This window comes from Flavobacterium koreense, from assembly GCF_054776075.1.
In genome coordinates this window covers 1-57,671 of sequence record NZ_BAAHCF010000034.1, presented here as the reverse complement: position 1 = coordinate 57,671, position 57,671 = coordinate 1, and the positions used below count along the sequence as shown (strand labels likewise).

Genomic DNA, 57,671 nt, shown 5'->3' with positions numbered 1-57,671 from the left:
GGTTACAATGAAATTGCATTTAAAGTAGTTGAGAATTCTTCAAAAATTCAAATAGATTTATTTGAAAACATGCAAATCGACAGTATCATTCACAACAATAAAAAATTAGAATACAAACGTGAATTTGATGCCGTTTTTATTAATTTCCCAAGTGGTTTAACTGCAAATTCTTCTGAAAAAATTCGTTTTTATTATTCAGGTAAACCTAAAGTTGCTAAAAATGCTCCTTGGGACGGCGGATTTGTTTTCAAAAAAGACAAACAAGGAAAGCATTGGGTTGGTGTGGCTGTTCAAGGCACTGGAGCAAGTTTATGGTATCCTGTAAAAGATTCGCAAACGGATGAACCTGATTTGGGTTCGACCATAAAAGTAGCTGTTCCAAATGGCTTGATGAATGTTTCTAATGGAAGATTTATTGGAAGTGAAGATTTAAAAAATGGCTATACACGATGGGATTGGGAAGTTAAAAGTCCGATAAACAATTATGATATTACTGTAAATATTGCCGATTATGCTCACATTCACGACAATCACAATGGTTTAGATTTAGATTATTATGTATTGAAAGATAATGAAGAACGCGCCAAAAAGCACTTTGAAGAAGTAAAACCAATGATGGATTGTTTTCAATTGCGATTTGGAACATATCCATTTGCTGAAGATGGTTATAAATTGGTTGAAACTCCTTATTTAGGTATGGAACATCAAAGTGCTGTAGCTTATGGAAATAAGTATTTAAAAGGTTATATGGGTTCTGATTTGTCGATGACAGGAATTGGGCTTTTGTTTGACTACATTACTATCCACGAAAGTGGTCACGAATGGTTTGGAAACAGCATTACTTCAAAAGATATTTCAGATATGTGGATACACGAAGGTTTTACACAATATACCGAAATTGTTTTTATAGAATGTCAATTTGGCTATGAAAAAGCTATGAAGTACGCCAAAGGTTTACAACGTAATGTTAGAAATGATAGACCAATCATTGGAACCTGTTGTGTTAACAATGAAGGTTCAGGCGATATGTATCCAAAAGGTGCCTTGCTTTTAAACACCTTACGTCATGTTATAAATAATGATGAATTGTGGTGGAAAATTATTCTGAAATACTCTGAAACCTATCGTCATAAAATTATTGATACTCCAACGGTTATTGCATTTTTCAATAAAGAAAGTAGCATGAATCTTACTCCTATCTTCAATCAATATTTGAGTTACAAAAAGATTCCTGCATTAGAATTGAAATTAAACAAAAAGAAATTAGAATTTCAATGGAAAACTGATGTAACTGATTTCAATATGCCAATTGACATCAAAGTAAACGGTAAAGAAATTAGAATCGAACCAACAAACAAATGGAAAAAATCTAAATTCAAAATCAAATCTTTAGATGAAGTTGAAGTTTTGAATAATGAGTTTTTTGTCTATGTTTTCAAATAAAATAAAAAAAACGTAAATCTTTAAATTTGATTTACGTTTTTTTTTTACTTAAAACTCTCTTTTCTCAAAATCTTACCATTTTCTGTTTCTTTGAATTTAGAAACAAAAACAATTTCTTTTGGACGTTCGTATTTGTCTAAACCTTCAAAAATAGCTTTGTCAATATCAAACGATTCACCTTCAACAACGAGAACTACTTTTTCACCAAGTTCAGCATCATCTTTTGAAGCTATAAAAAATCTTCTGTCAATTTTTCCGTCAAGTTTTTTCTCTACTTGTTCAGGCATAATTTTTACGCCACCACTATTGATAATATTGTCAATCCTACCTAAAAACAAAAACTGATTTTCGTTTACTAATTCTACCAAATCATTAGTAACAACAGTTTCTTCTGCAATAATGTGTGGTGCGTGAATAACCAAACAATTTCTATCATCATAAGTAATTGTAACATGTGGTAAAACTGTAAACTCTTTCTCACCAACTTTTTTAGCCGCAATATGCGTGATGGTTTCAGTCATTCCATAAGTTTCATAAACCTCCGTTGGTAGTTTTATTAAATCTTTTTCTAACTTTTTGCTAATTCTGGCACCACCAACAATAAGTTTTTTAACATTTTTAAGTTCTTTCAACGAATTTTGTGCTTGCATTGGAACCATTGCTACAAAATCATAATGAGTATCATCCAAATTTTCCATTGGATGAGAAGTTGGAGCAACATAATCTAAATCTAATCCAAGAATTATCGAACGAATCAACATCATTTTTCCGGCAACATATTTCACTGGAAGGCATTGCAAAGCTCTATTTCCTGAATGCAAACCAAAGAAATCTCCTGTAGCTAAAGCAGAATTTACCATGGCTTGTTTATCAACACGAATGGTTTTTGGCGTTCCTGTTGAACCCGATGTTTTCATTTCGATATAGGTTTTTCCATCAAACCAATCTAAAAGAAAATCTCCTACAGGTTTTTCCCAATCGTCACCTTCTTTAATAAAACTATAAGCCACACGACACAAATCTTCTTTGTTAAGATGGAAACCATTTAATTTAAAATGATTATGAACGTTATCGTAAGTTGGATTAATCATTATTTAATTCGTTAATTGTTGTTTTATATTTTATATCTCCAGTCAATTTTTCTTTCCAATCGGACCATTTGTATTTTTTACTAAACAAAAGCAATAGTAAAGGAAAAATCACAAAAACCGGAATAATAATTTCAAGTCCAGCCGAAGGATCAGAAACATCTTTAAATATGGAATTCGTTTGTAAAGCCGACCAATCTGAAGTAACCAATAATGCAGTCACTAAGTTATTCGCAGCATGAAATCCTAAAGCCAATTCCATTCCTTCATCCATTAGTGTTATTATTCCCAAAAACAAACCAGTTCCGATGTAATAAACCAAAACAATATTTCCCATTTTATCAATCTCTGGATTGAAAATATGCATGGTTCCAAAAATTACAGAAGTCATTAGCAATGGAAACCATTTGTTTTTAGAAAGATTAGCAAATCCTTGCATCAAATAACCTCTAAACACATATTCTTCAGTACTTGTTTGAATTGGTATCAAAATGACTCCGATAAGTACTAGAATTGCAAATGGAATAGGTTTGAAATTCCAAATCATTTCTTCAGGACTTAAATAATAAGTCAACAAAACACTCGATATTGTGAAAATAGTCCACAATCCAAAAGAGAAAAACACTCTACCCCAATCTATTTTACTTCTTGATGTAGTTACTTCTAAAATGGTTTGCTTATGAAAATATTTGATTACGATAAAAACGCCTAATAATGCAAAAACAAACGAAAGCATCATCAAAAATAAAGACAAATTAGATTCCAAAACACGTAACATTCCAGCACTATCGGTTGGCATTGTTCCAGATTTCATGGTTTTCATTAAAACGGCTACACCAAAAGGTATTTGACCAATAGTTGAAGCTATAATGATTAAAATAGATCCTACAATATATTTCCAAAAAGGATTTTCTTTCTTTACGCCTTGTTCTATAAACATAATTCTGTTAAATTTATTTTTTACTAAAATACTATATTTATTGCAATATTCATTTAATTTACAGAAAAAAATATGATAACAATTTACCATAATCCACGTTGTGGAAAATCGAGAGAATGTTTAGCATTTATAGAAAATTCAAAGCAAGAATTTGAAATCATAAAATATCTTGAAAATCCATTAACTTTCAAAGAATTAGAAGTTATAATTAAAAAACTAAACATCAAACCAATAGAATTAATTAGAACCAAAGAATCTATTTGGATTGAAAATTTTAAAGGAAAGACTTTATCAGATAAAGAAATCATTCAATCTATGGTTGATTTTCCAATTTTAATGGAACGACCTATAGCTGTAAATGGAAACAAAGCTGTTATTGCCAGACCATTTGAAAAAGTTAAAGAAATAATTTAGATTAATTCAATTTTACTTTTAACAAACCTTTGTGATTTGATGGTTAAACGAAAGTTTATTTTTGCAGTCAAATGAGAACTGTGAAATATAAACATCAAATCATGAAAAAAATTAAATTCTTTTTAACATTAGCTTTGTTATTAAGTACTCTATTAAATTATTCGCAACAAAAACCTGAAGGTAAAAAAGTAAGAGTAACCGGAAAGGTTGTTGATAAAATAAGTAGTCAACCTTTAGAGTATTCTACAATATCGTTAGTAAATACTACAACAAACAAGATTACTGCTGGTGGAATTACCGATGCAAAAGGCGATTTTAGCTTTGATGCTTCTCCAGGAACTTACAATGTAAAAGTAGAGTTCATCTCATTTAAACCTATTGAAATAAAAGGAAAAGTAATTAAAGAAAACACCAATTTAGGAACTATTTCCCTTGAAGATGAAGCTACAAAACTAGATGAAGTTGTAATTCGTTCTGAAAAAACTACAGTCGAAATCAAACTTGACAAAAAAGTTTATAACGTTGGTAACGATTTAATGGTAAAAGGAGGAACTGTAAGTGATGTCTTAGATAATATTCCTTCGGTTGCTGTTAGTGTTGAAGGTAATGTGAGTTTAAGAGGAAACGAAAATGTTAGAATTTTAATCGACGGAAAACCTTCTAATGCAATCAATATCAATGATGCTTTACGTATGATTCCAGCTGATGCTATTGATAAAGTTGAAGTTATTACTAATCCATCAGCAAGATATGACGCTGAAGGTGGTGGTGGATTATTAAACATCATCCTGAAAAAAGGTAAAACTAATGGACTAAATGGTGTAATAATCGCAACCACTGGTTATCCAGATAATCATGGATTAAGTGGAAATTTGAATTATAAAACAAATGAATTTAATTTGTTTACTACACAAGGTTACAACTACAGAAACAATCCAGGTAACTCTTTAGTGGAAACCAATTACTTGAATGTTGGAGCATCTTCTCCTAATTTTATCAATGAAACTAGAGACAATGATAGAATAAATAAAGGTTACAACGGAAACTTTGGCGCTGAATGGTTTTTAGATAAAAATACAACTTGGACTAACACTGTAAACTATCGTAAAACATCTGGCGATAATCAAGACAATGTTTTCTTTGATAGACAATATACAAATTCGAGTTTGAATAACCTTCAAACACGTATTAACTATGAAGATGGTAAAAGTGAGAACATTGATTTTTCATCTAATTTATTGAAAAAATTCAAAAAAGATGGTCATAAATTGACTATTGACACTCAGTTTTCTAAAAACAATGATGACAATATTGCAACCATAATAGATAGTCAAGATGGTACTGATGCAACAGTTAATATTCAAAAACAGAGTCGTAATTTAATTCAAGCAGATTATGTTTTGCCATTAGGTAAATCAATGCAACTTGAAGCTGGATATCGTGGCGATTTTTCTGAACAAGATACTGATGTAACTGTTTTTAATGAAGGTGTTGTAAATACTCTTTTCACAAACAATTTAGTTTACAAAGAAAAAGTAAATGCTCTTTATTCACAATACGGATTTAAAGTAAAAAAATTGTCTGTTTTATTAGGCATGCGTTGGGAAGATTCTAAAATTGATATCAACCAAATTACAACAAGTGATTTCAATACAAAAAAATACGATAATTTCTTTCCAAGTGCTTTCTTTACTTATGAAATATCAGATAAAACAAATGCTTCTATAAGCTATAGTAGAAGAATTCAAAGACCTAGAGGTAGACAAATCAATCCTTTTAGTAACTACTCAAGTAATATTAATATATTTCAAGGAAATCCTGATTTAGATCCAGCAATGACTGATGCTATTGATTTAGGATTCTTAAAAAGTTGGGATAAATTCACATTAAATACTTCATTGTATGTAAATAAAACAACTGATGCATTTCAATTTGCTAGAAGAGAATCTGGAGCTTTTGTAATAGGTGTTAATGACGGTGCGGACGTTATTGTTAATGGAGTTATAATAACACAAAATGGTGCTGCTGATTCGGTTATACCTGTTGTTTTAAGTTCTCCAATCAACCTTGCTACAGAATATAGAGCAGGTTTTGAATTTACTTTAAATTATACTCCTTACAAATGGTGGAAATTGAATAGTAACTTTAATCTATATAGAGTAGAAACACAAGGTAATTATACTTACACTAATTTCTTAAACAATGAAGTAACACAAAATTTTGATAACGTTGCAACCTCTTGGACTGCAAGACTAACATCTAAAGTAACGTTACCTAAAAAGATTGATTGGCAAACTAATGCAACTTATAATGCTCCACAAAATAATGCACAAGGAAAAAGCTTAGGTGTTTTCGCAATGAACTTAGCTTTCAGTAAAGATGTACTTAAAGACAAAGGAACACTTTCATTAAATGTAAGTGACGTTTTTAATTCAAGAAAAAGAATTATGGAAACTAATATTCCTAATTTAATCAATTCTTATGCTGAAATGCAATGGAGAGAAAGACAAATTACTCTTTCATTTACTTACCGTTTCAACAAATCTAAAAACGAAAAAGAGAGACAACCAAAGAGAAATCAAGACGAAGGTGGTGGAGATTTTCCAGGATAATAATAACAAACTGCATAAAAAAAGTCCCAATTACTTGGGACTTTTTTATTTAAAACAAACTAATTAAGCTTGCTCTAATTCTCTTTTAGCTTTTCTTTCTTTCAACAATTCTCTTGTTGCACCAAATATCCAATAGAATACGAAGTGAATTAAGAAAATCATTAACCAAAAACCAATAGTTAAAATGGTTAAGAAAAGTAAAAAACCTAAATACTGTTGTAAAGTAAACATATTTATTCCGGAATTTGTGTATATACTCGTCAAAGGTAATTCATAATTTTAAATTGACCAATAAATCAATATAAATTATTAACACCTTTTTTAACAATCAATACCATTTCTTCTTTTTGAAATAATAAATCATTCCCAAAAGCAATAACAACATGAATCCAAGAATGATAAAATAACCATATTCCCAATGCAATTCAGGCATGTTGTCAAAGTTCATTCCATAAACTCCAACTATAAAAGTTAGAGGCATAAAAAACACCGAAACCACAGTTAACGTTTTCATTACTTCATTCAACTTATGATTTTGAGTTGAAAAATAAAAGTTAGAAGCACTATCTAATGAAGCTGAATCATATTCAATTTGTTCTAAAAGCTCTAAACACTTTTGATGCAAACGATCAAAGAAACTATAATTTTCTAATTCTATACTATTAAAAACATTGTCGTCTTTCATACTTTTTATAGAATACAAAGAATCCCTTAAAGGAATAATTGAACGTTTTAGAAAATTAAAGTTGTCTCTATGCTTTTCAATTTGAATTAAAATTTCTGGGCTTGTACTTGTTTTAGAAACATTAATCAGTTCTTCTACTCTGTCTTCTTCATTTTCTATTGTAATGTAGAAATTTTCCATCACAGCATCTAATAATAAATAAAGTAAATAGTCTGCTTTTTTCTCACGTACAATTCCAGAATGCGTTCGAATACGTTCGCGAATATGAGTAAAAAAATCACTACGTTTCTCTTGAAAAGAAACTAAAATACCATTTTTTAAAAGAAAACTAATTTGCTCCACATTAATATTATCAGAGTTTTCAACTGGCAACAACGATTTAATATTAAAAAACAACACATCGTGATATTCGTCCAATTTGGTTCGTTTTGTAGTGTTTAAAATATCACCAAGCATAAAATTGTCTACTTTCAAATAGTCTCCAACTGATTTTATAACTTCAATATTATTTAACCCATGAACATTAAGCCAATTTACTTTATTCAAATCTACATTTGAGCCTATTTCATGAACGTTCAATTCTTCACATTCAGTAAGATCATGCGTATCATAAACAAACAATTGCAATTCTGTTTTTATTTGCTTGTGAACTCCAGTATAGTCAAAAAAACTAGGTTGTACTTTTCTTCCTTTTTTGTATTTAATTTTTCTCACGAATTCAAATTTTGTCTAAATTTAGAAATTATTATTATTTAAAAAGTAATTTTACGGAAATTTAGTTTCATGACAACACTAATCACCAACATTCAAGAGTTACTTCAAATTAGAGACGCATCTATTAGAAAAGTTTCTGGCAACGAAATGGCTATTCTACCTTCTATAAAAAACGCTTATTTATTAATAGAAAACGACCTAATTGCCGACTTTGGTTTAATGGAAAATTGCCCAAAGATTAATGCTGATGAAACTATTGACGCTACCGGAAAAGTAGTGCTTCCGGCTTGGTGTGACAGTCATACACATATTGTTTATGCTGGCAATCGTATTCAAGAATTTGTAGATAGAATCAACGGATTGAGTTATGAGGAAATAGCCAATCGTGGTGGTGGCATCTTAAACTCAGCCAAAAAACTAAACGAAACTTCAGAAGAAGAACTTTACAACCAATCGAAAGCTCGTCTTGAAGAAGTCATGAAACAAGGAACTGGAGCAGTCGAAATCAAATCGGGTTACGGTTTGACTGTTGATGGCGAAATCAAAATGCTTCGTGTGATTAAGAAACTTGCTCAAAATTATCCTATTGCCATAAAAGCTTCTTTTCTTGGCGCACATGCGTTTCCTGTTGAATACAAAGAAAACCATTCTGGCTATATCGATTTGATTGTTAACGAAATGCTTCCAAAAATCGCACAAGAAAATCTAGCCGATTATATCGATGCTTTCTGCGAAACTGGGTATTTCTCTGTAGAAGAAACCGAAAGAATCATGGAAGCTGGAAAAAAATACGAATTGCGTTCCAAAATACACGTCAACCAATTCAACGCTATTAACGGAATTGCAGCTTGCGTAAAACACAACGCACTTTCGGTAGATCATCTTGAAGTAGTTACCGACGAAGATATTGAAGTTCTAAAAAATACCGAAACCATGCCAGTAGCTTTGCCTTCTTGCTCCTATTTTATTAGCATTCCTTACACACCAGCACGCCAAATGTTGAACGCAGGTTTGCCTTTAGCTTTAGCCACCGATTTCAATCCTGGAACTACACCATCAGGTAATATGAATTTTGTAGTTGCTACAGCTTGCATCAAAATGAAAATGACACCAGAAGAAGCCATAAATGCAGCCACAATAAACGGCGCTTATGCCATGGGATTAGAAAAAACTCACGGAAGTATCACTTTAGGTAAAAAAGCCAACATCATTATAAGTAAAGAAGTTACCTCATTCTACCAACTACCCTATTGCTTCGGAACCGATTTAATTGATAGCGTGATTATTGAAGGTAAAAAGATGGTGTAGCTTTTTGATGTATTTACGAATGCTTGCTGACGATTATAATCAATTTTATGTATTTACATTATAAACATACTTCTATATATAAGTTAACAAACATTTATTGAGCAATAATTTTAAATATGAAATACTCACTATATTCAATAGTATCAGTTTTATTTTTGTTTTCAAGTTGTAAAAAAACAGAGATAGAGCAACCACAAAAAGATGAAAGTCTTAAGTTTGTAAAAACATGGTTTGATACTGTGAGAATGATACCAATGTCTGAAAGATTAGAAATAAAGCAAAATAAAACTTTTAAATATGTTCTTGGTGCTTGTACTTCTGGATCCTGGAGTGAAGGAAATTGGAATCTAAAGAATGATACAATTATTTTAAATAGTTTTAAACCAAAAGAGTGTATTTATCTAAGTGATTATGGAGCTTTATGCAGTACTATTGAAGAAATGCGAAAGTATCCTCCAGAATCGTCAATTAAAAATTGTAAACCAAATTCTGAAGACAGTTATGAAATGTTTGTAAATGAAAAGTTTTATATAAAAAATGATACTCTTGTACATGTCAAACAAAATAAAAAATGCGAAGGTTTTGACTTTGCCTACTCTTCAAGAGAAAAAGTTCGATAATTAAAAAACATCTACAAACAGCCGTTTCAAGAAATGGCGAGGCTCGGGATTTATCAGAAATGGAAAGGTTTTTAATTTAAAGTTTTGTTATATTTGTGATAGCTTGGTATTGATTCAATGCCAATGAGATCAAGCCGCAGAACATTATACATCAACTTTCGACGAGTCGGAATTATTAGAACAAAAATTATAATAAGTGTGAATAAATTTTCAATAGAAATTACAGAAATTCATTGGCTTTTTAAAGAAGACATTCAAGCAGATTTATGTGCACACGGAAAAGTAAAAGTTGAAATTGGCGATGAATTAATTGCTGGAATCAAAGATGACGAAGATTGGACAATTAGCGCAACTGCCCTATTCTTACTGAGAACTTTAGATAGAAATCACACGAAGGAAAACCAAGTTGGTGAACATTTAATTCCTTGTTGCGGACATTTTTTTGTCTTTAATAACGAAATGGAAGAAGTTTATGTCGGTGGTTGCTCGAAAGGAATAGATTGGGAAGTTATTCACGAAAATGGAAATGTAAAATTCAAAACAGAAACTGGAAAAGAAACTCTAGTTGAATTTGATTTTTATAAAACACAAGTAATAAAATTTGTAGATAAAGTTGAACAATTTTATGTTGAAAGTGGCGAGAAGAAAATTCCTGAAGATGAATTTGACAGAAATGCATATTTAGAGTTTTGGAATGAATGGAAAACTAGGAGAAACAAATGGAATTAAAAAACAAGCTCCTCAAATTGCTCCAATAAAAACCAACGCAAATGTCTCCTGACTTTGCGTTTTTTTATTTCCAAAAACCCACAAATAAATTTCCATTCCAAGCAATGCCAATTCTACAAAAATCACTATTTTAGCGCCTCAAACTACAAACTAAAATAGGTAATGAAAAATACAGCTTTAACGCACATTCACGAAGGATTAGGAGCAAAAATGGTTCCGTTTGCAGGTTACAATATGCCTGTTTCATACGAAGGAGTCAACGCAGAACACGAAACCGTTAGAAATGGCGTTGGTGTTTTTGATGTTTCTCACATGGGTGAATTCTTAATTTCGGGTGAAAATGCTTTGGCTTTAATCCAAAAAGTTACGTCTAACGATGCTTCAACTCTTGAAAATGGTAAAGCACAATATTCTTGTTTACCAAACAACGATGGCGGAATTGTAGATGATTTAATTGTTTACAAAATCAAAGACGAACAATATTTATTAGTAGTAAACGCATCCAACATTGATAAAGATTGGGATTGGATTTCGTCTCACAATACTTTTGGAGCAGAAATGAAAAACCTTTCAGACAATTATTCATTACTTGCTATTCAAGGTCCAAAAGCGGTTGAAGCTATGCAAAGTTTGACTTCTGTAGATTTGTCTGCTATAAAATACTATCATTTTGAAGTAGCCGATTTTGCTGGAATTGAACACGTAATCATTTCAGCAACAGGTTACACTGGTTCAGGTGGATTTGAAATTTATTGCAAAAATTCAGAAGTAGAACAAGTTTGGAACAAAGTTTTTGAAGCTGGTGCAGCATTCGGAATTAAGCCAATTGGTTTAGCTGCAAGAGATACATTGCGTTTAGAAATGGGATTCTGTTTATACGGAAACGACATCAACGATTCGACTTCACCTTTAGAAGCAGGTTTGGGTTGGATTACAAAATTCACCAAAGAATTCACTAATTCTGAAAACTTAAAAGCTCAAAAAGAAGCTGGCGTTTCTAGAAAATTAGTTGGTTTTGAATTAATCGACAGAGGAATTCCAAGACACGATTACGAAATTGTAGACGCAGAAGGAAACAACATCGGAATTGTAACTTCAGGAACACAAGCACCAAGTTTAGGAAAAGCCATCGGAATGGGTTACGTAAAAACCGAGTTCGCAGCAGCAGATTCAGAAATTTACATCGTAATTAGAGATAAAAAAATTGCTGCTAAAGTGGTGAAAATGCCGTTTTATAAAAAAGCGTAAGTTTCTTTTGAAATTTTGTTGAAAAAAGTACTTTTGCAATCTGTAAATAAGAAATAAATAATTATTAAATGTTGAATATTCAATTTTAAATTTTGAATATTGAAATACATAAATAGAAATGGGAAGAGCGTTCGAATTTAGAAAAGGTAGAAAAATGAAACGTTGGTCAGCAATGGCTAAAGCGTTTACTCGTATCGGAAAAGATATTGTAATGGCAGTAAAAGAAGGTGGTCCAAATCCGGAAGCCAACTCTCGTTTACGTGCTGTTATTCAAAATGCGAAGGCAGCAAACATGCCAAAAGAAAACGTTGAGCGTGCCATTAAGAAAGCAACAGATAAAGATACTGCCAACTATAAAGAGCAACTTTTTGAAGGGTATGCACCACACGGAATTGCACTTTTAATTGAAACAGCAACTGACAATAATAATAGAACGGTTGCAAACATTAGAAGTTACTTCAACAAATGCAATGGAACTATGGGAACGCAAGGTTCGGTAGAATTTATGTTTGACCATACATGTAATTTCAGAATTCCAAACAACAATATTGACATTGAAGAAATGGAATTAGAATTCATCGATTTTGGAGCAGAAGAAATCTTTGCTGACGAAGATGGAATTTTAATCTACGCACCTTTTGGAAGTTTTGGAGCAATCCAAAAAGAATTAGAAAACAGAGGAATCGAAATTTTATCTTCTGGTTTTGAAAGAATTCCACAAGTAACTAAAAAATTAACTGCAGCCGAAATTGCTGACGTTGAGAAACTAATCGAGAAGATTGAAGAAGATGATGACGTAATGAACGTTTATCATACTATGGACGAATCGGAATAGATTTGATTTTAGATTTTAGATATTAGATTTTAGATATTAGATATAAACTTCAAGGAAACTTGGAGTTTTTTTTTATATTTGAATATCTTTAAAATTAAATATATGAAGCCATTTAAAACGATTTTCGCTTTTCTTTTATTTTTTGTATGCACGAATTCCATAGCACAAAGCACCAATTCACAAAAAATTATTGGCTGTTGGAAGGTAACAAAGTTTGAATTGAAAACAGAAATTGAGAACTCGTCAGAAATTATAAAAGACGCAATTAATAATGAAGTATGTTTTGATGCTAAAGGCAATTTTATCACTACTAATGCTGAAGACAAAACTATTGGTAATGGAACATTTAATTTATCTGAAGATGGTAAAACCATATTTCAAAAATCCAATGATGAAAACAATGATATTGGAGGAAATGCAGAAATCGAATTATTAAATGAAAAAACTTTAATTCTTAAAAGTGATTATTTTACTATGAGTTTTGAGAAAAAGTAAATTGTATAACTGAGATAAATTTGTAACTATTATATTTCAAATTTAACACGTAAACTTCAAGACAACTTGGAGTTTTTTTTTTATTTATAAAATATTGATAATTAATTTATTATACTTTTTATAAAAATAATTGTATCAAAAATTTGTAACTTTTTAACAAGTACATCGTATAATTAGAGATTTAAAAATAGAACTAGAATGACACAATAAAGTGTTGTAATTCAAAAACTAAATTCAAAACCAACTAGTACTTTGAATTTGTGGTAAGTGAACTACCTGATTTACTATTTATTTCCTAATAGAATTCTATCAAAATCAAAAACCTTTTTTTATTTATTAAAATTTTATAACATGACAACATTTTTTACTTTGTGGTGGTTGATACCTATTGTATTATCTATTATTTTTTACAAATTTGTTTTAAGAGTTTTCTTCGGAATGGTAATCGTTCCTGAAGACAAAATTGGTTTAGTTACAAAGAAATTCGTGCTTTTTGGAACAGACAAATCGTTACCTGATGGAAGAATTATTGCTACCAAAGGTGAAGCTGGTTTTCAAGCACAGACACTAGCACCAGGTTTATATTGGGCAATGTGGATTTGGCAATATTCTGTTGATATGACAGCATTTACAATCATTCCGGAAGGAAAAATTGGATTGGTTTTAAGTAAAGACGGAAAAGAAATTCCAACAGGTCGCATCTTAGCAAGAAAAGTGGATAGCGATAACTTTCAAGACGCGACAGCTTTCTTAAACAATGGTGGACAAAAAGGACGTCAATCAGCTTTTATTACAACTGGTTCGTATCGTATTAATACCTTTCTATTTGAAATTGTAATAGCTGACCAAATCAAAATATTTGAAAACATGGTCGGAATTGTAACAGCTCTTGATGGTGATCCAATTCCACAGGGACAAATTGCAGGTAAATATGTAGACGGACACAATAACTTTCAAGACTTTGATTTTTTCTTGGAACAAGGCGGAAACAGAGGTTTGCAACCTCAAGTGATGTTGGCTGGATCTTATTACATCAATTCTTGGGCAATTCAAATTGAACAAAACCCAATGACCGATGTGCCAATTGGTTACGTTGGTGTTGTAATTTCTTATATTGGTGAAGACGGAAAAGACGTAACAGGAGAAACTTTCAAACACGGAAATATTGTTTCTAAAGGACAACGTGGTGTTTGGATGGAACCTTTCGGACCTGGAAAATATGCTTTGAATAAATACACAACAAAACTTGAACCTGTTCCAACAACAAACTTAGTTTTGAATTGGGCAAATGCTAGAAGTGAATCACATGATTTGGATAAAAACTTATCTACTATTACTGTACGTTCTAAAGATGGTTTCCCATTTAATTTAGATGTGGCACAAATCATTCACGTTCCAGCAAATGAAGCACCAAAAGTTATTGCACGTTTTGGAAGCATGACCAATTTAGTTTCACAAGTTTTGGAACCAACTATTGGTAACTATTTTAGAAACTCTGCTCAAGATAGCGATGTGATTTCGTTCTTAAGTACTCGTAAAGAAAGACAAGAATCGGCTAAGAATCATATCAAAGCAGTTTTAGATGAATACAACGTAAATGCAGTAGATACCTTGATTGGAGATATCGTTCCACCAGATTCATTAATGAAGACTTTGACCGATAGAAAAATTGCTGAAGAAGAGCAAAAAACTTATCAAACACAAAGAATGGCGCAAGAACAACGTCAAGGTGTAGAAAAAGAAACTGCGATTGCAGATATGCAAAAAGAAATTGTAAAAGCTTCTCAAAGTGTTGAAATTGCTCAAAGAACAGCAGATGCAACTGTAAAGAAAGCAGAAGGTGATGCAACAAGTTTAAAATTAAACGTAAATGCTGAAGCAGAAGCTACAAAAATGCGAGCAAATGCTGAAGCTGAAGCTACAAAAGCAAGAGCTGGAGCACAAGCAGAAGCTACAAAATTAAACGCAAGTGCAGAAGCTGAGAAAATCTCAAAAACAGGTTTGGCAGAAGCTGAGAAAATTATGGCAATTGGTAAATCAACTGCGGAAGCTTATCAGTTACAAGTTTCAGCAATGGGTGGCGATAACTTTACTAAATACAAAATTACCGAAGAAATTGGTAAAGGCAACATCAAAGTAATTCCAGATGTATTAATTTCAGGTGCAAATGGTTCCGAAGGTGGAATTAGCGGTTTACTTGGAATGAAATTAATGGAAATGATGGATACCAAAAATGATAAAGACGAAACTAAAAAGAAATAAGTAGTTTCTGAGTGAATTCAAATCCGTTTTGTGAAAGCAAAGCGGATTTTTTTTATTCCTGCAAACTCGGAAAAATAAACTAAAACACATAAAAAGAAGTAGACTCTCTCCTACTTCATTTGTTAGAACCACTAAACGAATTATTATCGCTACCGTCACTTCGAGTGATTTTTTGTTTTAAAAACGTTAGTTTTTGAAATAGAAAATTGTATCGAGAACTACAGAAATAATAGTGTTGATGCTACAAAAAACGGATACCAAGTTCTCGATGAAAGTTACTTTTTTTATTCCTATCCCAACCTTTTCAAAAAAATATACCTCTATATAAGAAACCAAACACTAGAAAGATGAAAAAAATTAACATTCAAATCGACCAACCATGCGCTGAGGATTTCAAAACCTTTAAGAAAACAGAAGAAGGTGGTTTCTGTAAATCTTGTAAAAAAAACGTAGTAGATTTTACTAAAATGAACGACCAAGAAATTTTTAATTTCTTTACTAATGAAAATAATAAAACTTGTGGCATATTTCTAGAATCGCAATTAAAAAGCTATTCTAATCCAAGTCTTTCTTCAAATAGAACTAAGTCGACTTCCTTTGCTTCAAGTCTATTTGGGTTGTCTCTTGTATCAATCCTATCCTTAACCAATGTTTACTCGCAAGAGAAAAACAATATGAATACCATCGTAAAAGAGGAAAATAGTGCGACTAAAAAAGATAATGAATCTACAGAATTAAATGAAAAGTTTACAGTTAGTGGCGTTGTTTCTGACAAAATTGGGCCGTTACCAGGAGCTAACATTTATTTGAAAAATTATAACATCAGTACACAAACGGATATGGATGGAAAATTTACCTTTCCAAAGCAACTAGAAGCTGGAGATGTGTTAGTTGTGAGTTATATTGGTTATAAAGCAAAAGAAATTAAAGTTACACGTGAAAATCAGTCGATAAAAATGGACTATACTATCAAACTTGATAACTGCCAAATTGTTATGTTGGGAGAAGTTTCAACAAATAAAGTTTATCAATCTAAACGAACACTATTTCAAAAAATAAAATCATTATTTACCAATGAATAAATGGATATTTTTAATCATTACGCTACTAAGTCAATTAAAAATTGAGGCACAAATTTCAGATTTTAAAAATGTAAATTTTAAAAATGCTGATGAAATTGCCTATGCTTATAAAGGTAATGATTTATCCAATTTACCACAACTTGCTCATAATCTTACAAATAATTTGTCTACAGATGTTCAAAAATTTAGAGCTATATACACCTGGGTAAGCACCAATATCGAAGGTGATTACTACGGTTTTATGAAAAATAGTGCCAAAAGAAGTAAACACCAAAATGATAGTTTGGAACTTAATAAATGGAACAGATTGTATAGTAATCAAGTTTTTAAAAAACTCGCAAAAGAAAAAAAAACAATTTGCACAGGTTATGCCTATCTGGTTAAAAGCTTAGCCAATTTTGCAAATATTAATTGTGAAATTATTGATGGATTTGGTAGAAATGAAAGTTCAGAAGCTTCAGAATTAAAATTCCCTAATCATTCTTGGAATGCGGTTCAACTTAATAATAAATGGTACTTGTGTGATGCAACTTGGTCTAGTGGTGCATATAATTTAAATACTTTTACCTTTGAATTTGATTATAATGATGGGTATTTTTTAGCTGACCCAGAATTGTTTGCAAAAGATCATTTTCCTAATGAAGACAAATGGTTATTAAAAGATGAAAAAACAAATTTATCGGAGTTTTTGAAAGCACCAGTGGTATATGATTATGCGTTTAAATATGCTGTTTTTCCTATCGAACCTTCTCTTATGCATTTAGAAATCGAAAAAAATAAAGAAGCTACATTTCTTCTAAAAGATTTAAAAGGAATTGATATAAATACCATTTTTCTACAAATCAATTATGGAACTCGAAAAGATTATATCAAACCAACAATAGAACGTTTGGAAAATGGTACTATAAAAATAAAATATACTTTTCCCAAAATTGGCTCCTATGATGTCCACATCAATCTAGGAACTCATTCAATCTGTACCTATGTAGTGAAAGTAAAAAAAGAAAAAATCAAATCCGTTTTGTGAAAACAAAGCGGATTTTTTTATTTAATATTTCTACTATTAAAAAACTTAAAAAGATACTGTATAGATACTGTATGGATAAAGCATGGATAAAGCATGGATAGTGTATGAAAACGATATAAAAACAATAATCAAAAAACACAACAATTTAACACCATATTGTAAAGTTATAGTAAGTTATAAGAATAAGACTTTATACAACTAGTAGATCAAAAATCAAATTTAAAATTCTAAATAGATTGAAATCCTTTTTGTGAAAGCAAAGCGGATTTTTTTTTCACAAAATATTAGCATTTGTAAAAAAAATTGACACAGCAATATTAGTTACTTTTACAAGAAAAAAAATGGCGCGATTTCAAGAAAACGACCTACCAAAAGCCAAACTCAACGCAAGCACATTAAGTAAAGCTCTTTTAATATTCAAATATGCCGATAACCACAAATGGAAATTCTATTTGGGATTGTTTTTCCTTTTACTAACTGGCGGAACAGCATTAGCATTTCCAAAACTTATGGGAATTTTGATTGATTGTGTGAAAAACAACGATTTATCAAAAGCCAATTCGATAGCTTTAGGATTAGTCGGAATCTTATTTTTACAATCTTTTTTCTCCTTTTTTAGAATCTCATTATTTGTAAATTACACCGAAAATACATTGGCAAATTTACGATTGGCTCTTTACAGTAATTTGATAAAATTGCCTATGCCATTCTTTACTCAAAAAAGTGCAGGCGAATTAAACAGCAGAATTAGTACCGACATCAATCAGATTTCAGATACTTTGGCTACTACGATTGCTGAATTTTTAAGACAATTTATTCTAATCATCGGAAGTTTTATTTTATTAGCAAGCATCAATTTAAAATTAACTTTAATGATGATTTCCATTGTTCCTTTAGTTGCTGTTGCTGCAGTAATTTTTGGTAGGTTCATCAGAAAATATTCTAAAAACTTACAAGATCAAGTTGCCGATAGTCAAAATATTGTGGTAGAATCTTTGCAAGCAATTACCGTTGTAAAAGCTTTTGCTAACGAATGGTATGAAATTGCACGCTACAAAAACAAGATTTCAGAAGTAGTCAAAGTTGCCATTAAAGGAGGAAACTATCGCGGCTATTTTGCTTCATTCATCATCTTTTGCCTATTCGGAACGATAGTTGCCGTAGTTTGGTATGGAGTTACCTTGAGTATTAAAGGTGAAATGACCGTTGGTGATTTAATTTCCTTCGTATTATATTCCACTTATGTTGGTGCCTCTTCTGGCGGAATTGCCGAATTGTACACTCAAATTCAAAAAGCCGTTGGAGCAACTGAACGTGTTTTTGAATTATTAGAAGAAACTCCAGAGAAAATAAACTCCAATCAAAATCAATCCACTGAAAAAATCAAAGGAAATGTTTCCTTTCAAAATGTACAATTTAGTTATCCATCACGACCAGAAATTCAAGTGTTGAAAGATGTAAATTTTACAGCAAACTATGGTCAGAAAATTGCCATTGTTGGTCCGAGTGGTGCCGGAAAATCAACAATCTCTTCACTCCTATTGCGTTTTTATGACATTGATGCTGGACAAATTTTAATTGACGACAAGAATATCTACGATTATGATTTAGAAAATCTTCGTGGCAATATGAGTATAGTTCCACAAGATGTGATTTTATTTGGCGGAAGCATTCGCGAAAACATCGCTTACGGAAAACCAAATGCCACCGAAGAAGAAATTATGATTGCAGCCAAACAAGCCAACGCCTTAGATTTCGTAAACGGATTTCCAGAAAAATTCGATACATTGGTTGGAGAACGCGGTATAAAACTTTCTGGTGGACAACGTCAACGAATAGCAATAGCTAGAGCTTTATTGAAAAATCCAAGTATATTAATTTTGGACGAAGCTACCTCTTCATTAGATAGTGAAAGTGAAAAATTAGTACAAGAAGCTTTAGAAAATTTAATGGAAGGCAGAACGAGTATCATTATTGCACACCGACTTTCAACAATAAGAAGTGCAGACGCAATACTAGTTTTAAACGAAGGAAAAATTGCCGAAAAAGGAACGCACAAAGAACTACTCGAAATTGAAAATGGTATTTATAAGAATTTGAGTAATTTGCAGTTTAGTGAATATTAGAAATAATTAGCAATTAAGAATTATGAAAAGACATTTATATATTTTATTACTCACAATACTATCAAATACAGTGTTTTCTCAAGAAAATAATAAAAAAATAGATTATGATTGGAATTCAATTAAAAGTATTAAACTAATTGAAGTTGATAAAAAAATTGATTTGAAAAATTATAATGATATCAATAATTTATTTATCAATAAAAAAGAAATTTCTAATAGAGAACTTATTGAATTAAAATCTGTGTTTAAGTATAAAGATGACTGTTGTGATGTTTTTGTAGAAGACAGAAAAATATTGATGAATATTAAGTTTAAAAATGAATCTATAATTTTTCTTGTACATTTAAATCAAGCTGCTCTTTTTGACTTAAGACCAAATAAGTTTAATTTTTTGACAATTATTAATAAAAAAAAGTTTCAGGATATAGTAACTGAATTATTAAATAAATAAACAAATAAAAATCCCAAGCTATTCACTTGGGATTTATTTTTCTATTTAGATTTTCTTCTATCTCTTTCCGCTTTCAATAAATTCAATTCTCGACTAGTTTGTCCTGCAACAGAAGTATTTTCTTCTGCACGTCGAATTAAGTAAGGCATCACATCACGAACTGGTCCAAATGGTAAATATTTTGCAACATTGTATCCGTGTGAAGCTAGGTTATAACTGATGTTATCACTCATTCCGTAAAGTTGTCCAAACCAAATTCTTTGATCTTTTATTTCAATATTGTTTGCTTTCAACATTTCCATCAATTTATAGGAGCTTTCTTCATTGTGCGTTCCAGCAAAGATTGCCATTTTATCGATGTGTTTCATCATGTAATCAACTGCTACATTATAATTATCATCAGTTGCTTGTTTAGAAGCGCAAATTGGAGTTGGATAACCATTTTCTTCGGCACGTTTGTGCTCTTTTTCCATATAAGCTCCACGAACTAGTTTCATTCCGATATAAAATCCGTCAGCTTTTGCTCTTTCGTGCAATGCTTTTAGATAATCCATTCTGTCCCAACGGTACATTTGTAAAGTATTGAAAACGATGACTTTCTCTTTGTTGTACTTGCGCATCATGTCTTCTACCAAATCATCTGCTGCATCTTGCATCCAACTTTCTTCAGCATCAATTAATAAGGCTACATCTTTACTATGAGCTGTTTTACATATAATTTCAAAACGTTCTTTAACTTTATCCCATTCTGCTTGTTCATCTGCAGAAAGTGATTGCTTCTCTCCTACTTTTGTATATAAATCTAAACGACCTAAACCTGTTGGTTTAAAAACCGCAAACGGAATCGCCTGACGTTCTTTGGCAAATTCAACTGTTTTCAAAGTCATTTCTAAAGCTGCATCAAATTGTGCCTCTTCTTCTTTACCTTCCACAGAATAATCCAAAACGGATGAAACGCCTTTGGTAAACATGTTATCTACAACTTTTAGACAATCCATTTCGTTTACACCACCACAAAAGTGATCGAAAACAGTGGCACGAATTAATCCGTCAACTGGTAAATGTGCTTTTAAAGCAAAGTTGGTAACTGCAGTTCCAATTCTAACCAATGGTTCATTGGCAATCATTTTGAAAAGGAAATAAGCTCTGTCTAATTCGGTATCACTTTTTAATGAGAAAGCAACTTCGGTATTGTTGAAAATTTTATTCATTTTATCTAATAATTGCACAAATATAAGGAGAGCAAATTAAATATTTATCAAAATAAGTGACATTTTTGAGGTGAAATTTGACAATAATGCAATCTGAAACACATTTTAATTAATTATAAATTAGCTTTCACATTTGTAAAACAACAAACTAAAAAGTTATTTTAAAAATATCCATTTTCTTTCACTATTCAATTTGAAAGTTCCAATATGTTCTTTATTCCATTCGTTTGGAGCTATTAATGAAAGTGAATTTGTTCCGTCATTATTGGCATACAAATGATAAATTTCACCGATTACAGGCTCGAATGAGAATTTGGAGTTGTAAACCAATTCGTTCCATTCAAATTCTTGCATTAATTTTTCATATTGAATTTTAAGTTCGTTAAACTTATTTTCAAACTCTTTATTTACATTGTTTATTCCTCTACTTTTCCACGAAACAACATCGTCCATTTTGATTACAGGCGCACCAACACTTGTTGAATAGGACAACAAACTAGCGTTGTAACCTTCGTCTTCTGAAAAAACTACATTATCTGGTTTCTTACTTTCCATTTTATCTTTTAGAAATTTTATTATTTGAAATTGAACGTTGCAAATTGCATTTGAATCGGTCAATGCCTTCTACTCTTTTAGCTACGTGCTTGGTTTTGCAATTTTCAACTCGCTCACGCCATAATTTATAGCTACTAAATTTCAATTCTCTTTTCATCAAAGCTTTGACATCAGCTTCGGCTAAACCAAATTGGAATTTTATGGCATCAAAAGGAGTTCGGTCTTCCCATGCCATTTCTATGATTCTATCAATCTGAATATCAGTTAAATTTTCTTTTTCTGAGGTTGCAATTATCGGTTTCAAACTATATTTTGTTTAACTTTTATAAATTTTAATTAAACAAAAGTAATCATTTTACATCAAGCTAAAAGAATTTTAACTAAAAAATAAGTTATCGCTAAAGTTTAAATGGATAAAATAATATCTCTATTTTTGTTCAAAATAAAATTTGTATGCAATCTATCGAAGCCAACGGTTACCAAATATTTTTCAATGAAACAGGATATGAAAAAATAAACCTCTTTATATCTGAAAATAATTATTCCTCTATTTTCATTTTAGTTGATGAGCATACTAATGAATATTGTCTTCCAAAATTTTTACCCAATTTGGCTACAGAAATTCCAATTGAAATAATTGAAATTGAAGCAGGTGAAGAAATCAAAAATATTACAACTTGTGTTGAAATTTGGTCAATTTTATCTGAACTTGGAGCTGACAGAAAAAGTTTGATAATTAATCTAGGTGGTGGCGTTATTACAGATATTGGCGGATTTATTGCTTCTACTTTCAAAAGAGGAATTGATTTTATAAACGTTCCAACTACACTATTAGGAATGGTTGATGCCTCAATTGGTGGGAAAAATGGAGTTGATTTAGGAAATTTAAAAAACCAAATTGGTGTAATTAATGTTCCGAAAATGTTGTTGATTTCTACCGATTTTCTTGAAACTTTGTCGCAAAGAGAAATGCGTTCTGGATTAGCAGAAATGCTAAAGCATGGTTTGATTTATGATAAAAATTATTGGGAACAATTTTTAGATTTAACTAAAGTTGATTTTGCTGATTTTGATGCTTTAATTTATCGTTCTATTGAAATTAAAAACGAAATTGTAAAACAAGACCCTACAGAAAATGGCATTCGAAAAGCATTAAATTTTGGCCATACTTTAGGTCACGCAATTGAAAGTCATTTTTTAGAATCGGAAACACCGCTTTTACACGGAGAAGCCATTGCTATTGGAATGATTTTAGAAAGTTATATTTCAAAAGAAAAAGAATTGCTTTCTAACGAAGAATTTCATCAAATTAAATATATTATTTCTAACATTTATGAACCTCATAATTTTAGTGATGAAGACATTATTTCTATCCAAAATTTACTCATTCACGATAAGAAAAATGAGTACGGAAAAGTTCAATTTGCATTAATAAATGGTATTGGAAAAATCATCATAAATCAATCTGTTGAAAATGAATTAATTATTAATAGCTTTCGAGATTATAAATCGTAATATATTTTTATAAAAATTATTGCAATTCGGTAATTTTATTTTTTACATTTGTCCTGATGAAAAACAATACTAACACTACTACCAATAGCACTTTCACGCTAAAAACCAATTCTGGTTTTCAAGTACTATGTGTTGCGTTTTTAACATCTATTCGGACTATTTTAGGCTTGTTTTTAGAATTATTCAAATCTGAAACTGAAAAACTTCCTATTGTTTATGCTAATATTAGGGTTTGAGAAAATTAGATTAACTGTAATTTAAATAATCTAATTAATTTTCAAAATCAAATGAATACAAAATATTTCGACCTAATTAATCAAACTTATTATTTTCCTCAGGAAGAATTTACATTAAATAAAGAAAGTGAACTACTTTTTCATAATATCGATTTAATGAAATTGGTTGAGCAATATGGTACACCATTAAAATTTACTTATTTACCTCAAATTTCTAATAACATTAAAAGAGCTAAAAATTGGTTCCGAAATGCAATGGAAAAAAATAATTATGAAGGTAAATATTATTATTGTTATTGCACCAAAAGCTCTCATTTTGAATACATTATGAGTGAAGCTTTTAAAAATAATATTCATGTTGAAACTTCATCTGCATTTGACATTAACATTGTTGAAAATTTATTAGAAAATGGTAAAATCAACAAAAGCACTTATGTAATTTGTAATGGTTTTAAAAGAGATCAATATGTTACCAATATTGCAAGATTAATCAATAATGGTCATAAAAACACCATTCCAATTATTGATAATTATGAGGAATTAGATTTACTTCAAGCAGAAATTAAAGGAAAATTTAAGATTGGAATTAGAATTGCTGCCGAAGAAGAACCAAAATTTGAGTTTTATACGTCTCGTCTTGGAATTGGATATAAAAACATAGTTCAATTTTATAAAAAACAAATTCAAGAAAATGATCGATTGGAGTTGAAAATGCTTCACTTCTTCATTAATACAGGAATAAACGATACTGCTTACTATTGGAATGAATTAGTAAAATGTATTAAAGTTTATATTCAATTAAAAAAAGAATGTCCTTCGTTAGACGGATTAAATATTGGTGGAGGTTTTCCAATCAAAAACTCTCTTGCCTTTGAATATGATTATCAATACATGATTGATGAAATCATAAATCAAATAAAAATTGCTTGCGAAGAAGCCGAAGTTGATGTACCAAATATTTTTACAGAGTTTGGTTCGTTTACCGTTGGTGAATCTGGTGGAGCCATTTATCAAGTTTTATATCAAAAACAACAAAATGATAGAGAAGCCTGGAACATGATTGACTCCTCATTCATCACTACTTTACCAGATACTTGGGCAATCAACAAACGATTTATTATGCTTGCTGTAAATAGATGGAATGACACCTACGAAAGAGTTCTGCTTGGTGGAATGACTTGTGATAGTGATGATTATTACAATTCAGAACAAAACATGAATGCCATTTATTTACCAAAATATAATAAAGAAAAACCTTTATACATAGGTTTCTTCAACACCGGAGCTTATCAAGAAACTATTGGTGGTTTTGGAGGATTACATCACTGTTTAATTCCACAACCAAAGCATATTTTAATAGACCGAGATAAAAACGGAATTATAGCTACCGAATTATTTTCTGAGCAGCAAACAGCTGAAGATGTAATGAAAATTTTAGGATATAGTAAATAATAAATAAAACAGTTTGAAGTTTTCAAAAAATAGTTTTTCTTTGAGGACCAAACTACAATAATAAACATTAAACACACAAAATGAGCAAAGGACCAATAAGTCAGTTTATTGAGAAGAATTATCTTCACTTCAATGCAGCTGCTTTAGTAGATGCTGCCAAAGGATATGAGCAACATTTACTAGAAAATGGAAAAATGATGATAACTTTAGCTGGTGCCATGAGTACTGCTGAGTTAGGAAAATCGCTAGCAGAAATGATTCGTCAAGATAAAGTACACATTATTTCATGTACTGGAGCTAATCTTGAAGAAGACATTATGAATTTAGTTGCTCACAATTCATACAAAAGAGTTCCAAATTACAGAGATTTATCTCCGCAAGAAGAATGGGATTTGTTAGAAAATCACTACAATAGAGTTACCGATACTTGTATTCCTGAAGAAGAAGCTTTCAGAAGATTACAATCACACTTATATGACATTTGGAATAATGCCGATTCAAAAGGCGAGCGTTATTTTCCGCATGAATTTATGTATCAAATGATTAATTCTGGTGTTTTAGAACAATACTACGAAATTGATCCGAAAGATTCTTGGATGGTTGCTGCTGCAGAAAAAAACCTTCCAATTGTAGTTCCAGGTTGGGAAGACAGTACAATGGGTAATATTTTTGCTTCTTATTGTATTAAAGGTGAATTCAAACCTACTACAATGAAAAGCGGAATTGAATACATGATGTGGTTAGCCGATTGGTATCCTAAAAATTCAAGTGGTAAAGGTGTAGGTTTCTTCCAGATTGGTGGTGGAATTGCAGGAGATTTTCCTATTTGCGTAGTTCCAATGTTGTACCAAGATATGGAAATGCATGATATTCCGTTCTGGAGTTATTTCTGCCAGATTTCAGATTCAACCACTAGTTATGGTTCGTATTCAGGTGCGGTTCCAAATGAAAAAATCACTTGGGGTAAATTAGATATTCATACTCCAAAGTTCATCATTGAGTCGGATGCAACCATTGTTGCTCCATTAATTTTTGCATATTTATTAGACCAATAAAATACATTTATGAGAAGAGTTATTGTTGATTATGCTAAGCTAACTGGCGATATTTTAAACTTATTAGTAGAGAAATTTCCTGAAGGATATGACGATAGTGATATCATCCGTTTCAGAAATGCTCAAAACGAACTTGTTGAAGCTGTTGAAGTAAGAACTGAAGACACTATTTATTTAGTGAAAGTAAGTACAAAACTTGCAAGCAGAATGGAAAAATTTGATGAAGAAGACGATTTGGATTCAGTAATTGAACCTATTTCTCCAGTAAAAGGTCTAGACTTGGACGACGATGATATTCCAAGCGATGATGACGATGAAGAAGAAGATTTACTAAAAGACAAAGGTGGTTCTGACGATGGTGACGACGACGACGATGATGACAATGACGATGAGCCTTCAGACAACTTTGACGACGATGACGACGAAGAATAAGTATTAAATTCTAATATTTTAAATCCCAAATTCCAATATTTAGTAAGGAATTTGGGATTTTTTTTGGAATTTGGAATTTATATTTTGGAATTTTTTCTAAAGATATCTTTCTTCAAAAACTCTTTGATGATGATTCTGATGACCAATAATTATGAAACCGAGTGCTCTAACCGACATTGGATTATTATTTGCATAACCAACTCTCAGAAGTTGCTCTTCATTAAACGATTTGAATAACAATAATGTTGCATGACGAACTGCCGAAAACTCTGTTAGCAATTCCATGATGCTTCTTTTGTTTCCGTTGGCTTCGAAAGCATAGTCATTTTCTTCATATCCTGGCAATTCGGTTTTGTCATTTCTTGCAAAACGTAAAGCTCTGTAAGCAAAAACTCTTTCGGCATCAATCGTGTGCTGAATAATATCCTTAATAGTCCATTTTCCTTCAGCATAACTGTAATCAAATTTATCCATGGGAATATCTTGCACAAATTTGATATAACGATGCAAAGAAATTTCTAATTCCTCAACAAGTGTATATTCATCAGAAACTTGTGCGACGTAGTTTGCGTAAAATGGTGCGTATTCGTTGGAGTTTAGTTGGGTTGGTTTCATTGGTTGTAATAAGTTATTGAATTCATCAATTATGATTAAGATTCCACTAATGTTTTAAGCGATTGGCAAAGGAGCGGATTTCGGAAGCGATTATTTTCTGTTAAAGATAAAATTTCTTGCTAAATGTAAACGTGAATTTACAACAAAATTCGCAATTGTGAGAAACGGCTGTTAGTTGCTGCCGCTATGGTAATTTAATCAAAGTTTCTTTTTTATCTTTACAATTTCCTTTGGTATATCTAAAGAGTATATTATAATTAACTGTTTCATAAATGGTATCTATTGTCAAGTTTGGCATTACTGCTTCATTACAAATATCTAAACTGATTTCTCTCTTCTTTAAGGTTTTTAGATTTTGTATAATTATTTTCTTTGTGTCAATTGAATCTGCAAAAGCTATATAGTTTTTTATGCTGTCAGAATATAGATAAAATAGAAAATCACGAGTTTTCTTTTTGCCACTTATATTTAATAGTTTTCCATTCCAACACATTGTACCACAACCTTGTCGAACAAATATATAATCCGAATTGTCCCATTCAACTCTTGAATGTGAAGCACCATAACAATTATCAGCAATTTGATATTGATACACTTTTCCTGATTTAGTTTTGATATTCAAATAGTATAAATCTTTTGATTGACTTCCTCGCAATTCGATTTCATTTTCTGAATCGGATATATATTTTTTAATGAGTAAAGTATCAGCTTCCCAATACTTTTCGGGATCTTCGGTAACAACTTTATTTTCTGTTACAGTTGGATTTTTCTTAAGAATTTTTTCTGTTTCAGCCTTCTGTTTACAGCTGATTATCAATATGAATATTGCTGAATAAAGTAAAATCTGTTGTTTCATGTTGTTTGAAGTAGGGTTTTCTAGTGGTAGCAACTAACTTTTAAATATACACATGTTTGTTTCGGATTTTTCCTCAAATATAAAAAATAATATAATTGAAATCTCAACACATTAAGCCGAATTCCTACTAGCATTAGTATTTCCAAAAAGTGAACGCATAACCAATTTTTCATAAACTTCTAGTAATTTAGCATCACTTCTACCCTTTTTGATTTCGTTAATTTTCATCAAAGCGTATTGTTGAATCGTTAACAATGGTAACACAATATCTTCACGCATTTTGATAGAAGCTTTTCCGTCTGGATAGTTTTCCATTAGCTCTTTGTGTCCAGCAATTTTTAGTAATAATCGTTTGGTTTCTTGAAATTCATCGAAGATTATTTGCCAAAAATCACCAAACTCATCATCGTTTTTCATGTATTGCGTTAGCGGAAAAAAGGATTTTGCCAATGACATCATACTGTTTTCTAATAACGTTCTGAAAAATAAAGACGTATCAAATAGCGATTGTACTTTTTCCCATTGATTGGTCGTTTCAAAATGTTTTAGAGCCGAACCAACTCCAAAAAATCCAGGTACATTTTGTTTCATTTGACTCCACGAACCTACAAACGGAATTGCTCGCAAATCTGCAAAATCAAGGCTTTCACTTGCATTTCTTTTTGATGGACGACTTCCAATATTGGTTTTGGAATAATAATTCAACGTACTCATTTGCTCCAAATAAGGAATAAACTTTGGATGATTTTTGAAACTCAAATATTTTTGATAGCCAATTGCAGAAAGTTCGTCAATGATTTCCTTATCAGAATCAGATAAATTGATGCTTTCATTTTTGTAAATCTGATTTGCAACTCCAGCACTTAAAAGATTTTCTAAATTATAACGACACGATTCTGTTGTTCCAAAATTAGAACTAATAGTCTGACCTTGAACCGTCAACTGAATTTCTTGATTTTCAATTTCTGAACCTAACGAAGCATAAAATTTATGCGTTTTTCCACCACCACGCGCTGGCGGACCACCACGACCATCGAAGAAAATTACTTTAATTCCGTATTTTCTTGAGATTGTGGTTATGGTTTGTTTGGCTTTATAAATTCCCCAATTTGCCATCAAATAACCGCCATCTTTGGTTCCGTCCGAGAAACCTAACATTACGGTTTGCTTGTTGTTTCTATTTTTTAAATGTGCAGCGTACTCTTTATTAGTATACAATTGCTCCATGATTTTGTCGGCATCTTTCAAATCTTCAATCGATTCAAATAGTGGAACAATATCTACCGATGGATTTTCCCAATTGCATAATTTGAATAATGCATAAGTTTCCATAACATTCAAAGCACTTTCATTGTTGGAAATAATATAGCGGTTTGCTCCTAATTCACCATTATTTTCTTGAATTGTTTTGATAGCAAAAATAGAATCTAAAGTTTGCTTTGTCATTTCATCGTTAAACAAGTCGGAAGAAATGTTTCCGGAGATTGTTGCTAGTAATTCCATTCGTTTTTCATTTGAATACGAAAAGTAATTTTTGAAATCTTCATTTCCAGTTCCAAAGGAATCAAAAATGGTTTTTATCACTTTATTATGAATTTTACTATTCTGACGAATGTCTAAAGAAGCAAAGTGAAATCCAAATAAATTGACTTTATTTATCAAATCATTGATGTCATCTAAATACAACGATTGATGTTTTTCTATACAAAGTAACTTGATTTCATTCAGTTTATCTTTTAGTTCCGATAAAGTTATGTAAATAGTTCCTGTTGAATAAAATACTGAACGATATAATTTATTTTCAATATCTGCAATTATGGTGTCAATTCCAGAAAATGTTAGTTTTCTTTTTAGTTTTCTAACATCCAAATAATATGATTTTAGAATTGAAGTTCTTAATCTGTCAGCAACTTTTAAAGTGATTTCAGTTGTCACAAATGGATTTCCATCCCTATCGCCACCAGGCCAAAATCCTAAATTTATAATCGAATTTGAAATAAGTTTATCTTTAAAAATATTCTTCTGAATGTATTGTAACATTTCACCTGATGTTTGATAAAATACATTTTCTAAATACCAAATCAAACTCACGGCTTCGTCAAAAGGTGTTGGCTTTTCTTTTTTGATAAAAGGTGTTTTTCCTAATTGAGCTAGCAGTTCTTTAATTTTATTCAAATCATTTTCACGAATGGCATCAGTTAAATCGGTAATTATTCCCAAAACAGAACCTGGATAAAATTGGGTTGGATGTGCTGTTAAAACTGTACGAATATTGAAATCTTCTAAAAATGCAATCAATTCTTGTTTTAATTCTTTAGTATCAGCACGTTCTTTTACATCACGAAGCGAACCTTTTCCTTCCATATTATTTACAACTGGAAAAGCTGCATCTTCAATAGCATCAAAAAGTACAATTTGACGTTCAACATATTGAATAAAACGAAACATCAAACCAATTTTTTCTTCTTCAGAAACATTGTCTAAATATTTCTGCGAAAATGAATTTACAATTTCAATTGGCGAAAGATTATTCTTGAATCCATTATCACAAACCTCTGTAAAAAGTGGTAATAAAACCCCAGTATTATCAATAGCATCAAAGGGTAAAGTAATAAATACACTATTGTAAATATGGTATTTAGATAATACATTTTGATTGAAACGTTCTATTTTTGGTAGTGTGTACATAGTTATTTCATGTTTTTAGTAACTGCAATTATGACTCCAAAATTGCCATCAATTTGCTCCCATTTTTCTTTTGGACAATATGTTCTGGAGACAAAACCATCTAAATATAAAGCGTTTTTGCATCCTTTGCTTTTGAAAAACTCTGCAAATTCATAGAAATTAATTTGCTTTTTAGACATGACAAAAAGGATTTCATTATTTGGTAATATTCCAACTCCGTTTCTAATATTCAAATTAGTAGAATTTTTATTGAAAGCATTGTGGATTTTGCCATCAATAACTAACATTGGACCTGATTGGGTTGCAAATTTTACATTTTTATTACTTTCATAATCTTCAGTTTTGCAAATAAAAGATTTGTTTGAATTTGTCAAATAAAATATTCCATTTGGTTTTAAATAAAAATTTCCTTCAGCTCTTGAAGTGTCTATTGAGGTTTTTTCAATTCCGTTTTCAACAAACAATCCTTGTGGTGATTGATCTTTCTTATACATTCCACCATTAGTTGCAAAAAGCATTTCTTTATTATTTTTTGATAACCATTTTTTTAGTTTACCAATACTACTAAAAATATCTGATTTATCATTTTTCCAATAAAAAGAAACATTTGATTTACTTGGATTAACAGAAAAGGAGATAAAATTACTTTCATAATTTGTAGAAAATTGAAAAAATAAAAATGCTCCAATAATAAAAAGCAATACAATCAAAAATCTATTTCTCATTTAAATTAATTTGAATTTAAATATACAAAAAAACCTCAAGCAAAAAACTTGAGGTTTGTATAAATTGATTTTCATTAGAAAATTAAATGTCTTTGAAAATGGTGTGCATCAAACGTTTTTTGTCGTTGATACTTTCCTCAAGTGAAATCATTGTTTCTGTTCTGTAAACACCTTCGATATCGTCAATCATGAAGATTACATCTTTAGCGTGTTTAGTATCTTTTGCTCTAATTTTACAGAAAATGTTGAATTTACCTGTAGTTACATGAGCAACGGTTACGAAAGGAATTTCGTTAATTCTTTCTAAAACAAATTTAGTTTGTGAAGTGTTATTCAAGAAAACACCAACGTAAGCGATGAACGAATATCCTAATTTTTCATAATCCAAAGTCAATGAAGAACCCATAATGATTCCTGCATCTTCCATTTTCTTAACTCTTACGTGAACTGTTCCTGCAGAAATTAATAATTTTTTTGCGATATCAGTAAATGGAACTCTTGTGTTATCAATTAACATATCAAGGATTTGGTGATCTACTTCATCTAAACGAAACTTACTCATAATTACTAATTTATATTATTGTTTTGATTTACGAATACAAATTAATGCATTTTATTTAGTAAAAAACAAAAAAAGATGTTATTTTTTTAAACCATTAACAAATTTTATGCTATTTCCTAAATAAAAATTAGCTTTTTGATTTAATTTCGGAATATCCTCTTCATCATCTGAATACAACATTTTGTGTGCGTTGTACAAAACATGACCAAATTTTCCTTTCAACTCTCCAATTTCAGCTACGTAAGCGTTTAATTGGATTGTTCCATCAATAAGCTCTTCTTTGTATTGAGCAGCAAAATTCGTAATTATTTCTTTACCATCATAATTTATTTTGATGTTTTTATAAAGAAAATCATAAAAAACGATATTATTTTGAGAAATTGACAAATATTTTGCGATTTCATTATCAACTACATCGTTTTCGTAAATATGCTTCAATCCAGAAATTAAAGCAATGAAAATCATTTTACGAGTATATTCTCTATAATAATCATCTTGATAATGTCCTGCTTCAAATAAAATAGTAGGAACATTTAATGAGGTAAACATATCTCCAATGCAATTGATATTAAATCCGTCATCAAAACGTCCAACTTGATTTGGAATGTGATTTTGAAGTTCTTCATTCATTGCGACAATAACATTCATAGCTTTTGCTCGAACTTCGTTTATTTCTCGACTTTCGTTAAAAGCTGGAGCCAAAAACGAAACTGTTGCTACATTTCCATCGTTTCCTGCGCCAAAAATAGTTCGTTGATCGTGAAGATTATAACAAAAATCGGGTTTAAAATCCTCAAATGTTTTACGAAGTAATTGACTTTCAGGTTGAGACAAATCAACAGAATCTCTATTCAAATCAACTTTATTTGCATTTTCACGAGTATACAATTCGGCACCATCAGGATTAACCATTGGAAGAAAACAAAAAGTAAATTCTTGAAGTAACTTCAATCCTATTGCCTCTTGCGAATGAATTACGTTAAAAAAATCAAATAAAGCTTTGGTTGTGGTACCTTCGTTTCCATGCATTTGCGACCACATGAAAATTCTGATTTTTCCTGTTCCAATTTCGTATTTGTATATTGGTTTTCCTAAAACTGATTTACCAATGACTTCTGTTTGAAATTTAGACAAAAGCGGTTCGATATCTTTTAAAGTAATGTATCTTCCGAAAAGTGAATTGGCTTTGTACTCTTTATGTAATTCTAAATAATTCATACTAATTTAATTAACTTTAAATCCGTTTTCCGGAATCTTGCCTTTTACTCCTTTAAAAAACGGAAGTAGTTCTTTTAAATCTTCATCATAATTACCAGTTGGAAAGAAAGATTTACCTATGGAAACCTCTTTTTTGCCAAAATCAAAAGCTACTGGAAGTATTGGTACATTGGCTTTTAAAGCAATATAATAAAACCCAGTTTTTAATTCTGACACCAACTTTCTTGTACCTTCTGGCGCGATTGCTAATCGTAATTCGTCATAATCATCAAAAGTTTTTGCAATGGCATCTACCTTATTAAGACCACCTGTTCGGTCTAATGGTTTTCCACCCATCCATTTAAAATACCAACCAAAAGGGAATTTGAATAATTCTTTTTTACCTACAAAATGCATTGGCACTTCGGTAATTCCTCTTGTAAATAATCCTAAATAGAAATCGTGCCAACTTGTGTGAGGCAAAACCATAAAAACACATTTATTTACATTCAGATTGTCAGCTCCAGTTATTTTCCATCCCATTAATCGGAAGAAAATAAATTCATAAAGTCGTTTCTTCATCTCAAATATTTTGCGTAAATTTAACATTAATCTATTATTTTTGAGAAAATATTTTTATTTATGTTATCAAAATTCTTAAGCTACTTTATTCCTATAAATGTCATCAAGAAAAATTCCTCCATAAGCAAAACTTTGGAAGTTACTTGGAACAATGGCGAGTTGGTTTTAGATTCAAAAAATACCAATTATTCTTATGGAAGTTTGCAAAGAATATTAAAAAAAGGATTGAAATATATTGGTTTTGAAAGAATAAGAAAATTTGAAAACATACTAATTCTTGGAGTTGCAGGTGGAAGTGTCATTAAAACATTAGTTGACGAAGTAAAATTCAAAGGTAAAATAACTGGAGTTGAAATTGATAAAGACGTTGTTGAAATTGCGAATAAATATTTCAAATTAAACGAAATTAAAAACCTAGAATTGATTGTTGATGATGCCTTTGAATTTGTTTTGAAAACTAAAGATAAATATGATTTAATCATCATTGATATTTTTCAAGATACTACAATGCCTAACTTTCTATTTGAAGATTTTTTTATAAATAGAATTAACTTTTTACTCAATGTTGATGGTTTTATTCTTTTTAATACGATGGTTATCAATGAAAAGAATCGAATTAGAAATTTGGATTATAAAAAGAAATTCGATGCTAATTACTCCATAAGAATGTATCCAAAAGTAGAAACTCATAATGAATTATTTACTATTAAAAAGCTAACAGAATGAGAGCGTTCTTCTATAAATTATTTGTTGGAAAAGTATCTAGTGATTACAAACCTAAATACAATCCAATACAAAAACGCATTCTGAATATAAAATCTATTTGGAACAACGATCATCAAGACGATAATGGAATTGAAAAAATTGTTAGATTATTACTTTCTATTTCACAATTACTTTTTCCTGGAATTTATATAAAATATACTGCTTGTAAAGTTGGTCACGAATACCAAGATTTAGTAATGGATATTTATATTTTATTGAAAGTTTTATTTCCAATTATCATTTTATCCAATAACTTACAATCAAATACTTTATTAATTTATTTGATGCTTTATGTTCTGGCAGAAACGTTATTGTATATTCCGACTTTGATATTTGCTTCCGATTTATTTACTCGTCCGCGTTCTTACAAACGTTCCATGTTGTTACTTTTCTTTAATTATATAGAAATTGTAGTCGCGTTTGGAGTTCTTTATACTTTAGGAGACAATATGAACAAACCTTTTGCACATTGGTTTGATTCTATTTACTTTAGCTTGGTCACTTCTAATTCTATTGGCTTTGGAGATTATTATCCAATCACTACTTATGGCAAAGTTTTAGTTAGTATGCAAGCCATTTTCTTCTTGTCATTTGTGATTTTGTTTTTGAATTTCTTCTCTACAAAAGTGAAAGGAAAAGGATATTTTGATAATGATGAAATAGCGTAGAAAGTAAGAAGTTTGATATATGAAGTACGAAGTTTATAACATCTTTCTAGCTTTCTCTAAATCTTCTGGAGTGTCAATTCCTATACCAACGTGAGTTGTTTCTACCATTTTGATTCGTTTTCCGAATTCTAAATAGCGTAATTGTTCTAGTTTTTCTGACGCTTCAAGTGATTTCATTGGAAGTGAATAGAAATCTAAAAGTGCTTGTTTGCGGAAGGCATAAATTCCGATGTGTTGAAAATAACGAACTCCAACATTTACTTCTCTTGGATATGGAATTACAGAACGTGAAAAGTACAAAGCAAAGCCATTTTGATCAACAACAACTTTCACATTATTTGGATTATTGATGTCTGCTTCATTGGTGATTTCTCTCATTAACGAAGCTAAATCTACTTTTTTATCAGCGTCCTTTTTAAAAACTTCGATTACTTTTTCTAGAGGTTCTTTGTTGATGAAAGGTTCGTCGCCTTGAACATTTACAACAATATCTACATCAAGATTTGCAACAGCTTCGGCAATTCTATCGCTTCCGCTTTCGTGTTCTTTTATAGACATGATGGCTTTTCCACCATTGGAAACTATTTCATCAAAAATCAAATTGGAATCGGTAACTACAAAAACATCGTCAAAAAGATTAGTTTCTTTTGCAGCTTCATACGTGCGAAGAATTACGGTTTTTCCACCTAAATCTTGCATCAATTTGGCAGGAAAACGTGTTGAAGCATAACGAGCTGGAATTACGGCGATGACTTTCATATTAATTTGCCGCTAAGACGCAAAGGCGCAAAGCTATTTTTTAATTTTTTTAAATATCCAATAAATCACTCCAAAGATAATAACAACAAAGATAACTGCAACTATTGGAAGGAAAATTGCGAGTGAACTTAATGTGATTGCGGTTCCAGTTTCGGCGGTGGAAACTACTGGATTTCCTAAACCTGCTGTTTTTACAGATGATGCTAATCTCGTTGTGGTAGTTAAGCCTTGAAATGCTGTGGCGGAACCACTTCCTGCGATTATGGCCAAAATCGTAGTCATTGTTGGAGAAATATCTACCATGGTGGAAGACATTATTACAAATCCAGCGATGGCTGCCAATGGCGTTGCAATAGTATCCAATAAATTATCAATAAACGGAATGTAATAGCCAAATATCTCAAATACCATAGCTACACCAAAACTTATCAATGCTGGTAAACCGCCAATCCAAGCCCAACTTTCATTTAGCGGAATTACATTAAAATAGGATGCCAAACTCAATGCAAAAACAGGCAAGAAAACTCTAAATCCTGATGCTGAAGCTAAACCGATTCCGAGGCAAATTGATAAAATGGTTTCTAGATTCATTAGTTTTAATTTATAAACAAATGTAATAAAAAAACCTCGCTTGAATCATTTAGCGAGGTTTTGAGTGACTTTTTATTTCTTAAAGAAAAACAACTGGTTTAGTTGATCTCGGTATTTTAACAATATGAAACGGTTGCGTCATTACCATAGTAGCAATAGGACCTGGAGAAGTTACATTTATTGATGCTTCAATTGTATTTACATTTTCAGTAATATTATTAATTTCAATCGAATAACCACCTGTTCCTCTAATTTGATCGAATGCAACTAATAGCTGATAATTATTAAAATCAATATTTAATTCTGTAAAACTAGATGATGTATTATTTACTGAATCCATTTGATTTATTAAAGCTGTCCAAGCGGCTTGGTTGCTGACAACAATATTTTGTTGTACAATATTTTCGCTTCCATTACCATAGAGAGTTCCTGACGCTATTATTGTTGGTGTAATTGCTTGTGGCGGAGTGTTAGCGTCATTTTCAGAACTGCAACTTGCTAAAATTAAAAACAAGAATAAAAAAAATATTTTTTTCATACTATATATTTTAGTAATATTATAAAGATACAAAAAACAGAAAAAGGTTGCGTAATCAATTATTTTTGTGGTGCTTCATCAAAATTCATCATCCAATTGATTCCGAATTTATCAACAAACATTCCAAAGTATGCACCCCAAAATGTACTTTGCAAAGGCATTTTTATTACTCCATCTGCTGACAATCCGTTGAATAATCTGTCTGCTTCTTCTCTACTCGATGCATTTATTGAAATCGAAATATTATCTCCTACAGTTGTTGTTTGACCAAAAGCTTCTGACGTATCACTTCCAAACAAAATGGTTTCTGCGCTAATTGGCAAGGAAACGTGCATTATTAGATTTCCTGCTTCTTCAGAAATTGGCTCGCAATTTTCTGCTGGTGGCATTTCGTTGAATCTTCCCATATAGGTAAATTCTCCACCAAAAACTGATTTGTAAAAATTGAACGCTGCTTCGCAAGTTCCGTTAAAAGTTAAGTATGCATTTACTGTTGCCATTTTTATGATTTAATTGTTATACTCCAAATTGTCTTAAATGATGGTCCAAATGTTTATAAAACATTGTATTCCATTCGTTTGCAGTCATTTTTCCGAATGAAAAATTATCTCTTCCATCAAAATATTTATTTCCTAATTGTTGAGATTTATTGATATTCTCAATTAGTTTTGCTTTTTCTTTTTCAAAATCTTTGTCTCCTTTTATAATAAAATCTGGAGCTGTTTGTCCGTTTTGCTTATAGGGTTTATCACTAACAACGTAGTTTTTGATAAGTAATTTTATCAGGAATTTCTTAAAAGCACTTGGTTTTTTGAATTTTTCAGGAGTAAAAGTGTAGTCATAAGTAACGTTACAATGCGCCAACATTTTATCGACACTCATTTTTCCCCAAACTGCTTTTTGATTGTTAGAAAGTTGATTAATTCTATTGATGATTTCGTCTGAAACTTCTTTTTCGAAGATGTTTTTAATTGTGGACATAATTTTTTTCTAAAATATTGTTCAAATTAATCTGAACTATTATAAATACGTTTTTATATTGAGTATGTCAAATATAATACTTTTATGTAAATTTCAAATTACACTCTCAACATTCCTCTAAAACCTCTCGCAGCATAATAGGATTGTGCACCATTATGATAAACAAAAACCGTTTCATAACGAAAATCAGCAAAAAGTGCTCCGCCTAATTTTCTAATTTCTGAAGGTGTTTTTATCCAACTTGAGGTTTTTAAATCAAATTTTCCTAATTGTTGTAAGTGACGATATTCCTTTTCTGACAGTAATTCAATTCGCATTGAGTTTGCCATATCAATAACGTTGTTCTCTGGTTTGAATTCCTTTCTTGCATTTAAAGCTTCTTTGTCATAACATAAACTTCTTCTGCCTTTTGGTGTTTCTGTTGCACAATCGTAGAAAATATATTCGTCCATTTCCTTGTCATAACCTACAACGTCTGGTTCGCCTTCGGTTCGTTCCATTTCGTTTAGTGACCAAAGTTTATTTGGATTGGCTTCTAACTTTTCTTGAATTTTCGTCCATTCCAGGCCAAGATGACGGTTTGGATATTTCTCAAAACGCTTTTTTAGAATAGCTAAAAATTCGGTTTGTTGATTTGCTGAAAGTTGCTTTTTTGACATTAGAAAGAATCAAAAGTTAAACTAATTAATTTTTGTTATGAATTAGCATCAAAATCGATCATCCATTCAATACCATATTTATCTCTGAACATTCCAAAATAAGAACCCCAAGGACTATATTGAATTGGCATTTCAACTGTTCCGCCTTCAGAAAGTCCGTTGAATAATTTATCGGCTTCTTCTCTACTTTGGGCTGAAACTGCAATTTTAGATCGGTTTTCGTTTTCGTTGACGGTTCCTAAAAAGCTTGGAACATCGTTTGCCATAAGTGTATTGTTGCCAATGGGTAAAGCAATGTGCATTATTTTATTAGCGTCTTTTTCATCGACTGGAAAATCTGGACCTTCTAAATCTTTGAGTCGCGTAATTTTAGAAAACTCTCCGCCAAAAACTGATTTATAAAAATTGAATGCTTCTTCTGCGTTTCCGTTATAGTTTAAATGTGGATTGATTAGTGCCATGGTTATGTTTGTTTAATGTTTATGCTAAAATATAAAAAATCCACAAAGTTTGAAGATTTTTGCGGAGCTTGTTTTTGTTCTTAGAATGATTTGCTTTCCTATTATCAATGTTATTGTTCCAAAGTAAAAATAGTTAAGTTAGGATTTTCATTATCAGTTTCTAATGATTTTACAAAATTGAATTTTAGCAGAAGATTGGTAGACTTCAGATTCTCATTATGAGTAAAGGCAATTATTCTTTTAAAGTTTAAAGTTTTAAATACATAGTCAATTACAACTTTAATAGCTTCTTTCATTATTCCTTGTCCTTGGTATTTTGGCATAAGTTCATATCCGATTTCGCAACTATTTTTTTCGTTTGAAAAGTCAAAAAGACAAATGGTTCCAACAACTTTTTTCGTGCTTGTCAAGGTAATTACCCAATAAATTGAGTTGTTGCTTTTACTATTTTCATTAATCTTATTAATAAAATTTATTGCATCATCAATTGTCTTACTTGGCACTCTACCTAGATATTTGTTTATTTCCAAATCTGAACGCAAATCAAAAATACTTTGCTTGTCATCAATTGATAATTGCCGAAGAGTTAACCTTTCAGTTGTCAAAATTGGAAAAGGAGAGAAATTTGTGTTTGGCATTTTATTGTGATTACTTTTTATAAGTAGTGTTAGATATAAATTTATTTAAAAAAAAATGCTTTTTTATTTGTTTTAAACACAGTTCTTTGTTAACGGCAACTTATTCAGTTTTATCCCCATTATTCCCTAACAAATTTTCGCTTTCTATTTTTAACCATCTAAAGAAATTTATGATTGCCACAAATGATAATATTACCCCAAAAGTTAAAAAAATCGCAGTAAGCATATGAACCGCTTTTATAAAAAAATCATTTTCACTCATAGCTGAATTTGTAAACTCAAAATATACAAATCCAGACATTGCTAAACCTACTAATGCCGCTGTTAAAAAAGTAACTCCGGAAATATAAATCTTTTTTTGATGTGTTTTGTTGGGAAATCTATCAATAAAAACATTAGATCTCCCTAAAGAAAATAAACAATTTGCTGCAATGGCATTTCCAGCAAAGAAAGCATAACAATAATTTACTAAGTTTTTACCTTTAAAATCAGTATAAAAAACGTAAATTAGAACGATAGTAAAAAAAAGTAATGCAAAAAGAAATATATTAAAAATATATTTTGAATATTTAAATAATAAGAATCTTAGCTCTTTTAATAATTTCATAAAAACATGGTATAAGTTTTGCAAAACTCACAAATATAATAAAAATCCTAGAAACTACTCCTCAAAACAATCCTCTTTAAACCCAATCAAATACAATTTATCTTTGGCACGAGTTATGGCAGTATATAACCAACGAATATAATCTCTATCAATACCATCGGGTAAATACGGTTGTTCTATGAAAACAGTATTCCATTGCCCGCCTTGGCTTTTGTGGCACGTTATGGCGTAAGAGAATTTTACTTGCAATCCGTTGAAGTATTCATTTTCTTTTACTTTTTGAAATTTGGCGTATTTGGTGGTTAGGTGTTCGTAATCTTTCATTACTTCTTCATACAATTGGTTGGATTGCTCGTAAGTTAATGATGGTGATTCACTTTTAATGGTATCTAAAATCAATACGGTTTCAAACGGAATTTGGTTGGGATAATCGACCATTCGTATTTTGACTTTGGCAAATTTGAATCCGTATAATTCTTTGAAACTATAAATTTCTAACACTTCGATGATGTCTCCATTGGCAATGAACCCAGCTTCGTCTTTTTCTTTCAACCAAAAATAATTGTTCTTCACAACCATCAAGAAATCGCCTGTAGATAAATCGCTTTCTTTGTCGAGAATTTTGGTTCTAATTTGTTCGTTGTATTGGTTTGCTCTTTTGTTGGAACGCACAATAAACGCAGTATCTTCAATAGAATAATTGCTGTAGGCTTGGTTGATGGCATCTTGAATATCGTAACCATCAGTAAGGCGAACGATATCTTTGAAACCTCGCAACTTGAACTTGAATTCAGTGATAAAACTGTTTTTTAGCAATTCACGTAATTCTGTGGCGTTGTAGAGAATTCCGGAGTTTAGTTCTTGACGCATTACTTCGTCGAGTTCGATCCAATCTACTTTTTTGTCGTAATTTAATTCTAAAGTATCGGTGTTTAATGCTGGCGAAATGTCTAAATTCACTGGCGGAAGCTGTGCTGTGTCGCCAAGTAAAATCATTTTGCAATTTTCTCCACTATAGATGTAAGAAATTAAATCGTCTAGCAAACTTCCGTTTTCGTACATTTTGCTTTCCGCGGCAACATCCGAAATCATGGACGCTTCATCGACTATGAAAATGGTGTTTTTGTGTTTGTTTTGTTGCATCGTAAAAGCCACTCCGCCACCACTCGACTTCTTTGGAAAATATATTTTCTTATGAATCGTAAATGCTGGTTTGTTGGAATAATTGGCAATGACTTTCGCAGCACGACCTGTTGGCGCCAACAAAACGTATTTTTTATTGACTTCGATTAAGTTGTTTACGATGGTTGAAATAACTGTGGTTTTTCCTGTTCCGGCATATCCTTTTAGTACAAAAATGCTGTCGTTGTTGACATTGGTGATAAAAACGGCAATTTTCTGAAAGAAAGCATCTTGCTTAATCGTGGGATTAAACGGAAAGTTTTGGGACAGAATGGAATAGAAGTTTTTCAATGGCAAAAATCAATTTCAACTTCAAAAATCAATAGCAATTTCAAAAATCAAATATTAAATGTAAAGATAAATGTTTCCATTTAAAATATATCAAAAAAACAAAATCAATTCTTAAACTTAGATAACCTACTTGTGTTTGATTTTTGAAGTTGACATTTGAAATTGATTTTTGAAGTTGATTTTTGAAGTTGACTTTTGATATTGAAATTGAGCTTTTTCTTCGTAAGTTTGCGGTGTTAAAAATGGAATTTCAAAATGAGTATAACGGACAAAACTTATAAAAAACTAGCGATTCAAGTTTCTTTGAATGGGTTGTCGTTTTGTGTATTTGATACTTTGAGTGGCAAACCTGTGGTGTTGCATAACATTCATTTTGATAGCTTTCAGCGTAGTGCGAAGATTGAAGATTTGTTTGCTTCGGTTTTTAGAGAACATCCTGAATTGAGTCATAAGTATGATGAAATTGAGATTCTTCACAGTAATAATTTATCGACTTTTGTGCCGACAGCTTTGTTTGACGAAGAGTTTTTAGGAAGTTATTTGCAATACAACACTAAGGTTTTTGAAACCGATTTTTTCACTTTTGACGCATTGGATAAATATGAAATGAATAATGTTTACATACCGTATGTGAATATGAATAACTTTTTTATTGACCAATATGGTTCGTTTGAATACAAACATGCGAATAGTGTTTTGGTTTCAAAATTGTTGGATTTATCTAAGAATAATGAGGAACGCAAGATGTTTGTTCACGTAAGTGAAAGTCATTTTGAGATTATTGTGGTTCAAAATCAGAAGTTGCATTTGTTTAATTCGTTTGAATACAAAACGCCTGAAGATTTTATTTACTACATTCTTTTTACTGCCGAACAATTGCAGTTGAATCCTGAGCATTTCAAATTGGAATTGCTTGGAGCGATTGTTGAAACGGATGCTTTTTATCAAATTGCCTACAAATACATTAGAAATATTTCATTATTTGATGTTTCTGATTTTACCAATAACTTCACGGAAAAAGAAAACCGCGAACACTTTATACTACTTCACTCGTGAGAATCATTTCTGGAAAATACAAAGGAAGACGCATTACAGCTCCAAAAAACTTACCAGTTCGTCCAACGACTGACATGAGTAAAGAAGCGTTGTTTAATGTGCTGAACAATCATTTCAATTTTTCGGGATTGAAGGTTTTGGATTTATTTGCTGGAACTGGGAACATTAGTTACGAATTTGGTTCGCGTGGTTGTGACAATATTACTTGTATCGATGGCGATATGGGTTGCGTGAATTTCATTAAGAAAACGGCTAAAGAATTTGACTTGAATATCACTGCTATTAAAAGTGATGTTTTCAAATTTTTAGAAAAACACAAAGGAAGTTATGATATTATTTTTGCCGATCCGCCTTATGGAATTGAGCAAAAGGAATTTGAAAAACTAATCGAAATGGTCTTCGAAAACGAACTGTTGGACGAAGAAGGAATGATGATTATGGAACATTCCAAACATACCAAACTCGACCATATGATGCATTTTTCTTTTCAGAAGAATTATGGTGGTTCGGTGTTTTCGTTTTATGAGTTTGAAGTTGATGATGAGGAAGATGAAAGTGAGGAAGAGTAATTCCTAACGAATTCTACCTGAGTTTTCATCTATTGCTCTTTCTTTAAATTCTTGTTTTTTTATTTTCCCAAAAGAATATCGCATTGCAATTGATACCAAATGTAAATCGGTATAAAAAACACCTTTTGAGGTGATATTATTACTACTGAAATTTTCATTGAACTTTACTTTTCTGAAAATATCGTTATAACTCAACGTACAATTTAAATTCTTGAAAAGAGTTTTCGAAACTGCCATATCAAATGTAATCAATCCATTTCTTTCAAAAACGCCTTCTGTTCGTTTCGTTATTCCCCAACTTGTTAAAGATAATTCTACAGCTTTTGGTAGTCGAAAAATATTGTTCGAATAAAAATACAAATAAGGTTTTGATGGGTTTACAACCGAAAATTGATCTTCAATTGTATTAATTATTCCATTAATTGTATTGTTTGATGTCCAAAATTTATATTTAAACGGAATTGTAAATTCAAGATTAAAACCTGATTCTTTTTCGAAATTTCTTGTTTGAAACGTTAGTAAATTTTGCGAATTATTGTAAGATGACGCATAATAAACTGGATCTTTTATATCGTAATAACTAAGTTTTACCGATTTGTCTTTAAATTGATAAGCAAGTGAAACTTCATCGGTAATTGTTGGATTTATGTTGATGTTATTATTCCAAACAAGATACGGATTGATATACGTTGAAAGTTGGCTCGCAGTAGAAAAATTTGGTCTTGAAATACTTTTAGCATAATTAAAAGTCATTGTATTGGTGCTATCGATTGGGACTTCAATTTCAAGTTTTGGAAAAAAGTTGGTGTAATTTTTATCGATTACTAAATTACTTTCTGAGGAATTTTTCCCTTTTGCAATAGTGTTTTCAACTCTCAAACCAATAATATAATTTACTTTCTTAATCATTCCTGATACGTTAGAATATGCCGCATTATTGGTTTCTTTATAATTATAATTTGAAGACAAATCTGAATTTGGATTTATGGTATTAACTTCAAAATCGGTCGTTGGATTGGCTTTTAAAAAAAGTACACCTAGTTCAAATTTCATTTTGTTTTTAAACTCTTTTTCAAAATCAGATCGAGCAGAATAGACATTAATTTTTATCTTTTGAAATCTGTTTTGAGATAATTCAAAATTGGTATTGTTGAAATTATTAAATATCTCGCTATCAATTTCTTGATTGAAATTTGAAATTTGAAATCCTGTAAATAATTGTCCACCAATGCTTTTAATCTTATGATTGTAATTCAAAAATACATTGGTAAAGTTTCTAAATTCATCGTTCGCATTCAAAGTATTGATGTTATTGATATCTGTTTGCTGCTGATTGTAAGTATCGGTAACAATATCAAAAATATCTTTTTGTGCTCGTCTGTTAGCGTTTATCGAAAAATAATCATCTTCATTTATTTTGTAAAACAAACCACCACCAAAAATAAATTGTGGTCGTTTTGTAATTGCGATAACATTATAATTAGAAACAATATCGTAGTTTGGAATCGTAAAATTATTTCCATTGCCTTCCCAAACTTTGATTTGATTGTAATTGAAATTGGCTTTAAATTCTAACTTTTTCTTTTTAATACTTGAGTTGATTCCGAAGTAATTATTGAAGTTTTTTTGAAAGGAAGCTGTTTCAGAAACAGTTACTTTAAAACCTTCTTTCTTGCTTAGTTTTCGAGTTATCAATAGTACAACTCTTCCATTGGCTTCATATTTAGACGATGGATTGTTTATAATTTCTATCGTTTTGATATCATCTACTGACAAAGAATTCAAATCATTCATAGTCACAATTTGATTGTCGATATATATAATAGGAGTTCCTTTTCCGATAACTGTAATGGATTCTTTATCTGGACTAATTTGGATTTTAGGAAGTTTTGACAACAAATCAACCGTATTTGAAACGGAATTAAAAATGGAATTAGCAACATCAATTTTTATATTTCCATTTTTGTTGGTGAATGTTTTTACTTCTTTTACAACTTTAACTTCCTCTAAAACTTTCGGTTTTTCTTGAGAGAAAACAAATTGAGCAATCAATATACTAATCAAAATAAGAATCTTTTGCATAACATTTATTTTAATGCAAATTTGATTTAATATTTTTCTACGAAAGTTAAATGAGAGTTAATGCAAGGTTAATGCAAATTATTATAAAAAAAAGCAGACCTATAAGCCGGATTCTGTTCTCGTCCCAAAAGACGATACCTTATCATTTATCTAGTCGCGTTGTTACCAACGAGATCAATCTTTCTACCCTTCGACAACGGACGAGTAATCCTTAAATGTCGATATACTTGAAATTTCACCGCATAGAGTTTACCTGGTTTCACTACAGCCGAACTGTACATACTTTCTGTTGCACTTGTCCTAATCCAATTTCTTGAATTGACGGATGTTATCCGCTATGCTACTCTTTGGTGTCCGGACTTTCCTCTTATTATTACTAACAAGCGATAAGGCGGTCTGCGGTGCAAAGGTATGGATTTGAGATTTAAGAATTATGATATTTGATTTTAGATTTATTTTTTAAAATTGGAATTTGTTATTTGCTTTTTGGAATTTCAAAACCTATATTTGTAATCCAATAAAATTCTATGGAACAATTTGTAGTATCAGCTCGTAAGTATCGTCCTCAAACGTTTAAAGACGTTGTTGGTCAGCAAGCTATTACGAATACTTTGTTGAATGCTATAGAAACCAACCACTTGGCTTCCGCCCTATTATTTACTGGTCCAAGAGGTGTTGGAAAAACAACTTGTGCTAGAATTTTGGCTCGTAAAATCAACCAACCTGGTTATGATGATCCAAACGAAGATTTTGCTTTTAATGTTTTCGAATTAGATGCTGCTTCTAACAATTCAGTTGATGATATTCGAAATTTAATTGATCAAGTTAGAATACCACCACAAACCGGACAATATAAAGTTTATATTATCGACGAGGTTCATATGTTGTCATCGGCTGCTTTTAATGCGTTTTTGAAAACATTGGAAGAACCACCAAAACACGCTATTTTTATTTTAGCAACGACAGAAAAACACAAAATTATTCCAACGATATTATCTCGTTGTCAGATTTTTGACTTTAAACGAATTACAGTTAAAGACGCTAAAGAACATTTGGCAGAAGTTGCTACAAGTCAAGGAGTACAATTTGAAGACGACGCTTTGCACATTATTGCTCAAAAAGCCGATGGCGCGATGCGTGATGCTTTATCAATTTTTGATAGAGTTGTTTCCTATTGTGGAAACAATTTAACGAGACAAGCTGTAACCGAAAATCTGAATGTTTTAGATTTTGAAACCTATATTAAAGTAACCGATTTGATTTTGGAGAATAATATTCCAAGTATCTTAATTGCGTATAATGATATTTTATCAAAAGGTTTTGACGGACATCATTTTGTTTCTGGATTGGCTTCTCATTTTAGAGATTTATTGGTTTGCAAAAATCCTGCAACTCTTATTTTATTAGAAGCTGGTGAACAAGCACAACAACTTTATGATCAACAAGCACATAAATGCCAATCGGATTTTCTTTTAAAAGCGATTGAAATTGCAAATGATTGCGACTTAAAATACAAGGTTTCTCAAAACCAACGTTTGTTAGTTGAACTAACATTAATGCAACTTTGCTCTATCAACTTTGATGGAGAAAAAAAAAAGTTGACTTTATAATTCCACCGACTTATTTCAGAAACAATAGTTATTCGATTACAGAAGTTGGAAGTTTGAAAACAACAGTTGTAAATTCTGTTGAAAACCCTATTTCAGAAACAACTGCAAAAATTGAGGTTGAAGAACCTAAATCTGAAACTGTAAAAGAACCTGAAACTTTAATTGAAACTTCTGTTGAATCATCAAAATCTGAAATTGATGTAAAACCCGAATCTATTATTTCAAGTTCAGTTGATGTACCAAAAACTGAAACAGATTTTAAACTCGAAACTGGAAAAATTTCAGCATTATCTTTAGGTAGTATTCGTGCCAAAAAGGAAATGATGGAAGCTCAAAAAGGTGTTGTAAAAGTAGAAGAACACTTACCAAGTGAAGATTTTACAGAAACCGAAATGCTAGAACTTTGGTATAAATTTGCAGATAGATTGGGCGATAAAGGTGCGAAAATTATGGAATCACTGCTTAGAATAAGTGATCCTAAACTTGATGGCACTATCATTATTTATGAACTTCCGAATGAGGGTTCTAAAATTGATTTTGAAAAAGCTAAACCAGAATTATTAGGTTATTTGAGAGGACATTTGCACAATCATGATATTACAATTGAAGTTGTTGTAAATGAAGCAGTGAAAGTGAAAAATGCGTTTACACCACAAGATAAGTACAACCGACTGAATGAAATTAATCCGAATTTGGAGTTATTGAAAAAGACTTTTGATTTGGATATTTAAGGTTTAGGATAATAAAAATCAATTTTAACTTGTTTTATTTTTTCATTATTTAAGACAAAAGTAATTGCTCCTTTTTTATCAGAAATCATTATTTTTATTGAATAATCTCCATTTTCATCTTTAAAATATTCCTATATATTTTCGATGAATTTAGTAGAGTTTGGGAATCTTTCGATTAACAATTTTTCTGAATCGTTTAATGTTATTCCTATGATATTAAATGGTTTTTCGTCTGGATAAGTATCTCCTTTATTTTCAATTCTATTTATTACCAATTTATCTAGCGGAAAATCATCTACAAAGTAATATTCATTATAAGAATCTCTATTATGATTATAATATTTAAATGATTCCTTATTACCTTTTAAATCTTTTTCAATTTCAACGTAATTACCAAAACCACCAATTAATGAATCAATTTTAGTTTTATTTAGTCCATAAAATTGCTTATCATTAATTTTTAATCCTTTTATATCAACAGAATCAAATTTAATATACATAAATGTATCTCTAAAAATTTTATCCAAATTTATATCAATAAGATTTTTAAAAATTGAATTTTTATTAAGAATTTTTGCTAAGTCACTATTTTTATCATCAAATTGTTTTTTAGTTTTCCAGTCAATTATATAGCTTTCATTCTCATACTTATTAAAGTATAAAGTATCAACAAGTTTATTAAATTGATAAGTAACCATAAACTGTAGGCTTGGACATCCAATTATTCCAAAGTTACAACACAAATCTTCAGATTTTCTAGATTTTAAATTTGACTTTAATTTAATTAATTCTAAAACTAATTTATCACAATCAACTATTTTTCTAGAAATCACTTCAGCACTTTCTGTAGTTAAAAATGAATTACAAGAACCATCATCAGGCTCATTGTATATTTTACTTAAAGTGATATTTGTTAAATTCTCAATTTTAGTTTGAGAAAAAACCATGGAGAATAAAAAGAATAAAATTATTGAAGAGGCAATTCTCATTTAAAAACATTTATATCAAAACGATAGGCTTTAGTTTTTAGTATTTTCTTTCTTCAAAAACTCAATTAATCCATTCATATACGTTTCTTGGTCGTCGTATAAACTCATATGACTTCCATTGGCGCAATATAAGTAAGTTCCTTTTGGGAATTGAGTTGCCATCCATTTCATATATTCTGGATCCATCGTATCATATTTTGCTCCTATTACTAATGTTGGAACTGTGATATTTTTCAATTCTTTAGAAACATCCCAATTGGTTAATTTTCCTGATATTCCTAATTCGCTTGGACCTTGCATTGTTATGTAAAGTGACTGGTTCAATCTACTTGAAGCTCTATTAACTGGTTCTGGCCATTCATTAACAGGTTTTCTTAAGATGTGTTGATTATAAAAGTTGGCCATCAACAATTCCATATACTTTGGATTGTTGTAGTCTTTTTTAGCTTCTAAATCTTTGATGGTTTTTAAGATTTCTGGATTCATTTGTTTTTCAAGAACTTTAGAATATTCTCCATATTTAGGACAACTTGCCATCATATTAGAAACTATTAAACCTTTAATATTGGATTGGTATTTTAAAGCATATTGCATTCCTAGAATTCCGCCCCAAGAATGACCTAACAAATAGAAATTGTCTTTATCTAATTTTAATGCTTTTCTAACTTGTTCTACTTCTTCTACATATCTAGGCAAATCCCACATTGTGGTATCATTTGGATTTTCTGAAAAACCAGTTCCTAATTGATCATAATAGATAAATTCAATTCCTTCTTTGGGAAGAAAACTTTCCATACACTCAAAATATTCATGCGACATTCCTGGACCACCATTTAACAACAATAACTTAATTTTTGGATTGTTTCCGATGCGCTTTGTCCAAACATTGAACTTTCCTTTTGGAGTTTCGATGGTAACCATTTTGACGCCACCAATTTTAATTCCATTTTCTTCAGAATTAAAATAAGAGTTCGATGAAGTTTCTTGCTTACAAGAAATTAAAAGTAGGACAGCTATTAATCCAGTAAGGTATTTTAATTTTTTCATGTTTAAAAATTTATATTGTACCATAATACATTGCTTTTACAATTCCATCTGAAAGCCCAATCTTTGGAACATATATTTGTCTAGCACCACTCCATTTCATTGCGTTAAGATAAATTTGAGTAGCAGGAATAATTACGTCAGCTCTATCTGTATTCAAACCTAATTCAGCGATTCTTTGTTCGTAAGTTAGTGAATTTAAGTATTGATATTGAGATGCTAAATAGACATAAGACAAAGGTTTATCTTGATGTTTTTCAGATAATTTGTGAATTTTATTAATATTTCCACCAGAACCAATTAGAGTAACATTTTCATAAGGTTCGCAGTTGGTTTTAATCCATTTTTCGATTTCAATCCAAACGATTTCATTAACCATATTGTTCAGTAATCGTACCGTTCCGTTTTTAAATGATTTAGAATTTATCATTTTTCCATCAGAAAATAGTGAAAATTCTGTGCTTCCACCTCCAACATCTACATATAAGTAAGTTTTATCAGTAGCAAGAAAGCTATGCAAATCTGAAGAAGCGATAATGGCAGCTTCTACTTTACCATCAATAATATCAATTTCAACTTCTGATTTATTCTTAATAATCTCAACAACTTCTTTACCATTGTATGCCTCTCTCATTGCAGATGTAGCGCAAGCTTTGTACTTTTCTACTTTATAAACTTTCATTAAAAGTCGAAAAGCTTCCATAGCATCAACCATTCTATCAATGTTTTCATTGGTAATTTCACCAACAGTAAAAGCGTCTTGCCCTAAACGAATTGGCACTCGAATTAAAGCCGATTTATTGAACTGTGTTTCCTTTCCGTCTTGTTCAACTATGTTGGTTATAAGCAATCTCATGGCATTAGATCCAATATCAATTGCTGCATATTTTTTTATTGAAATCATTTATTATTTTGGGTTGTATTTTAAAAATTATTGTTGTCTTCTTGCTGATTTTTATAGTAATTATAGGTTTCGTGTTGTGCACGGAAAACAGATTCGCCTTCTTTTCTAACACGGTATTTATTGTCTAATTTTTCTGAGTGTAAACGTGCTTTTACGTTTCCTTTCCAACCCACTTCAAAGGTTTCTATTAATTGCTTTTTAATATCTTCTTGATAAATTGGGCAAGTAACTTCAACTCGTCCGTCAAGATTTCTTGTCATAAAATCCGCCGAAGAGATAAATACTTCAGGATTATCATCATTACCAAAAATAAAAACTCTTGAATGTTCAAGGAAATTATCAACGATACTTATTGCTTCTATATTTTCACTCATTCCTTTTACACCAGGAATTAACGAACATATACCTCTAATTTGAAGTTTCATTTTCACTCCAGCATTACTTGCTTCATACAATTTATCAATCATTTGAAAATCTGACAAACTGTTCATTTTTAAATTAATGTAAGCTGGTTTTCCAACTTGAGCATTAAGAATTTCTCTATCAATTAATTTATTAAATTTTGAACGCGAATAATGAGGTGAAACTATTAAATGTTTGTACCTGTGTAATCTGTAATTGATGTCAAAAAACTCAAAGATTTTGGTTACATCTTTTAGAATTTGATTGTGGCTTGTAAACAAAGTTACATCGGTATAAAATTTAGCAGTAGTCTCATTGAAATTTCCAGTTGATATAAATCCGTAACGTTTTACTTTACCTTCTTCCAACCTATCAATAACACATATTTTACTATGTACTTTTAATCCTTTGATACCAAATATCAATTCAATTCCCTCTTGTTGCATTTGCTCTGCGTAGGAAATATTGTTGGCTTCATCAAATCGTGCTTGAAGTTCAATTTGAACCATAACACGCTTACCATTTTTAGCCGCATTTATCAAAGAGCTAATGATTTGAGAGTTTTTTGCTAATCTATATAAAGTTATTTTAATAGAAGTAACTTTCGGATCAAGAGCTGCTTCTCTCAAAAATTTAATTAAATAAGAATAGGATTGATAGGGTGCAAAAATTAAGTAATCTTTTTTGGCAATTCTATTCAATATGCTTCCTTCAAGAGACAATCCTTCTACTGGCAATGGAGGCTTTTGCTGATATAATAAATCAAAACGCCCAAGATTTGGAAAATCCATATAATCACGACGATTGTGGTATCTTCCTCCAGGAATTATACTATCAGTAGATTCAATTCCCATTCTATCTAAGAAAAATGAAAGGGTATCTTTATCAATTTTTTTATCGTATACAAAACGAACTGGTTCACCAATTCTTCTATCTTTAACAGAAGTAGCTATTTTTTGTAACATACTCTTACTCATATCACTATCAATATCCAATTGAGCATCACGAGTAATTTTAATCATGTGTGCAGAAATGCTTTCGTATTCGAAAATATTAAAAATGCTACTTAAATTATAACGAATTACATCATCTAATAGCATTATGTATTGTTTTTCTCCAATTGCAGGAAGTACAACTATTCTATTGAATGTTTTAGGAATTTCAATGATTGCGTAACGAACCTCTTTTTTGGGTTTTACAAGACCCAATACTTTAGCTTTTTCAGAAGTTTTCATTACAAGTTTTATGGCTAAATATCCCACAGTATCCTTAAGCAAAGGAAATTCTGCCAAATCATTTAAGATAATTGTAACAAGCTCAGGACTTACTTTTTGTATAAAAAAATCGTGAACAAAATTTTGATGCTCTTGACATAACTCATTTTCATTAACGATTATAATGTTTTGCTTTTCTAATTGTTCTTCAATTATTTCAAGGATTCTCAAACTCTCCGATTGTTGCTTTATTACTATATCAGTAATATCCTTTACTAATTGTTGCGCCGTAATTCCGCCTAAAATTTTTTCACCAGTTTGCCCAGAAAGACTTAATCTTCTAATAGCAGCAAAACGTACCCTAAAAAACTCATCAAGATTATTTGAAAAAATACCCAAAAAACGAAGTCTATCTAGTAATGGGACTGTTTCATCTGCAGCTTCTTGCAAAACTCTTGCGTTGAAAGTAAGCCAACTCTTTTCTCTATCAATATATCGGAAATTATTCTCTGAACTCATAGTTAAATATCTCTTGGAAATATAATTTTATCTGTTTTACCTTTATTTATTTTATTCCAATCATCACCTTCGAAAATAATCGAAACATAACCTGATGTTGGTACATTATCAATAAAAATATCCCCAAATTTATTAACAAAATCTGTAATGGCACTATTATGTCCAAAAAGAATTAAGTTTTTATAAACATTTGGACAAGATTTAACAATTTTTTCAAATTGATTTAAATCGAAAGTATATAAATCATCTTTAAACTGAATTTGCATTTCGCTATTTTCATCCCAAATTGACAAAAATAGTTTTGCTGTTTGTTTAGTTCTTTCAGCCGAGCTTACCCAAATTAGAGATTTATCGTTAAATAAATTCTTAGTTTCTGTGGCTACTTTAATTGTTTTTTGAATTCCTTCTTCAATAATTGGTCTATTAAAATCATTAATTGGATTATTCCAAGAAGATTTTGCGTGTCGAATTAAAGTCAATTTTTTCATTAAATTACTATTAGAGTTATTAACAATTCAATTTTTAAGATGTTTTTGTAAGATTTTACATTGTTTTTAATCAATAAAACGCCCTTTATCCGTGATTTTATGCATTTAATCGATTTTTTTCTTGTAAAATTAAAAAATGCTTTCTAATTTCGACAAAAATTTTAGGGTTGAAAAAAATGTTCTCATACAAAATAAAAAGCATACAAAGTTAATTAAAAAACAATAAAAAAAGTAGAATTTAAACTACGAAAAAAACATTACAAGCACAATGAATATAAGGGTTTACGCCATAAAAAAGAATCAGAAACAGCATTTAATCGAGTATTAATGTAATTCATAGATAAAATAGTTTTAATAGCAAGTTGATAACTATTTTTGGTCCGTGAAAAAATACGCCTCATTGTTAATAACTATATTTCAGTGATGTGTCCCAAACAAAAAAACAAATAAAAGCATGAAAAAATTTATGCAAAAAAGCAAGCTTATGAAAACAATAAACTACAAATCGTTTATCCTTTCATTATTATTAATTTTATTTTCAACATCTGTTTTTGCTGAAGGTACACCAACTCTTTCTCCAAACGCTGCAAATATTACTGCAGTGTTGAGTGCGCCAGATTTACAAAGTGGATCCTACTTCAATTGTGGTGAAGATAATAGAATTTATTTTAATATCGCGAATGCAGGAACTGAAAGAATGTATTTTGGTTTCGACTGGAGAGGTTACTCTGTAGGTGTTCCTGGAAGGTTATCAAACTTATATTACAGAATAAAAAACCCAAGTGGTACTGTAGTTATGTCTGGTTTGTGGAATAGTACCTTGGGTTCTGCTGGAAGTATTGACACACATGCACAAGCGCTTGTTGGACCAAATATTGGAGGAGTAACAACTGGTTATAATCCATTAATATTTAACCCTGCTGTTGCTGGTGAGCACTGGATAGAATTTTATCGTAGTAACGATGGTGGAGTTACTCCATTACTAACTGGCGCAGATAGAGCTGTTGGTGCATTATTTGATATGACAGTAGCAACAACTGCTGGAGTAAAAAGAAATGGTCGTTTACATTCTGATAAATGGGGATTTGTAGCAGTAGATAGTAATTATGGAAATTTAGTTACTGCAAGCTCTGAACCAAATTTTTATGTTTACACAGCAGATCAGGTTGTTTTATTTGTAGATTTCCGTCCAGGTTTTCAACCAATTGCATATAATCTTGCTGTAAATAGTTATGGTGTAAATCCAGTTGGAGCATATACTACAACTAGAAAGTCAATTAATACAACTTTAATACCTGCTTTAACAAATGGATATAAAGTCTTTTTAAATAATCCAGATGTTAACTTATATCCAATTGCTGCAATACCATCGCCTCCAACATTTTTAAATCCTTCAATTACAAACTGCGGACCTTTCTTGATAAATTATAATATCTCAAGAGCTGGTGACGTAAGATTAGTAATCGATTTAAATGGTGTTCCAGGTTATCAAGCAGCTAGTGCTGACGTAATACTAGAGGCTTATGGAGTAACTGCAGGAAATAATACATTTTCATGGAATGGTTTAAATGGATTTGGTGTTGTGGTTCCAGATGGTGCTCAAATGACATTAACACTTAATTATTTGGCTGGAAGGTTTAATTTACCTTTGTATGACGCCGAACTTAATAAAAATGGATTTAATGTTCAATCCATTGCTCCAACAGCTATTGCTAACTCACAAATGTATTGGGACGATAGTTCTTTAACAAATGTTGGAACAGATTGTTCAGATGGAAGCAACAATACAACTGGAACTGGTTTAAATAATTCATTGAATGGTACTCCAAGTCCAACTAGAGCTTGGAGTGGAGATGGAAACTTTTTAAATACTATACCTGCACCAATTGTTGGAGCAAATGAAACTGATGGTGTTACTTGTAATGATTATGGAAATGGTCGTTTATTAAATACTTGGGGTTGGGGTTTAACTAGTGCAAGTGTAAGTACTACAGTTTTTAAAGGATGTTCTGATTTAAAAGTTGTTAAAACTGTAAGTAATTCAACTCCAAATGTGGGTAGTAATGTAACTTTTACGATTACTGCTTCAAATCTTGGAATTAGTAATGATACAAATGTAGTTGTAAACGATGTTTTGCCTTCTGGATATACTCTTGTTAGTGCAACGCCTTCTGTTGGAACTTGGACAGCTCCTAACTGGACAATCGGAAACTTTGCTAATGGTGCAAATGCAACTTTAACTATAGTTGCTACCGTATTAAGTTCAGGAAATTATGCAAATACTGCATGTATTTCCGGTACTAATACAGAAACAGCTCCAACAAACAATTGTTCTACAGTAACTCCTGTACCAGTTCCTATTGCAGATTTATCTGTTTTAAAAACTGCTAGTAATTTAGCTCCAAATGTAGGAAGCAATATTACTTTTACAATTACAGCAGCGAATAATGGACCAAATAATGCCACTGGTGTAATTGTTAATGATGCAATACCTTCTGGATATACAGTAGTTAGTGTTACTCCTTCATCTGGATCTTGGACATCTCCTAACTGGACTATTGGCAATTTAGCGAATGGTTCTAATGCAACATTAACCGTTGTTGCAACTGTTAGAGCAACAGGAACTTATGCTAATACTGCTACAGTTACTGGAAATCAAACAGATCCAAACTTAAGTAACAATACATCAACTGCGACACCAGTTCCTGTTCCAGTTGCTGATTTGGCTGTTGTAAAAGTAGCAAGTAATATGGCTCCTATAATTGGAACAAATATTACTTTTACAATTACTGCTTCAAATAATGGACCAAGCAATGCAACTGGTGTAACATTAAATGATGTAATACCAAGTGGATATACATTGGTAAGTGTAACTCCATCTGTTGGAAGTTGGACTGCACCAAATTGGACAATTGGAAACTTAAATAATGGATCAAATGCAACATTAACAGTTGTAGCAAGAGTAAATTCTGCAGGTCCTTATGCAAATACTGCAACAATTTCTGGAAATCAAACAGATCCAAATACATCTAATAATACTTCTACTTCTACTCCAGTACCAGTAAATGCAGTAATTGATGCTGTAAATGATAATGGGACAAGTATTAATGGAACCATTGGAGGAACTTCTTTAGCAAACGTATTATTGAATGATACCATAAATAGTAGTCCTGCAACATTATCAAATGTTATTCTTACTCAAGTTAGTACTACTAATCCGGGTATAACATTAAATATTTCAACTGGTGCTGTAATTGTAGCTCCAGGTACACCTTCCGGTTCTTATACTTTAACATACCAAATATGTGAAGTATTAAATCCAACTAATTGTGATACTGCTATTGTTACTGTTCCTGTTAGACCTGGAGAAATATTAGCTAATAATGATACCGGTACTTCTGTAAACGGATACACTGGTGGAACTTCATTTACTAACGTTCTTGTTAACGATACTTTAAATGGTGTTGCTGTAGTGCCTTCTCAGGTAACTACTACTTTCGTATCTTCAACTAATCCTGGTGTTACTTTATCAGGTACTAATGTTGTGGTTGCACCTGGTACTCCTGCTGGTTCTTATACTTTAACATACCAAATATGTGAAGTTTTAAATCCAGGAAATTGTGATACTGCTACTGTTACTGTTCCAGTTTCTGCTACGGTAATTAATGCCGTAAATGATGCTGGTAATTCTGTAAATGGATTTGTTGGTGGAACTGCTTTCACTAACGTTCTTACTAACGATACTTTAAATGGTGTTGCGGTAGTTCCTTCTCAAGTGGCTACTACTTTTGTTTCTTCAACTAATCCTGGTGTTACTTTATCAGGTACTAATGTTGTGGTTGCGCCTGGTACACCTGCTGGTTCATATACTTTGACTTACCAAATTTGTGAAGTTTTAAATCCAAATAATTGTGATACTGCTATTGTTACTGTTCCAGTTGGAGCAACTGCAATTGTAGCTAATGATGATGCTGGTACTTCTGTAAATGGATTTGTTGGTGGAACTGCTTTCACTAATGTACTTACAAACGATACTTTAAATGGTGTGGCTGTGGTGCCTTCTCAAGTAACTACTACTTTTGTGTCTTCAACTAATCCTGGTGTTACTTTATCAGGTACTAATGTTGTGGTTGCGCCTGGTACACCTGCTGGTTCTTATACTT

The 57,671-nt window shown here is 31.0% G+C and carries 54 protein-coding genes, 1 other RNA gene and 1 pseudogene (1 of these 56 running past the window's edge); 25 read left to right on the top strand and 31 right to left on the bottom strand.

The window, feature by feature from the left end; all coding sequences use genetic code 11:
* Window positions 1-1,443 carry the 3' portion of a M1 family metallopeptidase gene (locus tag ACYU7A_RS12605; RefSeq protein WP_460577070.1) on the top strand. It extends 174 nt beyond the left edge of the window, so 1,443 of the gene's 1,617 nt are visible here — the last part of the coding sequence; its start codon lies beyond the left edge, outside the window; its stop codon occupies window positions 1,441-1,443.
* Window positions 1,444-1,487: 44 nt separating this feature from the next.
* Here ACYU7A_RS12605 and ACYU7A_RS12600 read toward each other — a convergent pair whose 3' ends face one another.
* Together ACYU7A_RS12600 and ACYU7A_RS12595 are read right to left on the bottom strand one after the other, a co-directional pair.
* Window positions 1,488-2,534, bottom strand: coding sequence for an AMP-binding protein (locus ACYU7A_RS12600; RefSeq protein ID WP_460577068.1), 1,047 nt, complete (start codon window positions 2,532-2,534; stop codon window positions 1,488-1,490).
* Window positions 2,527-3,471: a lysostaphin resistance A-like protein gene (locus tag ACYU7A_RS12595; RefSeq protein WP_460577066.1), complete on the bottom strand. Its 945-nt coding sequence runs from the start codon at window positions 3,469-3,471 to the stop codon at window positions 2,527-2,529. Before ACYU7A_RS12595 ends, ACYU7A_RS12600 begins: the two co-directional genes overlap by 8 nt.
* Window positions 3,472-3,543: 72 nt before the next feature.
* Here ACYU7A_RS12595 and arsC point away from each other — a divergent pair, with 72 nt between their 5' ends.
* Window positions 3,544-3,885, top strand: coding sequence for an arsenate reductase (glutaredoxin) (arsC, locus tag ACYU7A_RS12590; RefSeq protein WP_460577064.1), 342 nt, complete (start codon window positions 3,544-3,546; stop codon window positions 3,883-3,885).
* Window positions 3,886-3,986: 101 nt separating this feature from the next.
* The gene (locus ACYU7A_RS12585; RefSeq protein ID WP_460577060.1) at window positions 3,987-6,497 is read left to right on the top strand and encodes a TonB-dependent receptor; all 2,511 of its coding nucleotides are present in this window, start codon (window positions 3,987-3,989) and stop codon (window positions 6,495-6,497) included.
* Between the two features lie 63 nt (window positions 6,498-6,560).
* Here ACYU7A_RS12585 and ACYU7A_RS12580 read toward each other — a convergent pair whose 3' ends face one another.
* Complete coding sequence (locus ACYU7A_RS12580; RefSeq protein ID WP_298303856.1) at window positions 6,561-6,728, bottom strand: hypothetical protein; 168 nt, start codon at window positions 6,726-6,728, stop codon at window positions 6,561-6,563.
* A 97-nt stretch (window positions 6,729-6,825) separates the two neighbouring features.
* Window positions 6,826-7,896: a magnesium/cobalt transporter CorA gene (corA, locus tag ACYU7A_RS12575; RefSeq protein WP_460577058.1), complete on the bottom strand. Its 1,071-nt coding sequence runs from the start codon at window positions 7,894-7,896 to the stop codon at window positions 6,826-6,828.
* Between the two features lie 69 nt (window positions 7,897-7,965).
* Here corA and hutI point away from each other — a divergent pair, with 69 nt between their 5' ends.
* The 11 genes from hutI to ACYU7A_RS12520 all read left to right on the top strand — a co-directional run bounded on the left by hutI (window position 7,966) and on the right by ACYU7A_RS12520 (window position 20,079).
* Complete coding sequence (gene hutI, locus ACYU7A_RS12570) at window positions 7,966-9,204, top strand: imidazolonepropionase (RefSeq protein ID WP_460577056.1); 1,239 nt, start codon at window positions 7,966-7,968, stop codon at window positions 9,202-9,204.
* A 116-nt stretch (window positions 9,205-9,320) separates the two neighbouring features.
* Window positions 9,321-9,824 carry a hypothetical protein gene (locus ACYU7A_RS12565; RefSeq protein WP_460577054.1) on the top strand — a complete coding sequence of 168 codons (504 nt, stop codon included), beginning with the start codon at window positions 9,321-9,323 and terminating at the stop codon, window positions 9,822-9,824.
* Window positions 9,825-10,022: 198 nt separating this feature from the next.
* On the top strand, window positions 10,023-10,553 hold the full coding sequence (locus tag ACYU7A_RS12560; protein ID WP_460577052.1) for a hypothetical protein: 531 nt from the start codon (window positions 10,023-10,025) through the stop codon (window positions 10,551-10,553).
* Window positions 10,554-10,715: 162 nt separating this feature from the next.
* Window positions 10,716-11,801 (top strand): glycine cleavage system aminomethyltransferase GcvT, encoded by a 1,086-nt coding sequence (gene gcvT, locus ACYU7A_RS12555; protein WP_460577050.1) that lies wholly within the window; start codon window positions 10,716-10,718, stop codon window positions 11,799-11,801.
* A 118-nt stretch (window positions 11,802-11,919) separates the two neighbouring features.
* On the top strand, window positions 11,920-12,636 hold the full coding sequence (locus ACYU7A_RS12550; RefSeq protein ID WP_396147237.1) for a YebC/PmpR family DNA-binding transcriptional regulator: 717 nt from the start codon (window positions 11,920-11,922) through the stop codon (window positions 12,634-12,636).
* Window positions 12,637-12,738: 102 nt separating this feature from the next.
* Window positions 12,739-13,131 (top strand): hypothetical protein, encoded by a 393-nt coding sequence (locus tag ACYU7A_RS12545; RefSeq protein ID WP_460577048.1) that lies wholly within the window; start codon window positions 12,739-12,741, stop codon window positions 13,129-13,131.
* A 351-nt stretch (window positions 13,132-13,482) separates the two neighbouring features.
* Window positions 13,483-15,393, top strand: coding sequence for an SPFH domain-containing protein (locus ACYU7A_RS12540; protein WP_460577046.1), 1,911 nt, complete (start codon window positions 13,483-13,485; stop codon window positions 15,391-15,393).
* A 347-nt stretch (window positions 15,394-15,740) separates the two neighbouring features.
* On the top strand, window positions 15,741-16,475 hold the full coding sequence (locus tag ACYU7A_RS12535) for a carboxypeptidase-like regulatory domain-containing protein (RefSeq protein ID WP_460577044.1): 735 nt from the start codon (window positions 15,741-15,743) through the stop codon (window positions 16,473-16,475).
* Window positions 16,468-17,502, top strand: coding sequence for a transglutaminase domain-containing protein (locus tag ACYU7A_RS12530; protein WP_460577042.1), 1,035 nt, complete (start codon window positions 16,468-16,470; stop codon window positions 17,500-17,502). Before ACYU7A_RS12535 ends, ACYU7A_RS12530 begins: the two co-directional genes overlap by 8 nt.
* A 341-nt stretch (window positions 17,503-17,843) precedes the next feature.
* Window positions 17,844-19,628: an ABC transporter ATP-binding protein gene (locus ACYU7A_RS12525; RefSeq protein ID WP_460577040.1), complete on the top strand. Its 1,785-nt coding sequence runs from the start codon at window positions 17,844-17,846 to the stop codon at window positions 19,626-19,628.
* A gap of 22 nt (window positions 19,629-19,650) precedes the next feature.
* Complete coding sequence (locus tag ACYU7A_RS12520; RefSeq protein WP_460577038.1) at window positions 19,651-20,079, top strand: hypothetical protein; 429 nt, start codon at window positions 19,651-19,653, stop codon at window positions 20,077-20,079.
* 41 nt (window positions 20,080-20,120) lie between these two features.
* Here ACYU7A_RS12520 and ACYU7A_RS12515 read toward each other — a convergent pair whose 3' ends face one another.
* The 3 genes from ACYU7A_RS12515 to ACYU7A_RS12505 form a co-directional block, all read right to left on the bottom strand.
* Window positions 20,121-21,290, bottom strand: coding sequence for a proline dehydrogenase family protein (locus ACYU7A_RS12515; RefSeq protein WP_460577036.1), 1,170 nt, complete (start codon window positions 21,288-21,290; stop codon window positions 20,121-20,123).
* A gap of 156 nt (window positions 21,291-21,446) precedes the next feature.
* Window positions 21,447-21,845: a DUF2452 domain-containing protein gene (locus ACYU7A_RS12510; protein WP_460577034.1), complete on the bottom strand. Its 399-nt coding sequence runs from the start codon at window positions 21,843-21,845 to the stop codon at window positions 21,447-21,449.
* Between the two features lies 1 nt (window position 21,846).
* On the bottom strand, window positions 21,847-22,149 hold the full coding sequence (locus ACYU7A_RS12505; protein WP_460577032.1) for a TIGR03643 family protein: 303 nt from the start codon (window positions 22,147-22,149) through the stop codon (window positions 21,847-21,849).
* A gap of 149 nt (window positions 22,150-22,298) precedes the next feature.
* On the opposite strand from ACYU7A_RS12505, the gene aroB reads away from it, so the two are divergent.
* The 4 genes from aroB (at window position 22,299) to ACYU7A_RS12485 (ending at window position 26,535) form a co-directional block, all read left to right on the top strand.
* Entirely contained in the window at window positions 22,299-23,360 is a 1,062-nt protein-coding gene (gene aroB / locus ACYU7A_RS12500) for a 3-dehydroquinate synthase (RefSeq protein WP_460577030.1), read from the top strand.
* 287 nt (window positions 23,361-23,647) lie between these two features.
* On the top strand, window positions 23,648-25,048 hold the full coding sequence (locus ACYU7A_RS12495; RefSeq protein ID WP_460577028.1) for a type III PLP-dependent enzyme domain-containing protein: 1,401 nt from the start codon (window positions 23,648-23,650) through the stop codon (window positions 25,046-25,048).
* An 80-nt stretch (window positions 25,049-25,128) separates the two neighbouring features.
* On the top strand, window positions 25,129-26,103 hold the full coding sequence (locus tag ACYU7A_RS12490; protein ID WP_344816278.1) for a deoxyhypusine synthase family protein: 975 nt from the start codon (window positions 25,129-25,131) through the stop codon (window positions 26,101-26,103).
* A 9-nt stretch (window positions 26,104-26,112) separates the two neighbouring features.
* Window positions 26,113-26,535 carry a DNA primase gene (locus ACYU7A_RS12485; protein ID WP_298309149.1) on the top strand — a complete coding sequence of 141 codons (423 nt, stop codon included), beginning with the start codon at window positions 26,113-26,115 and terminating at the stop codon, window positions 26,533-26,535.
* Between the two features lie 96 nt (window positions 26,536-26,631).
* Here the strand turns inward: ACYU7A_RS12485 and ACYU7A_RS12480 are convergent, their stop codons facing one another.
* The 7 genes from ACYU7A_RS12480 to ACYU7A_RS12450 all read right to left on the bottom strand — a co-directional run bounded on the left by ACYU7A_RS12480 (window position 26,632) and on the right by ACYU7A_RS12450 (window position 33,760).
* Window positions 26,632-27,150, bottom strand: coding sequence for a DinB family protein (locus ACYU7A_RS12480; protein WP_460577025.1), 519 nt, complete (start codon window positions 27,148-27,150; stop codon window positions 26,632-26,634).
* A 184-nt stretch (window positions 27,151-27,334) separates the two neighbouring features.
* Window positions 27,335-28,006 (bottom strand): hypothetical protein, encoded by a 672-nt coding sequence (locus ACYU7A_RS12475; RefSeq protein WP_460577023.1) that lies wholly within the window; start codon window positions 28,004-28,006, stop codon window positions 27,335-27,337.
* Window positions 28,007-28,117: 111 nt separating this feature from the next.
* Window positions 28,118-30,694, bottom strand: coding sequence for a phosphoenolpyruvate carboxylase (locus ACYU7A_RS12470; RefSeq protein ID WP_460577021.1), 2,577 nt, complete (start codon window positions 30,692-30,694; stop codon window positions 28,118-28,120).
* A gap of 2 nt (window positions 30,695-30,696) precedes the next feature.
* Entirely contained in the window at window positions 30,697-31,419 is a 723-nt protein-coding gene (locus ACYU7A_RS12465) for a phosphodiester glycosidase family protein (protein WP_460577019.1), read from the bottom strand.
* Between the two features lie 82 nt (window positions 31,420-31,501).
* The gene (locus tag ACYU7A_RS12460) at window positions 31,502-31,981 is read right to left on the bottom strand and encodes an Lrp/AsnC family transcriptional regulator (RefSeq protein ID WP_035127172.1); all 480 of its coding nucleotides are present in this window, start codon (window positions 31,979-31,981) and stop codon (window positions 31,502-31,504) included.
* A gap of 78 nt (window positions 31,982-32,059) precedes the next feature.
* Complete coding sequence (locus ACYU7A_RS12455; RefSeq protein WP_460577017.1) at window positions 32,060-33,199, bottom strand: M14 family metallopeptidase; 1,140 nt, start codon at window positions 33,197-33,199, stop codon at window positions 32,060-32,062.
* A gap of 6 nt (window positions 33,200-33,205) precedes the next feature.
* Window positions 33,206-33,760, bottom strand: coding sequence for a 1-acyl-sn-glycerol-3-phosphate acyltransferase (locus ACYU7A_RS12450; RefSeq protein ID WP_460577015.1), 555 nt, complete (start codon window positions 33,758-33,760; stop codon window positions 33,206-33,208).
* A gap of 60 nt (window positions 33,761-33,820) precedes the next feature.
* Here ACYU7A_RS12450 and ACYU7A_RS12445 point away from each other — a divergent pair, with 60 nt between their 5' ends.
* The gene (locus tag ACYU7A_RS12445) at window positions 33,821-34,486 is read left to right on the top strand and encodes a spermidine synthase (protein ID WP_460577013.1); all 666 of its coding nucleotides are present in this window, start codon (window positions 33,821-33,823) and stop codon (window positions 34,484-34,486) included.
* Window positions 34,483-35,193: a potassium channel family protein gene (locus tag ACYU7A_RS12440; protein ID WP_460577011.1), complete on the top strand. Its 711-nt coding sequence runs from the start codon at window positions 34,483-34,485 to the stop codon at window positions 35,191-35,193. Before ACYU7A_RS12445 ends, ACYU7A_RS12440 begins: the two co-directional genes overlap by 4 nt.
* A gap of 33 nt (window positions 35,194-35,226) precedes the next feature.
* Here the strand turns inward: ACYU7A_RS12440 and kdsB are convergent, their stop codons facing one another.
* The 10 genes from kdsB to ACYU7A_RS12390 form a co-directional block, all read right to left on the bottom strand.
* Window positions 35,227-35,952, bottom strand: coding sequence for a 3-deoxy-manno-octulosonate cytidylyltransferase (gene kdsB, locus ACYU7A_RS12435; RefSeq protein ID WP_460577009.1), 726 nt, complete (start codon window positions 35,950-35,952; stop codon window positions 35,227-35,229).
* Between the two features lie 33 nt (window positions 35,953-35,985).
* Window positions 35,986-36,543 carry a DUF4126 domain-containing protein gene (locus ACYU7A_RS12430; RefSeq protein ID WP_460577007.1) on the bottom strand — a complete coding sequence of 186 codons (558 nt, stop codon included), beginning with the start codon at window positions 36,541-36,543 and terminating at the stop codon, window positions 35,986-35,988.
* A gap of 79 nt (window positions 36,544-36,622) precedes the next feature.
* Window positions 36,623-37,081 carry a protease complex subunit PrcB family protein gene (locus tag ACYU7A_RS12425; protein ID WP_460577005.1) on the bottom strand — a complete coding sequence of 153 codons (459 nt, stop codon included), beginning with the start codon at window positions 37,079-37,081 and terminating at the stop codon, window positions 36,623-36,625.
* A gap of 59 nt (window positions 37,082-37,140) precedes the next feature.
* A complete protein-coding gene (locus ACYU7A_RS12420; RefSeq protein ID WP_460577003.1) occupies window positions 37,141-37,581 on the bottom strand; it encodes a VOC family protein in 441 nt (146 codons plus the stop codon).
* A gap of 16 nt (window positions 37,582-37,597) precedes the next feature.
* A complete protein-coding gene (locus ACYU7A_RS12415) occupies window positions 37,598-38,062 on the bottom strand; it encodes a DUF1569 domain-containing protein (RefSeq protein WP_460577001.1) in 465 nt (154 codons plus the stop codon).
* 98 nt (window positions 38,063-38,160) lie between these two features.
* The gene (locus ACYU7A_RS12410; protein WP_460576999.1) at window positions 38,161-38,721 is read right to left on the bottom strand and encodes a DUF4256 domain-containing protein; all 561 of its coding nucleotides are present in this window, start codon (window positions 38,719-38,721) and stop codon (window positions 38,161-38,163) included.
* 35 nt (window positions 38,722-38,756) lie between these two features.
* Window positions 38,757-39,182, bottom strand: coding sequence for a VOC family protein (locus ACYU7A_RS12405; protein WP_460576997.1), 426 nt, complete (start codon window positions 39,180-39,182; stop codon window positions 38,757-38,759).
* 110 nt (window positions 39,183-39,292) lie between these two features.
* Window positions 39,293-39,820, bottom strand: a complete 528-nt coding sequence (locus ACYU7A_RS12400; protein WP_460576995.1) for a GNAT family N-acetyltransferase — start codon at window positions 39,818-39,820, stop codon at window positions 39,293-39,295.
* A 100-nt stretch (window positions 39,821-39,920) separates the two neighbouring features.
* Entirely contained in the window at window positions 39,921-40,427 is a 507-nt protein-coding gene (locus ACYU7A_RS12395) for a hypothetical protein (RefSeq protein ID WP_460576993.1), read from the bottom strand.
* A 54-nt stretch (window positions 40,428-40,481) separates the two neighbouring features.
* A complete protein-coding gene (locus ACYU7A_RS12390) occupies window positions 40,482-41,906 on the bottom strand; it encodes an ATP-dependent DNA helicase (protein ID WP_460576991.1) in 1,425 nt (474 codons plus the stop codon).
* A 249-nt stretch (window positions 41,907-42,155) separates the two neighbouring features.
* Between ACYU7A_RS12390 and ACYU7A_RS12385 the strand changes: the two genes are divergently transcribed.
* Together ACYU7A_RS12385 and rsmD are read left to right on the top strand one after the other, a co-directional pair.
* Entirely contained in the window at window positions 42,156-42,956 is an 801-nt protein-coding gene (locus tag ACYU7A_RS12385; protein WP_460576989.1) for a DUF3822 family protein, read from the top strand.
* Window positions 42,953-43,525, top strand: a complete 573-nt coding sequence (rsmD, locus tag ACYU7A_RS12380; protein WP_396192728.1) for a 16S rRNA (guanine(966)-N(2))-methyltransferase RsmD — start codon at window positions 42,953-42,955, stop codon at window positions 43,523-43,525. The genes ACYU7A_RS12385 and rsmD overlap by 4 nt, the downstream gene beginning before the upstream one ends.
* A gap of 3 nt (window positions 43,526-43,528) precedes the next feature.
* On the opposite strand, the gene ACYU7A_RS12375 is transcribed toward rsmD, so the two are convergent.
* Both ACYU7A_RS12375 and rnpB read right to left on the bottom strand, forming a co-directional pair.
* Window positions 43,529-45,607: a TonB-dependent receptor domain-containing protein gene (locus ACYU7A_RS12375; protein WP_460576987.1), complete on the bottom strand. Its 2,079-nt coding sequence runs from the start codon at window positions 45,605-45,607 to the stop codon at window positions 43,529-43,531.
* 86 nt (window positions 45,608-45,693) lie between these two features.
* Window positions 45,694-46,010, bottom strand: an RNA gene (gene rnpB / locus ACYU7A_RS12370) — RNase P RNA component class A.
* 124 nt (window positions 46,011-46,134) lie between these two features.
* Between rnpB and dnaX the strand changes: the two genes are divergently transcribed.
* Window positions 46,135-47,217 carry a DNA polymerase III subunit gamma/tau gene (dnaX, locus tag ACYU7A_RS12365; protein ID WP_460576985.1) on the top strand — a complete coding sequence of 361 codons (1,083 nt, stop codon included), beginning with the start codon at window positions 46,135-46,137 and terminating at the stop codon, window positions 47,215-47,217.
* Window positions 47,218-47,270: 53 nt separating this feature from the next.
* Window positions 47,271-47,948, top strand: a complete 678-nt coding sequence (locus ACYU7A_RS12360) for a DNA polymerase III subunit gamma/tau (RefSeq protein WP_460576983.1) — start codon at window positions 47,271-47,273, stop codon at window positions 47,946-47,948.
* 131 nt (window positions 47,949-48,079) lie between these two features.
* Here ACYU7A_RS12360 and ACYU7A_RS12355 read toward each other — a convergent pair whose 3' ends face one another.
* The 5 genes from ACYU7A_RS12355 to ACYU7A_RS12335 are packed head-to-tail and all read right to left on the bottom strand — an operon-like array spanning window position 48,080 to window position 53,508.
* Window positions 48,080-48,937, bottom strand: coding sequence for a hypothetical protein (locus ACYU7A_RS12355; RefSeq protein ID WP_460576981.1), 858 nt, complete (start codon window positions 48,935-48,937; stop codon window positions 48,080-48,082).
* Window positions 48,938-48,967: 30 nt separating this feature from the next.
* Window positions 48,968-49,984 carry a proline iminopeptidase-family hydrolase gene (locus ACYU7A_RS12350; RefSeq protein ID WP_460576979.1) on the bottom strand — a complete coding sequence of 339 codons (1,017 nt, stop codon included), beginning with the start codon at window positions 49,982-49,984 and terminating at the stop codon, window positions 48,968-48,970.
* Between the two features lie 10 nt (window positions 49,985-49,994).
* Window positions 49,995-50,885, bottom strand: a complete 891-nt coding sequence (locus tag ACYU7A_RS12345; protein ID WP_460576977.1) for a Ppx/GppA phosphatase family protein — start codon at window positions 50,883-50,885, stop codon at window positions 49,995-49,997.
* A 20-nt stretch (window positions 50,886-50,905) separates the two neighbouring features.
* Window positions 50,906-53,020, bottom strand: a complete 2,115-nt coding sequence (gene ppk1, locus ACYU7A_RS12340) for a polyphosphate kinase 1 (RefSeq protein WP_460576975.1) — start codon at window positions 53,018-53,020, stop codon at window positions 50,906-50,908.
* Window positions 53,021-53,022: 2 nt separating this feature from the next.
* Window positions 53,023-53,508, bottom strand: a complete 486-nt coding sequence (locus ACYU7A_RS12335; RefSeq protein WP_460576973.1) for a SixA phosphatase family protein — start codon at window positions 53,506-53,508, stop codon at window positions 53,023-53,025.
* Window positions 53,509-53,992: 484 nt separating this feature from the next.
* Between ACYU7A_RS12335 and ACYU7A_RS12330 the strand changes: the two are divergent.
* Window positions 53,993-57,671, top strand: a pseudogene (locus ACYU7A_RS12330) (hypothetical protein); the annotation flags it as partial.

Bases quoted from the DNA above. Each gene is read 5' to 3' on its own strand.
- ACYU7A_RS12600 (WP_460577068.1), bottom strand. From the start codon at position 2,534: ATGATTAATCCAACTTACGATAACGTTCATAATCATTTTAAATTAAAT.
- ACYU7A_RS12595 (WP_460577066.1), bottom strand. From the start codon at position 3,471: ATGTTTATAGAACAAGGCGTAAAGAAAGAAAATCCTTTTTGGAAATAT.
- arsC (WP_460577064.1), top strand. From the start codon at position 3,544: ATGATAACAATTTACCATAATCCACGTTGTGGAAAATCGAGAGAATGT.
- ACYU7A_RS12585 (WP_460577060.1), top strand. From the start codon at position 3,987: ATGAAAAAAATTAAATTCTTTTTAACATTAGCTTTGTTATTAAGTACT.
- ACYU7A_RS12580 (WP_298303856.1), bottom strand. From the start codon at position 6,728: ATGTTTACTTTACAACAGTATTTAGGTTTTTTACTTTTCTTAACCATT.
- hutI (WP_460577056.1), top strand. From the start codon at position 7,966: ATGACAACACTAATCACCAACATTCAAGAGTTACTTCAAATTAGAGAC.
- ACYU7A_RS12565 (WP_460577054.1), top strand. From the start codon at position 9,321: ATGAAATACTCACTATATTCAATAGTATCAGTTTTATTTTTGTTTTCA.
- gcvT (WP_460577050.1), top strand. From the start codon at position 10,716: ATGAAAAATACAGCTTTAACGCACATTCACGAAGGATTAGGAGCAAAA.
- ACYU7A_RS12550 (WP_396147237.1), top strand. From the start codon at position 11,920: ATGGGAAGAGCGTTCGAATTTAGAAAAGGTAGAAAAATGAAACGTTGG.
- ACYU7A_RS12545 (WP_460577048.1), top strand. From the start codon at position 12,739: ATGAAGCCATTTAAAACGATTTTCGCTTTTCTTTTATTTTTTGTATGC.
- ACYU7A_RS12540 (WP_460577046.1), top strand. From the start codon at position 13,483: ATGACAACATTTTTTACTTTGTGGTGGTTGATACCTATTGTATTATCT.
- ACYU7A_RS12535 (WP_460577044.1), top strand. From the start codon at position 15,741: ATGAAAAAAATTAACATTCAAATCGACCAACCATGCGCTGAGGATTTC.
- ACYU7A_RS12530 (WP_460577042.1), top strand. From the start codon at position 16,468: ATGAATAAATGGATATTTTTAATCATTACGCTACTAAGTCAATTAAAA.
- ACYU7A_RS12525 (WP_460577040.1), top strand. From the start codon at position 17,844: ATGGCGCGATTTCAAGAAAACGACCTACCAAAAGCCAAACTCAACGCA.
- ACYU7A_RS12520 (WP_460577038.1), top strand. From the start codon at position 19,651: ATGAAAAGACATTTATATATTTTATTACTCACAATACTATCAAATACA.
- ACYU7A_RS12515 (WP_460577036.1), bottom strand. From the start codon at position 21,290: ATGAATAAAATTTTCAACAATACCGAAGTTGCTTTCTCATTAAAAAGT.
- ACYU7A_RS12510 (WP_460577034.1), bottom strand. From the start codon at position 21,845: ATGGAAAGTAAGAAACCAGATAATGTAGTTTTTTCAGAAGACGAAGGT.
- aroB (WP_460577030.1), top strand. From the start codon at position 22,299: ATGCAATCTATCGAAGCCAACGGTTACCAAATATTTTTCAATGAAACA.
- ACYU7A_RS12495 (WP_460577028.1), top strand. From the start codon at position 23,648: ATGAATACAAAATATTTCGACCTAATTAATCAAACTTATTATTTTCCT.
- ACYU7A_RS12490 (WP_344816278.1), top strand. From the start codon at position 25,129: ATGAGCAAAGGACCAATAAGTCAGTTTATTGAGAAGAATTATCTTCAC.
- ACYU7A_RS12485 (WP_298309149.1), top strand. From the start codon at position 26,113: ATGAGAAGAGTTATTGTTGATTATGCTAAGCTAACTGGCGATATTTTA.
- ACYU7A_RS12480 (WP_460577025.1), bottom strand. From the start codon at position 27,150: ATGAAACCAACCCAACTAAACTCCAACGAATACGCACCATTTTACGCA.
- ACYU7A_RS12475 (WP_460577023.1), bottom strand. From the start codon at position 28,006: ATGAAACAACAGATTTTACTTTATTCAGCAATATTCATATTGATAATC.
- ACYU7A_RS12470 (WP_460577021.1), bottom strand. From the start codon at position 30,694: ATGTACACACTACCAAAAATAGAACGTTTCAATCAAAATGTATTATCT.
- ACYU7A_RS12465 (WP_460577019.1), bottom strand. From the start codon at position 31,419: ATGAGAAATAGATTTTTGATTGTATTGCTTTTTATTATTGGAGCATTT.
- ACYU7A_RS12460 (WP_035127172.1), bottom strand. From the start codon at position 31,981: ATGAGTAAGTTTCGTTTAGATGAAGTAGATCACCAAATCCTTGATATG.
- ACYU7A_RS12455 (WP_460577017.1), bottom strand. From the start codon at position 33,199: ATGAATTATTTAGAATTACATAAAGAGTACAAAGCCAATTCACTTTTC.
- ACYU7A_RS12450 (WP_460577015.1), bottom strand. From the start codon at position 33,760: ATGAAGAAACGACTTTATGAATTTATTTTCTTCCGATTAATGGGATGG.
- ACYU7A_RS12445 (WP_460577013.1), top strand. From the start codon at position 33,821: ATGTTATCAAAATTCTTAAGCTACTTTATTCCTATAAATGTCATCAAG.
- ACYU7A_RS12440 (WP_460577011.1), top strand. From the start codon at position 34,483: ATGAGAGCGTTCTTCTATAAATTATTTGTTGGAAAAGTATCTAGTGAT.
- kdsB (WP_460577009.1), bottom strand. From the start codon at position 35,952: ATGAAAGTCATCGCCGTAATTCCAGCTCGTTATGCTTCAACACGTTTT.
- ACYU7A_RS12430 (WP_460577007.1), bottom strand. From the start codon at position 36,543: ATGAATCTAGAAACCATTTTATCAATTTGCCTCGGAATCGGTTTAGCT.
- ACYU7A_RS12425 (WP_460577005.1), bottom strand. From the start codon at position 37,081: ATGAAAAAAATATTTTTTTTATTCTTGTTTTTAATTTTAGCAAGTTGC.
- ACYU7A_RS12420 (WP_460577003.1), bottom strand. From the start codon at position 37,581: ATGGCAACAGTAAATGCATACTTAACTTTTAACGGAACTTGCGAAGCA.
- ACYU7A_RS12415 (WP_460577001.1), bottom strand. From the start codon at position 38,062: ATGTCCACAATTAAAAACATCTTCGAAAAAGAAGTTTCAGACGAAATC.
- ACYU7A_RS12410 (WP_460576999.1), bottom strand. From the start codon at position 38,721: ATGTCAAAAAAGCAACTTTCAGCAAATCAACAAACCGAATTTTTAGCT.
- ACYU7A_RS12405 (WP_460576997.1), bottom strand. From the start codon at position 39,182: ATGGCACTAATCAATCCACATTTAAACTATAACGGAAACGCAGAAGAA.
- ACYU7A_RS12400 (WP_460576995.1), bottom strand. From the start codon at position 39,820: ATGCCAAACACAAATTTCTCTCCTTTTCCAATTTTGACAACTGAAAGG.
- ACYU7A_RS12395 (WP_460576993.1), bottom strand. From the start codon at position 40,427: ATGAAATTATTAAAAGAGCTAAGATTCTTATTATTTAAATATTCAAAA.
- ACYU7A_RS12385 (WP_460576989.1), top strand. From the start codon at position 42,156: ATGAGTATAACGGACAAAACTTATAAAAAACTAGCGATTCAAGTTTCT.
- ACYU7A_RS12375 (WP_460576987.1), bottom strand. From the start codon at position 45,607: ATGCAAAAGATTCTTATTTTGATTAGTATATTGATTGCTCAATTTGTT.
- dnaX (WP_460576985.1), top strand. From the start codon at position 46,135: ATGGAACAATTTGTAGTATCAGCTCGTAAGTATCGTCCTCAAACGTTT.
- ACYU7A_RS12355 (WP_460576981.1), bottom strand. From the start codon at position 48,937: ATGAGAATTGCCTCTTCAATAATTTTATTCTTTTTATTCTCCATGGTT.
- ACYU7A_RS12350 (WP_460576979.1), bottom strand. From the start codon at position 49,984: ATGAAAAAATTAAAATACCTTACTGGATTAATAGCTGTCCTACTTTTA.
- ACYU7A_RS12345 (WP_460576977.1), bottom strand. From the start codon at position 50,885: ATGATTTCAATAAAAAAATATGCAGCAATTGATATTGGATCTAATGCC.
- ppk1 (WP_460576975.1), bottom strand. From the start codon at position 53,020: ATGAGTTCAGAGAATAATTTCCGATATATTGATAGAGAAAAGAGTTGG.
- ACYU7A_RS12335 (WP_460576973.1), bottom strand. From the start codon at position 53,508: ATGAAAAAATTGACTTTAATTCGACACGCAAAATCTTCTTGGAATAAT.